Annotated in this window: 45 protein-coding genes and 1 riboswitch (1 of these 46 cut by a window edge); of the genes, 18 read left to right on the plus strand and 27 right to left on the minus strand. The window is 39.8% G+C overall.

Going from position 1 to position 57,671, the window contains the following annotated elements:
* From I6F41_RS07695 to I6F41_RS07710, 4 genes are all read left to right on the plus strand, one after another.
* Positions 1-291 carry the 3' portion of a hypothetical protein gene (locus I6F41_RS07695; protein WP_182677127.1) on the plus strand. The gene continues 981 nt to the left of window position 1, outside the view, so 291 of the gene's 1,272 nt are visible here — the last part of the coding sequence; its start codon lies off the left edge, out of view; it ends in the stop codon at positions 289-291.
* A 5-nt stretch (positions 292-296) separates the two neighbouring features.
* Positions 297-845, plus strand: coding sequence for a condensin complex protein MksE (locus tag I6F41_RS07700; RefSeq protein ID WP_058373159.1), 549 nt, complete (start codon positions 297-299; stop codon positions 843-845).
* Positions 842-3,616 (plus strand): ATPase, encoded by a 2,775-nt coding sequence (locus I6F41_RS07705; RefSeq protein WP_011327928.1) that lies wholly within the window; start codon positions 842-844, stop codon positions 3,614-3,616. The genes I6F41_RS07700 and I6F41_RS07705 overlap by 4 nt, the downstream gene beginning before the upstream one ends.
* Before the next feature lie 109 nt (positions 3,617-3,725).
* Positions 3,726-4,271 carry a DUF4136 domain-containing protein gene (locus tag I6F41_RS07710; protein ID WP_011327927.1) on the plus strand — a complete coding sequence of 182 codons (546 nt, stop codon included), beginning with the start codon at positions 3,726-3,728 and terminating at the stop codon, positions 4,269-4,271.
* 147 nt (positions 4,272-4,418) lie between these two features.
* Here I6F41_RS07710 and I6F41_RS07715 read toward each other — a convergent pair whose 3' ends face one another.
* Positions 4,419-4,925, minus strand: a complete 507-nt coding sequence (locus I6F41_RS07715) for a peptide-methionine (S)-S-oxide reductase (RefSeq protein ID WP_197108062.1) — start codon at positions 4,923-4,925, stop codon at positions 4,419-4,421.
* Positions 4,926-5,082: 157 nt separating this feature from the next.
* Here I6F41_RS07715 and I6F41_RS07720 point away from each other — a divergent pair, with 157 nt between their 5' ends.
* Positions 5,083-6,951: a TonB-dependent receptor plug domain-containing protein gene (locus I6F41_RS07720; protein ID WP_197108063.1), complete on the plus strand. Its 1,869-nt coding sequence runs from the start codon at positions 5,083-5,085 to the stop codon at positions 6,949-6,951.
* 403 nt (positions 6,952-7,354) lie between these two features.
* Here the strand turns inward: I6F41_RS07720 and I6F41_RS07725 are convergent, their stop codons facing one another.
* The gene (locus tag I6F41_RS07725; RefSeq protein ID WP_011327924.1) at positions 7,355-7,618 is read right to left on the minus strand and encodes a YkgJ family cysteine cluster protein; all 264 of its coding nucleotides are present in this window, start codon (positions 7,616-7,618) and stop codon (positions 7,355-7,357) included.
* Between the two features lie 312 nt (positions 7,619-7,930).
* On the opposite strand from I6F41_RS07725, the gene I6F41_RS07730 reads away from it, so the two are divergent.
* The gene (locus I6F41_RS07730) at positions 7,931-9,601 is read left to right on the plus strand and encodes an RluA family pseudouridine synthase (RefSeq protein ID WP_197108064.1); all 1,671 of its coding nucleotides are present in this window, start codon (positions 7,931-7,933) and stop codon (positions 9,599-9,601) included.
* Positions 9,602-9,663: 62 nt separating this feature from the next.
* On the opposite strand, the gene I6F41_RS07735 is transcribed toward I6F41_RS07730, so the two are convergent.
* Together I6F41_RS07735 and I6F41_RS07740 are read right to left on the minus strand one after the other, a co-directional pair.
* Positions 9,664-10,281 carry a LysE family translocator gene (locus tag I6F41_RS07735; RefSeq protein WP_197108065.1) on the minus strand — a complete coding sequence of 206 codons (618 nt, stop codon included), beginning with the start codon at positions 10,279-10,281 and terminating at the stop codon, positions 9,664-9,666.
* Between the two features lie 120 nt (positions 10,282-10,401).
* Positions 10,402-11,337, minus strand: a complete 936-nt coding sequence (locus I6F41_RS07740) for a LysR family transcriptional regulator (protein WP_011327919.1) — start codon at positions 11,335-11,337, stop codon at positions 10,402-10,404.
* Positions 11,338-11,505: 168 nt separating this feature from the next.
* Between I6F41_RS07740 and I6F41_RS07745 the strand changes: the two genes are divergently transcribed.
* Complete coding sequence (locus I6F41_RS07745; protein ID WP_086993412.1) at positions 11,506-12,162, plus strand: nitroreductase family protein; 657 nt, start codon at positions 11,506-11,508, stop codon at positions 12,160-12,162.
* 72 nt (positions 12,163-12,234) lie between these two features.
* Here I6F41_RS07745 and ribB read toward each other — a convergent pair whose 3' ends face one another.
* The 7 genes from ribB to dapB form a co-directional block, all read right to left on the minus strand.
* On the minus strand, positions 12,235-12,888 hold the full coding sequence (ribB, locus tag I6F41_RS07750) for a 3,4-dihydroxy-2-butanone-4-phosphate synthase (RefSeq protein WP_011327916.1): 654 nt from the start codon (positions 12,886-12,888) through the stop codon (positions 12,235-12,237).
* Positions 12,889-13,047: 159 nt separating this feature from the next.
* Positions 13,048-13,227, minus strand: a riboswitch (FMN riboswitch).
* Between the two features lie 64 nt (positions 13,228-13,291).
* Complete coding sequence (locus tag I6F41_RS07755) at positions 13,292-14,350, minus strand: S66 family peptidase (protein WP_197108067.1); 1,059 nt, start codon at positions 14,348-14,350, stop codon at positions 13,292-13,294.
* A 207-nt stretch (positions 14,351-14,557) separates the two neighbouring features.
* Positions 14,558-15,403, minus strand: a complete 846-nt coding sequence (locus tag I6F41_RS07760; RefSeq protein ID WP_011327914.1) for a magnesium transporter — start codon at positions 15,401-15,403, stop codon at positions 14,558-14,560.
* A 522-nt stretch (positions 15,404-15,925) separates the two neighbouring features.
* Positions 15,926-16,402 carry a transcription elongation factor GreA gene (gene greA, locus I6F41_RS07765; RefSeq protein WP_011327913.1) on the minus strand — a complete coding sequence of 159 codons (477 nt, stop codon included), beginning with the start codon at positions 16,400-16,402 and terminating at the stop codon, positions 15,926-15,928.
* A 53-nt stretch (positions 16,403-16,455) separates the two neighbouring features.
* Complete coding sequence (carB, locus tag I6F41_RS07770) at positions 16,456-19,674, minus strand: carbamoyl-phosphate synthase large subunit (RefSeq protein ID WP_197108078.1); 3,219 nt, start codon at positions 19,672-19,674, stop codon at positions 16,456-16,458.
* A 16-nt stretch (positions 19,675-19,690) separates the two neighbouring features.
* Positions 19,691-20,827 (minus strand): glutamine-hydrolyzing carbamoyl-phosphate synthase small subunit, encoded by a 1,137-nt coding sequence (gene carA, locus I6F41_RS07775; RefSeq protein ID WP_041454397.1) that lies wholly within the window; start codon positions 20,825-20,827, stop codon positions 19,691-19,693.
* 360 nt (positions 20,828-21,187) lie between these two features.
* A complete protein-coding gene (gene dapB / locus I6F41_RS07780; RefSeq protein WP_011327910.1) occupies positions 21,188-21,991 on the minus strand; it encodes a 4-hydroxy-tetrahydrodipicolinate reductase in 804 nt (267 codons plus the stop codon).
* A 308-nt stretch (positions 21,992-22,299) separates the two neighbouring features.
* On the opposite strand from dapB, the gene I6F41_RS07785 reads away from it, so the two are divergent.
* A complete protein-coding gene (locus tag I6F41_RS07785) occupies positions 22,300-23,613 on the plus strand; it encodes a Na+/H+ antiporter NhaC family protein (RefSeq protein ID WP_182683336.1) in 1,314 nt (437 codons plus the stop codon).
* Positions 23,614-23,729: 116 nt separating this feature from the next.
* Positions 23,730-24,518 (plus strand): nucleoside-binding protein, encoded by a 789-nt coding sequence (locus I6F41_RS07790; RefSeq protein ID WP_182683246.1) that lies wholly within the window; start codon positions 23,730-23,732, stop codon positions 24,516-24,518.
* A gap of 124 nt (positions 24,519-24,642) precedes the next feature.
* On the opposite strand, the gene I6F41_RS07795 is transcribed toward I6F41_RS07790, so the two are convergent.
* The gene (locus tag I6F41_RS07795; protein WP_011327907.1) at positions 24,643-25,440 is read right to left on the minus strand and encodes a M48 family metallopeptidase; all 798 of its coding nucleotides are present in this window, start codon (positions 25,438-25,440) and stop codon (positions 24,643-24,645) included.
* A gap of 401 nt (positions 25,441-25,841) precedes the next feature.
* Here I6F41_RS07795 and I6F41_RS07800 point away from each other — a divergent pair, with 401 nt between their 5' ends.
* Positions 25,842-27,044 carry a Bcr/CflA family efflux MFS transporter gene (locus I6F41_RS07800; protein ID WP_182677029.1) on the plus strand — a complete coding sequence of 401 codons (1,203 nt, stop codon included), beginning with the start codon at positions 25,842-25,844 and terminating at the stop codon, positions 27,042-27,044.
* A 27-nt stretch (positions 27,045-27,071) separates the two neighbouring features.
* Here the strand turns inward: I6F41_RS07800 and grpE are convergent, their stop codons facing one another.
* Both grpE and I6F41_RS07810 read right to left on the minus strand, forming a co-directional pair.
* Positions 27,072-27,683: a nucleotide exchange factor GrpE gene (grpE, locus tag I6F41_RS07805; RefSeq protein ID WP_011327905.1), complete on the minus strand. Its 612-nt coding sequence runs from the start codon at positions 27,681-27,683 to the stop codon at positions 27,072-27,074.
* Positions 27,684-27,740: 57 nt separating this feature from the next.
* On the minus strand, positions 27,741-28,706 hold the full coding sequence (locus I6F41_RS07810; protein WP_041454395.1) for an HrcA family transcriptional regulator: 966 nt from the start codon (positions 28,704-28,706) through the stop codon (positions 27,741-27,743).
* A gap of 167 nt (positions 28,707-28,873) precedes the next feature.
* Between I6F41_RS07810 and nadK the strand changes: the two genes are divergently transcribed.
* The 3 genes from nadK to recN all read left to right on the plus strand — a co-directional run bounded on the left by nadK (position 28,874) and on the right by recN (position 32,142).
* On the plus strand, positions 28,874-29,758 hold the full coding sequence (nadK, locus tag I6F41_RS07815; protein WP_011327903.1) for an NAD(+) kinase: 885 nt from the start codon (positions 28,874-28,876) through the stop codon (positions 29,756-29,758).
* A gap of 77 nt (positions 29,759-29,835) precedes the next feature.
* Entirely contained in the window at positions 29,836-30,393 is a 558-nt protein-coding gene (locus tag I6F41_RS07820; protein ID WP_089368105.1) for a hypothetical protein, read from the plus strand.
* 75 nt (positions 30,394-30,468) lie between these two features.
* A complete protein-coding gene (gene recN / locus I6F41_RS07825; protein ID WP_011327901.1) occupies positions 30,469-32,142 on the plus strand; it encodes a DNA repair protein RecN in 1,674 nt (557 codons plus the stop codon).
* A gap of 688 nt (positions 32,143-32,830) precedes the next feature.
* On the opposite strand, the gene I6F41_RS07830 is transcribed toward recN, so the two are convergent.
* Positions 32,831-33,169, minus strand: coding sequence for a Grx4 family monothiol glutaredoxin (locus I6F41_RS07830; protein ID WP_004335359.1), 339 nt, complete (start codon positions 33,167-33,169; stop codon positions 32,831-32,833).
* 267 nt (positions 33,170-33,436) lie between these two features.
* Between I6F41_RS07830 and I6F41_RS07835 the strand changes: the two genes are divergently transcribed.
* The 4 genes from I6F41_RS07835 to I6F41_RS07850 all read left to right on the plus strand — a co-directional run bounded on the left by I6F41_RS07835 (position 33,437) and on the right by I6F41_RS07850 (position 38,999).
* Positions 33,437-34,018 (plus strand): superoxide dismutase, encoded by a 582-nt coding sequence (locus I6F41_RS07835; protein ID WP_011327899.1) that lies wholly within the window; start codon positions 33,437-33,439, stop codon positions 34,016-34,018.
* A gap of 210 nt (positions 34,019-34,228) precedes the next feature.
* A complete protein-coding gene (locus I6F41_RS07840; protein WP_011327898.1) occupies positions 34,229-36,151 on the plus strand; it encodes a PrkA family serine protein kinase in 1,923 nt (640 codons plus the stop codon).
* Positions 36,152-36,181: 30 nt separating this feature from the next.
* Complete coding sequence (locus tag I6F41_RS07845) at positions 36,182-37,465, plus strand: YeaH/YhbH family protein (RefSeq protein ID WP_011327897.1); 1,284 nt, start codon at positions 36,182-36,184, stop codon at positions 37,463-37,465.
* A 19-nt stretch (positions 37,466-37,484) separates the two neighbouring features.
* Positions 37,485-38,999 (plus strand): SpoVR family protein, encoded by a 1,515-nt coding sequence (locus tag I6F41_RS07850; protein WP_041454394.1) that lies wholly within the window; start codon positions 37,485-37,487, stop codon positions 38,997-38,999.
* A gap of 78 nt (positions 39,000-39,077) precedes the next feature.
* Here the strand turns inward: I6F41_RS07850 and I6F41_RS07855 are convergent, their stop codons facing one another.
* Positions 39,078-40,049 carry a sensor domain-containing diguanylate cyclase gene (locus I6F41_RS07855; protein ID WP_197108079.1) on the minus strand — a complete coding sequence of 324 codons (972 nt, stop codon included), beginning with the start codon at positions 40,047-40,049 and terminating at the stop codon, positions 39,078-39,080.
* Between the two features lie 5 nt (positions 40,050-40,054).
* A complete protein-coding gene (locus tag I6F41_RS07860; RefSeq protein WP_011327894.1) occupies positions 40,055-41,059 on the minus strand; it encodes a response regulator in 1,005 nt (334 codons plus the stop codon).
* Positions 41,060-41,285: 226 nt separating this feature from the next.
* Here I6F41_RS07860 and tpx point away from each other — a divergent pair, with 226 nt between their 5' ends.
* Positions 41,286-41,867 (plus strand): thiol peroxidase, encoded by a 582-nt coding sequence (tpx, locus tag I6F41_RS07865; protein WP_011327893.1) that lies wholly within the window; start codon positions 41,286-41,288, stop codon positions 41,865-41,867.
* 73 nt (positions 41,868-41,940) lie between these two features.
* On the opposite strand, the gene adk is transcribed toward tpx, so the two are convergent.
* From adk to I6F41_RS07915, 10 genes are all read right to left on the minus strand, one after another.
* Complete coding sequence (gene adk / locus I6F41_RS07870) at positions 41,941-42,585, minus strand: adenylate kinase (RefSeq protein ID WP_011327892.1); 645 nt, start codon at positions 42,583-42,585, stop codon at positions 41,941-41,943.
* A gap of 164 nt (positions 42,586-42,749) precedes the next feature.
* Positions 42,750-44,666, minus strand: coding sequence for a molecular chaperone HtpG (gene htpG / locus I6F41_RS07875; protein ID WP_197108080.1), 1,917 nt, complete (start codon positions 44,664-44,666; stop codon positions 42,750-42,752).
* A gap of 261 nt (positions 44,667-44,927) precedes the next feature.
* Entirely contained in the window at positions 44,928-45,350 is a 423-nt protein-coding gene (locus tag I6F41_RS07880; protein WP_197108081.1) for a hypothetical protein, read from the minus strand.
* 364 nt (positions 45,351-45,714) lie between these two features.
* Positions 45,715-46,410 (minus strand): hypothetical protein, encoded by a 696-nt coding sequence (locus I6F41_RS07885; protein WP_197108082.1) that lies wholly within the window; start codon positions 46,408-46,410, stop codon positions 45,715-45,717.
* 122 nt (positions 46,411-46,532) lie between these two features.
* Positions 46,533-50,390 (minus strand): RNA-directed DNA polymerase, encoded by a 3,858-nt coding sequence (locus I6F41_RS07890; protein WP_197108083.1) that lies wholly within the window; start codon positions 50,388-50,390, stop codon positions 46,533-46,535.
* Between the two features lie 12 nt (positions 50,391-50,402).
* Positions 50,403-52,211, minus strand: a complete 1,809-nt coding sequence (locus tag I6F41_RS07895) for a restriction endonuclease subunit S (protein WP_197108084.1) — start codon at positions 52,209-52,211, stop codon at positions 50,403-50,405.
* Positions 52,211-53,683 carry an N-6 DNA methylase gene (locus tag I6F41_RS07900; protein ID WP_197108085.1) on the minus strand — a complete coding sequence of 491 codons (1,473 nt, stop codon included), beginning with the start codon at positions 53,681-53,683 and terminating at the stop codon, positions 52,211-52,213. The genes I6F41_RS07895 and I6F41_RS07900 overlap by 1 nt, the downstream gene beginning before the upstream one ends.
* Before the next feature lie 93 nt (positions 53,684-53,776).
* Entirely contained in the window at positions 53,777-56,218 is a 2,442-nt protein-coding gene (gene hsdR, locus I6F41_RS07905) for an EcoAI/FtnUII family type I restriction enzme subunit R (RefSeq protein WP_197108086.1), read from the minus strand.
* 363 nt (positions 56,219-56,581) lie between these two features.
* A complete protein-coding gene (locus tag I6F41_RS07910) occupies positions 56,582-56,983 on the minus strand; it encodes a hypothetical protein (RefSeq protein WP_197108087.1) in 402 nt (133 codons plus the stop codon).
* Between the two features lie 232 nt (positions 56,984-57,215).
* Positions 57,216-57,650 (minus strand): hypothetical protein, encoded by a 435-nt coding sequence (locus I6F41_RS07915; RefSeq protein ID WP_197108089.1) that lies wholly within the window; start codon positions 57,648-57,650, stop codon positions 57,216-57,218.
* Between the last annotated feature and the right edge of the window lie 21 nt (positions 57,651-57,671).

The following is a 57,671-nucleotide window of genomic DNA, read 5'->3' on the forward strand; positions in this document are numbered from 1 at the left end:
CCGCCTTTTCAAACGCCAAATATTCCCGATTACAACGATGTTAAAAGCAGCTTTGCAAAACGCTTCAATACAAAACGTAAAAAGCCGCAACCATTGCTGCAATTTTTAGACGAAAGTTACCCCGATTTAGATGCCGAAGAAATGCTGTTTTTGTATCAAAAATTAGTAAGTGACAACGAGCTTGAAAAAAGCCAAAGCGATGAAAAAGCGCGCTTTAAAATTGCCGGTCAGTATTTTTCTCTTTATCCCTATAATTCACAGCCGCAAACACCTAGTAAGGCAGATGAGTAATCACCATGACACAAATAAACTTAAACGAGCTTACCCACTTACAAGCAATTAATAAAAAATTAGTGGCGGGTTATCATATTTGCGAACAAGACAACCTAATGTGGCAAGAGCTGGATCAAAACATAGACGCGTACAGCGCGCTATTTAGCGCCCTAGGTAATGAGCTAAAACACGACAGCCGTGGCTTTTATTACTTTAGCAGCGACGAAAGCACACCCAATATGGGCAAAATATCCCGTGCTATTGCGCTCACTATTTATATTTTAATTGAGCACTACGCCAACACCGGCAAAGACCCAATGCGCGCCTTGTTCGACGAAGTAAACGATTTAGAGTTAATGCAAACCTTAGTGCAAATTAACAAACATTTGTTTGATCAACTAGAGATATTTTCGGGTTCAGATCTGCGCAAAGACGTGTACCTGCGCATGGTACGCTTAGGTTTGGCACGCGAAGTAGAAGCAGGCTTTATGCTACAAGCCCCTATCCATCGCTATATAGATGCCTTAATGGAAGTAAACGAAGAAACCTACCTAACAGAGGACGAGCAATGAAAAATTTATACGGACTAAGTAAACTCGCCCTACTCAATACCGCAGGTTACGCAAAGTGTGTGATCCCGCTGGATAAAAGCAGCTCTATTTGCGCGCCCAACAATACGGGTAAAAGCTCAGTAATAAATGCCCTGCAATTTCCGCTTATTAACGATTTACGCCTAACCGAATGGGATGGCCACGATTTAGACGAAACCCGAAAGTTTTATTTTTCGTCAGATCAATCCTACATTTTGCTTGAAGCAAATTTGCCCCATGGCTCAGTAGTGATTGGTGTAGCGGGTTTGGGGAAAATTGCCGGTTATGCGCATCAATATTTTTGCTACCAAGGCAAGCTTGATTTAGAGCAGTACACCCAAGGTAAAACCATTATTAAATACACTAAGCTGTTCAGCCATTTAAAACAGCTTGGTTACAACCCCATAGAGCTAAAAGCGCAAGAACTAAACGCCCTACTCACCGGCGGCGCAACCCCGTTTGACGACGAGATCAACTTAAAAATGATCCCGCTTAATAACGTTCAAGATTCGACTATTTATAAAGAAATATTTCGCCGTATTCTTAACTTACATAAACTCGGTGCCGCCGATGTAAAACGCTTTATGCTACGTGTATTTGAGCGCCACATGTCTAACTCTAAGGTCGACTTTTATGAAGTGTGGCGTCGCTCGTTCGATAAAGTAAACCGCAGTAAACGTGAATTGCACGCCCTTGAATCGATGCAAGAGCCCATAGCGGCGCTTGAGTCGATGCTAGAGAACCAAACCGTTCTAAAAGGTAAATTAGCGGCTTATGCTCCAAAAATTGACCAAGCACTCATTGATTTTGACAACTACCAAGAGTCGCAACTAGAAGAGCTAGCAATAGCACTTGAAAACATAGAACACGAAAAACACGAGTTTGAACAAAAGCAAAGTTTGTACGTACAGCAGTCGCGCGATATAGAGCGCAGGCAAACGCAAATAGAGCAATGGTTTTTAGATTTTAACGCACTTAAAAACGAATTTGAACTGGTTAACAAAGCCACGCTTAAAACGAGCCTTACCCAGTTAAAGCAAGACTACGAGTCGCTTTCACACTCTATTACCAGCGCACAAGGGCAAAGCCTGCATACACTTGACTACCGTATTAGCGAAACCCAAAAACAAATTAAGAGCTTAAAGCTACAACTTAAAAACTTGGAGTTTAATTTATTTACCCGCATGCGCGAAGAGCTGTCGTTAAAAGAAGTGGAAGAAATTTCGCGCATTTTAAACCCCGACATGCTCTCGTTTGCAACCACCAGCAATGGCGACATAAGCATTGATGACGAAGACGCATTTAGTGCGTTTTTATCGCACTTAAGCGAAAACGTAAAAGGCGGCGTGCTTAGCTTACCTGGCGCGAGTATTAAGCTTAAAAAGCTCTCCCCTGTACAAATGCAAAGCGGCGAAAATAAAGAGCAGCTAACCGCTCAATTAAGTGCCCTTGAGCATGCTTTAAAAGAGTTTAAGCAACAGCGCGATGTAGCTGCAAATGTGGCCGATAAGCAAAAAGAAAAAGACACCTTGTACGATGAACTAATGAGCGCCGAGGCCGCCCTTAAACGTTTAGAGCAGTTTGACACTATGCTGCAATCGGCTGAAGCACAAACCATGCTAAAAGAGCAGTTGTTAGCTGAGCGCGATCAGGTTGACGACTACCTACAAGACATTCAAAAAAATAGCGGCTCAATTAGCGACAGACGCTCAATTATTAAATCAAAACAGGCGCAAATTAATCGCCAATCAGATCGTCTGCGCCAAGTGAAAAGCGAACGAATTGATCACACGCTTGATTTATACAGCGGCAAAGTTACCCCTTACATGATAGAGGTAACAATAGACTTTGATAATTTAAGCGACCTAGTGCACCACTTTAATAAAGACTGCCAAGAGCTGCGTAACTTTGAGATAAACGTACGCAATACCTATTTGCATATTTATAATGCCGGTATTACCAAGTTTGATAACGAAAACGATGAGTTTAGTAAGTATCAAAAACTCATTAGTGCGTTTCATAACATTGATAACGAACGCGATGCCGTTGAGCGTCAAGGCCGTGTGGCCCTAACAGAAGTAGCCGCAACCATTAAAGGCCTACGCGAAGATTTAGACCGCCTGCGCCGCGAAATGAACAGCTTTAATAAAGGCATTAGCCAGCATCGTATTTCGAACCTGCAAGCATTTAAAATTAATGTAATACCGCGCAAAATGTTAGTTGATAGTATAGATACTATAATTAGTACCTCGCATCAGTTTGAGCAAGGGGACACGCTGGATTTACTCAGCCAAGAACCGTATAGCGAAAGCGCAGTAAACGAGGCGAAAGATCATTTAATTAAGCTCGCCTCCGACAAAGCTGGCCTTACCCTCACGGATTTATTTGATATTCGTTTTGAAGTAGTCAATCGCGCAGGCGATACCGAACACTTTGACAAAATAGACTCGGCGGGTTCAAACGGTACGCGCATAACTATTAAGTTATTATGTGGTATGTTGTTTATTCGCTATTTGTTAAGCTCACAAGAACAAAATTTATACCGTATACCTATATACATAGATGAAGCCGCCGACATTGATCCGCAAAATCAAAAGGCAATTATTGAAACCGCGCTTAGCTTTGGCTTCGTCCCTATATTTGCCTCAGTTAAACCACAAACAAGCTGCGATTATATTGTGCCAATTCGCTCAGTTAAAGACGGTGCACAAAACTGGGTAGACGAAAAAGACTGGATAGAAGTTGAACATTAAGTAATTAATCAATGGTTCAGCTATAACAGCTAAACTGTTGTTAAGCGCTTAAATATCACACTGCCTAACAATGTGTGTTATTTTATAAAAAAGATTAGGAGTAAACTGTATGAAAAATATTTTTATTGTAGCCGCACTTGCGTTTTTAACTGCTTGTACGCAAACCGCAGATTGGGATTACGACAAGTCAGCAAACTTTGCTAACTATAAAACGTTTGCGTGGGTAGAAAATGCAGATTTAACAAAAGACACCAATAATTATCAAATTAATGCGTTAATGGAAAAACGTGTACGCAGCGCAATAAGCAGTGAGCTTAATCAAAAAATGGGCATGAGCTTAGCCGATCCTGCTCAAGCAGACGTGCTGGTAAACTACCATGCATCGGTAGATAAAGAGCTAGACGTAAGTTCTTTTAATATTGGCTACGGCGCTCGTTGGAGCTCGTGGGGTTTAGGGTATCAAAACGATATATCTGCTCGTGAATACGAAGTAGGTACTTTAGTTATTGATATTATTGACCGTGAATCAAACCAGTTAGTATGGCGCGGCGCTGAAGATGGTCGATTAAAGAAAAACCAATCTCCTGAGCAACGTGAACTGTCGGTTAGAAAAACAGTCGCTAAAATTTTAAATAACTTCCCGCCACAAAAGTAGCGGCAGGTTTTAAAGCACATAAAAAGCTCACAATTTGTGAGCTTTTTTGTGGCTGAATGTTTTTTATTAAAGTTTTACTATAGCCACAGAGCTTACTGATGAGAGAAACAGTTGCTCTTAGCATAATTGATATAGCAGACTTTAACTTTATTTCGATTTATATTTATGTAATAACTCAGGTGGGATATGACAATAGTCATCGGGAAAATTAGTTAACCGGTCTTGGTGCTCTGCATCGCTGGGAACATAATTGGTTAGCAACTGAACTTGTACCACTATTTTATCTGCATCAGCGCGTTGATTTATATAGTCGTTTGCAATTGTTAAGTGACATTGCTGTTTACTATAAATAGCACTACGGTATTTTAAACCAACATCGTTACCCTGCTTATTAACACTGTAAGGGTCAATAATCTCAAAAAAGTATTCAATCAGTTTATAGAGTGTCACGGCTGTTATATCAAAGGTTACTTTCACGCACTCGGCATAACCGTCGTATTCACCTTGTGTATTATTTGTGCCATTAGCTCGCCCAGCCTCAGTGGTAACAACGCCGGGTAAGTACTTAATAAACTCTTGTACCCCCCAAAGGCAGCCTCCGGCAAAGTAAATACTTTCTAGATGCGAATTTTCGCTTGTTTGTACTGTGCTCATAAAATCAATTACCCTACTTTACGAATGATTATCAAATGCAATTTTTTAATATACAATACCAAGCCAAATTACAATTATTTGACTACTTTATCACGCCTTAACAGGGTGTTTCGGATTTAATTGTTAGCACAATTACATATACAAAAATGAGAAAAACATGAATCGTGCCCCGCGCCTTATATTACCCGTATTATTACCTACATTGCTATGCAGTGTTACTAGCTTTGCCTACGCTGAAGTGGAAACTAAAAATGCTACTGCAATAGAGCAAATAACGGTTGAAGCCTCCCCTACGGCAAATAAAGAACCCGTGGGCACTTTCGACTCACCGGTTTCTAATTTAGAGTATGATCCGCGTGTTGATGTGCAATCGCGTAATATGGCCGAAGCACAAGCAGATGTAACCATTCGTGGTGGTATTTTCGAAAATACTGGTTTTAGGGTTGGCAGCGCCACTTTGTTCGATCCGCAGTCGGGACATTATTTTGCCGAAATTCCTATAGCGCCGCAAATGCTGCGCGGCCCAGCTATATTCACCGCAGCAGATAATGCACTTTATGGCGTTAACAGTTCAGTTGGTACAGTATCATTTGCTTGGAAGCCAATTAGTACAGGTGGTAGCGTATCACTTGGGGTTGGTAGCAATGATTTTAATTTACAAAGCCTGCATGCGGGCGTGAATATACCATTAGATGGTATTACCGATTGGCAGCTGGGTGTGGAAGGCGAGTTTTCTCACTCACAAAGTGATGGCTCTATTGATTATGGCGATCATGACTTTACCCGCGCCTCAAGCCGTGTTCAATTAGTGGGGCCAGACTCACAAACCGATCTATTTTTTGGCTCTCAAGAAAAGTTTTTTGGTTGGCCAAATTTGTATACTCCTTTTGGGGTTAACGAAACTGAAGATCTTAAAACTCAGCTATTTATGCTCAACCATAAGCAAAACTATAGCGCCGAGAGCTCGTTTGAAGTATCTACATATTATCGTAAACACGAGGATCACTATGTGTATTCTCGTGAAAACCCAATGTCGTTCGAAGCGTTTCATCAAACCGACGTTAAATCACTAGCACTTTCAGGGCGCCATGCGCACAGCACGTCTTTTGCTCTCAATTATTCTGCGCAATTTATTAATGATTCGATTGAATCGACCACGCTTGAAAATAATTTTACCTCACGTAATTATTATAAAGTAAGTGTGCTGCCAGAGTACCAAATGGCACTTGAGAGCGATCAACACCTTACTATTCGCCTTGGTGCGGCTTTTGACGATACCAATCGTGACGATTCTGAAATTTCACTTATTGGTGATATAACTTTAAATACACAAAATAGCGACGGCACTGAGCGCACTGTTTATTTATCGTATGCACAGGCAAGCCAAGTAGCAGGCTATACCGCAATTGGCGGCAGTGACACTGGCGGTTTGTTTAGAAGTAACTATAACCTTGAGCGCGAAAGTACTAAAAACCTCGAGCTGGGCTTATTATTAGAACGACAAAGTTGGCGCTTTAACTCTGCTGTTTTTTATCGCCAAGATGATAACTTAACCGATTGGACTTATAGTTTTGATGCCACTTCTGCCCGCTTTGCCAATCCGGTAGATATTAATACCTCGGGGGTTGAGTTTCTTGCAACTAAGCATTTTGATAACGCAGAAATTATTGCCAGTTATAGCTTTTTAAAAAAATCAGAGAATTATGGCGCAGCCGATATAGATGCCAGCTTTTACGCATTAAACTACCCAGACCACAGGCTAACCCTTGCGGCTATTTGGAACCCAACAGATATTTTAGAGTTTCGTATAGATAACGAGTGGCGCAAACAACATGAAAATACGCTGCGCAGTGGCGATGATGATGCGTTATTTACTCATTTAACCTTAAAAATAATGCCGCCGCAGATTAAAAACTTATTTATTACATTGGCCGCAGATAACCTGTGGAATGAATCGTTTCAAGAGATCCCGGGCACTCCTGGACGTGGCGAGCAATATACGCTAAGCGCAACGTATAGTTGGTAGCGCACTACACAAGCAAGCTTATTATTTACCAGGTGGTTGTAGATGATAGGCTTGCTCACGTGAAAAGCACAGTTCAATTATTTAAAGTAAAACACTATTGTACAAAGAGCAGATAATGGGAGTAAATATATAATCCTAAATTCGAATAATAAGGACTTATTTCGGGTCTATCTCTTTCTCTAAAAGCGCAGCGTCTCTTAACCTCTTTGTAAGTAAATCACTTTACAGGCTTTGCCCGTCACGCAAGCAAGCTTCGCATCTACAAAAACAGCCACAAACCTGTACTTTAATTGTAAGCGTTGAGCTTGCTGATGCGAAAAGCGCGGCTTTCAATTTTTGCATTCAAGTATTTAAAACACTTATTTATAAATAAATGTAAATATGTGTGTATTAAAAACGAGGATTAAGTCAACTCTTCAAGCTCAGTAATAAGCGCTAAAGCCTGCGCATTAGTTGTACCGCATACATCTAATGTGGCGCTAAAATCGCTGCATACTTTTGGCCGACTAGCGTCGCCAAATAACTTACATAAATTACGCTCATCTAGCTGAATACAACGCTCTCCGGCCTTTTTACCGTTTGGCATTCCTGGAATGGGCGAGCTAATACTTGGCGCAATACAACATGCCCCACAGCCTAACCGACACGCCATAGGCTGTGTTTTCATAATAACCTCTGTTTAAATGCATTTGCTTATTAGTAATCTAGTTGATGCTACACACACGATATTAACGCTTAGCGTTTTGTAAAATTAAAGTCCAGCCTAGCTCACTAAAACATTGATTTTTTAACGGGCTAATATTTTAACACGAATTACGATAAATAATGGCGCTACTCATTTAATTAAAACTTTGCAGCAACCCGTTACATCAAACAATTAAGGCACATACTAATAGCACAACACACTTAGTGACATAGCAGCGACTATGTTATTATATTGGCTAATTATCTTGTTAAAAACTTCATTATTATATTGCCCATGCCAAATATTGCTACTTGCTTTACGCCATTTTCAGCGCCTGTAAATCACATGGCGCTGCCAGAAAAATTTACTTTTCCTTTTTACTATGAGCCTAAAGCAATTGCTGTAGCAGCAACCGAGCAGTTGCAACAACAGCTCGAAACACAGTTAGAGTGCTTGGCAAACCCAGCTAATAATGAAGAGTCGGGTAAAATGTTTGGCGTACTCGTGGTGCAAAATAATCAGCAACAGCTTGGTTATTTAGCCGCTTACTCGGGGCAACTTGAGGGCGTAAGCAGTAAAATTAACTTTGTACCTGCCGTGGCCGATATGCAGCTACACGATGCTGAGTATTTAGCACAAAGCAGCATTATTAATAATATTAACGCCCAAATTGAGCAGCTAGAAAATAGTGAGCAATTTAGCACTCTTAATAACGCATTTAACCAAGCCAATGCCACTTATCAGCAGCAGTTAGAAGCGCAGCAAGCGGTAATGCAAGTTAGCCGCCGAATGCGTAAACAACAACGCACTGATGCAAGCACTCAGTTATCCCCAACTGACTTTGAGCAGCTAAAAATTCAGTTAGCGGGGCAAAGTATTGTCGAAAAAAAGCAACTGCAAGCACTAAAGCAGCAATGGCAAAGTAAACTCGACACCCTGCAGCAAGCTCTAAATAATATTACTGATGAAATTGCACACTTAAAAAAACGTCGTAAAACACTTTCTAAAAGCTTACAAAAAAAGCTGTTTGCGCAATACCAATTTTTAAATGCTAATAACGAAACTAAAGATCTAAACGCTATTTTTGCACCCTTGCCTGAGCATACACCACCAGCAGGCGCAGGAGATTGCGCCGCGCCTAAGTTATTGCAATATGCGTATCAACATAATTTAAAACCTTTAGCTTTGGCAGAATTTTGGTGGGGCGCTGCGCCTAAATCAGCTATTAGGCATCATAAACATTACTACCCGTCTTGTTATAGTAAATGCCAACCCATTTTAGGGCATATGCTCAAAGGCTTACATGTAGAAGAAAATCCATTATTGATCAACCCTGCTATTGGTAAAGATTTAACTATTATTTACCAAGATCAGGACATATTAGTGATTAATAAACCTGCTGAATTTTTGTCCGTTCCTGGGGTTAATATTGAAGACTCGGTTTATTTGCGCATTAAAACACAATTTCCACATGCTACCGGCCCGCTCATTGTGCATCGCTTAGATATGTCAACATCAGGGTTATTAATTATTGCACTCAATAAAAGAGCGCATAAAGCCCTGCAAAAACAGTTTATAGAGCGTACCATAGAAAAACGTTACGTTGCTTTAGTTGCCGGAAATGTAGTTGAAAATAGTGGCACAATTGATTTACCTCTGCGCTTAGATTTTGATGACAAACCGCGCCAATTAGTGTGTTATCAACACGGTAAAGCATCCCTTACTACTTGGCAGGTGTTAGAGCGAAAAGATAATATTACCCGCTTGCACCTTTACCCTAAAACGGGGCGTACGCACCAGCTAAGAGTACATTGCGCGCATAAGTTAGGCTTAAATATGCCCATAGTTGGTGATGATCACTACGGTGAAAAAGCCAATAGATTACATTTACATGCCGAGTACTTATCGTTTTGCCACCCGATTAATCATCAGCAGTTAGAGTTTGAAGTAGCGCCCGACTTTTAAAAATGGTCGAGCCTAGGCCCATTGACTTCTTATTGTTTAAATTTGCTCTCAGGGTGTTTTGTTTAAACGCCTTGGGAGAATACCTGCAGCGTAATTTCTTTCACCACAGGTGCTACCGATAAAACCAGTAACGCCGACATAGTATAATTAAAGTAGCGTCTATAACGTTCAGACTTTAATACTTGCTTTAATAATGTACCAAAAAACAACCATACTCCTGCACACGGAAAAGCAACCAACAAAAACGTCAGCGCTAATGTAAAACTTTGCCCGTAATAACCTGCGCCAACGGTTGTAAACGCCGCAATAGCACCAGTGGCTACAACCCATGCTTTACCATTTACCCACTGAAATAGTGCTCCTTTTATAAAAGTAAGCGGCTTGGTTTGACTGTTTGTTGAGTTTACACTGCCAGATTTAGCAATAAGCCATGCTAAATACAGCAAGTACAGTGTTCCTAAGCACTTAATAATTAAATGCAAATTAGGGAACAACGCAAATAATTGCCCAAAGCCTATCAGTAGTATCATTAAGGCAAAACCAATACAGATCCCCGTAAGTAAAGGTAGGCTTTTTCGCACGCCAAAATTTACCCCTGAGGTCATAAGCATGATGTTATTTGGCCCAGGAGTGACCGAAGCTGATACAGCAAAAAATACGGTTGCAACTAAATAATCCATAAGCACACCTTATTAAAAGTCCTTTATTTAAATTTAACTGCCCGACTTAATATTTACCACCTTAAGCTAAAGCCTTATATTTATACCCTACACTTAAAATTATCAAGCGTAAATAAATGGCTAGTCCAATACACTTTTATCAATAATACCTTTGGCAATTAACTGTTTTAAAATTGTGCGGCATTTTTCACGGCACACATCGCGCAGTAAACGCACCGCGGGAGTAATTGACTGCCTGCTTGGGCAAATAAGCCATAACTCACCGCTAACATGTTGATAATTTGGCATCACCGTAACCACCCTATCGGCCAGTAAATCATCTGCTATATCGAGCGCTGACTTAACCGCCAGCCCCTTACCTGCAACGCACCAGCGCCTAACTAAATCGCCATCGTTAGAGGCACGCTTACCTTGCATTTTAACTTTAAACTTACTTTGCCCGTCGGTAAATTCCCAGCTGTTATTTATAATGTCTTGTAGTTGATAAAACATGCCCTGATGACGATTCAATTCGTCTGGGTGATTGGGGCTACCATGTGCTATTAAGTATTCTTGAGTGGCGCAAAGGAGCCGTGGTACGTTACAAATTTTAAAACCATACATATTAGTATCGCTCGGAGATCCATAACGCAGCGCTATATCGACCGAATCACGATAAAAATCAACGTTACTGTCGCTTATATGCGTTCTTAAACTGAGTTTAGGATAATTATCCATAAGCTCATCAATCCAGGGGATCACTAAATTACGCCCAAAATCTGATGACAGTGCAACGCGCAGCTCTCCCTCAATTTCATCATGTTCGCCTTTGAGGTTTTGTTTTGCTTGCTCTAGCACTGCAAGTGCTTGCTCACACTGAGGAATGTAACGCTCACCCGCTGCCGAAAGGCGTAAGTGGCGTGTTGTTCTTATAAACAGCTCACTTCCAAGGGCTAACTCTACACGTTTAATGGCAGCACTCGCGGTTGCGGTGCGCATATCGCATTTTGCTGCGGCTAAAGTAATGCTTCTAAATTCTGCAACTTTTAAAATAAGTTTAAGATCGTCTATCTGCATATTATCTATTTTTATTTGATAATGTTTCAATTATTATGCTGTTTATTTTTCACAAAGCAAAGCGTATATTAGCTGCCATTCGCACTAAGCACTTATTACTCTAACCAATCGTTAATTTTTATCTGTTAAGTATGATTGTTTTAAAGTTAAATTTACCCGGAGAAAACCATGACTCACCCTATTATTAGCGATTTAGAAAAACGCCACACGGCCAAACATTATGATGCAGCTAAACGTATTAGCGATCACGACCTTAACGTAATTTATGAAGCTATGCGTTTATCGCCTTCATCAATTAACTCACAACCGTGGAAATTTATTGTTATTGAGTCTGATCAAGCTAAGCAACGTTTTCATGACAGCTTTGCAAATATGTTTCAGTTTAATCAAAAGCACGCAAAAACAGCATCGCATATTGTGCTTTTTGCTCACAAAACTAACTATACCCGTGATGATTACGCACACGTTATAGACACAGATATTAAAAATGGTCGCACGCAAAGCGAAAACCGTGAACAAGCTTTTGGCGCGTTTGCGTTTGTAGATATGAATACCGATGAGCAAGGCAATAATGCAACTTGGACTAAAGCGCAAACTTACATTGCACTTGGTAATACCATGCACGCAGCAGCTCGTTTAGGCATTGACTCTACCCCAATGGAAGGCGTAGATGCGCAGTTACTTGGTGAAATTTTTGCGAAAGAATTAGATGGTTACGTATGTGATGTCGCATTAGCGCTGGGCTATCACGATAGCGCTGAGGACTATAATGCTAAGTTACCTAAATCGCGTTTAGACGCTGAGCAAGTAATTCAGGTTTTATAATCGCGTTCATCGCCCGTTTTTAATAATTTAAACCCCTGTTTAATTAAATTAAACAGGGGTTTTTTATTGCAGTTAACTTACTTTTTGTTGTGCAATTTGAATGTACTGCACTAAATCCTCTATCGATACCACTGGCATATTATGCTTATTTGCATAACCGCTCACCTCAGGTAAACGCGCCATTGAGCCATCGGGGTTAGTTAGCTCGCAAATAACGCCGAACGGCTTTAAACCCGCAAGTTGCATTAAATCTACAGATGCTTCGGTATGACCACGGCGTACCAGTACTCCACCCGTTTTAGCTTTTAAGCCAAATACATGCCCTGGGCGCGATAAATCCTCAGGTTTAGCATTGTCGGCTGTGGCGGCTTTAATCGTTGTAACTCTATCGGCTGCAGAAACGCCAGTAGTTACGCCCTCTTTGGCCTCAATGGTTATGGTGTAAGCGGTATTGTTTTGACTGGTGTTATGAGTAACCATTTGCGGTAGGTCGAGCTGTTTTATGCGCTCCTCCCCCATACATAAACACACAATGCCGCTGCCTTCGCGGATCATCTCAGCCATTTGGGCGGTGGTTAAATGCTCGGCTGAAAATACAAAGTCACCTTCGTTTTCACGGTTTTCGTCATCAACAACCAATACGCCTTGGCCTTGCTGTAGTGCGGTAATGGCATTTTCGACGCGCGTTAACGGCTCGCCAAATTGAGTAAGTAGAGACTGAATCATCATTATATTCCTGATTAAAAATAAATAGATTCAGGACACTGAAAGGATCGATAAAATAAACTCTAAAAGCATTAAAGTATAAGTACCAACAATAACTTAAATTAAAAAACATAAATAGCACACAGCCAAAAGCCACGCACTATTAACGCTATATTTAAGCCATATTCTCTTTCATCCGGACTGTAACCGTCGGCTCTGGCATCTCACCAGATCTGCTGACCTTTGATATTATATAAAACAACAAAGCGCTCGCGGGCTTATTTAAACACTACAAATGTAATTAAAATAGTAATTAAACATACCGCCGGTGGGGAATTTCGCCCCGCCCTGAGAATGTACTTAAATAACGAATTATAAAAGCCAGCTTATTATACCCCTGTATCGGCACGTTATTCAAAGCCAATTAAGAGAGCGACGTATTTAATGATGCTTTTATTACTCTGCCTTCGTTTATATCGGCAATTAATGTGCAAGTAGCACCGTTAATTAAATTTAAGTTAGGTGCAATATGGCCTATATCTGCATCTATAATAACCGGAAACATACAGCCCCCAAGCGCTACATTTAATGCGTGGCGATAGTCAAATTCGGGGTTTTTGCCTTGTGTAATTTCACTGCGGCCGATAATTATGCCGTTAATGTCGTCAAATATACCGGCTAGTTTTAACGACAGTAAAAATCGCGCTACAGTAGTGGGGGTTAACTCTGAATTTTCTAAGTATAAAATTAGCCCTTCGGGCGCGCTGTGCTTTTTAAATTCATGCAGGTCTAAAAATGGTGAATCGAGTAATAAACCCACGGTATCTAGGCAGCCTCCAAATAAACGCCCCGACATTTCGATAGTACGCTGATCAAAGTAATTTAAGCATTGCCACTGAGTCGTCTCGGTATAATTAAATAAGGCTTCTGGGTGCTGTGCATAATCGGGGGCTACTTTTTGATAATGTGTTGATGGTGCCTGTGTAAACTCACTATTTGCTGCATAACTTAGGGTTTCAAATATTTGTAAGCAATACGGGCTTTTTTCGTTTGGGTGCAATTGCATTAAATTGGCACAATGCAGCGTTGCCCATTGGCATTTAGCAGTGAGTGCACAGGCCACAGTACTCACATCTGAAAACCCCACAAGCCATTTGGGTTTAGCCTGTTTAATAGCATTAAAATCAAGTTGCGGCAGTATTTCCATCGCAAGTTCGCCACCAAAGGGAGGCATAATTGCACCAATACTATCGTCAACTAAAAAGCCCATTAACTGCTCTGCATGGGCTTTGGTAGCTAATTCTGCTGTTGCTTCGCTGCGCCGTAAAAACGCCCCCTCAATTACTTCATAGCCACGCTGTTTTAAACCGTTTATTACACTCTCTAAACGAGCATGATATTTAGCCGCGATCCCTTCTGAAAGCGAACACACCGCAATTTTAGAACCTACTTTTAAAGGTGCCGGGTAAAGTATATTAGCCATTATTTATCCTTATTTGAGAGGACGTTAAACCGTATTGCTCCATATCAGCATAGATCAAATTGATGGCAGATGAATAACCTAAAGAAATTTTAGTTAAAAGTAATTGGTAGAGGGGGAAATGTGCAAGAATAAATTCAAACTAAGTTTTGCGCTAATTACTGAGTGTTAAGTGATTAGCGCAAAACATATAAACCTAAAACTTTTGATTTAACCAATTTCTAAAAAATAGTTAACTACGGTAAAGTAAATCCACATCCCCGATATATCAACAATTGATGCCAATACAGGGCTCACTAATACCGCGGGGTCTAGCTTAAGTGCCCGCGCTAAAATAGGTAATAACCCCCCTAGCGTAGTAGAAATAGTTACCTGAATAAACAATGCCACTGCGATGGCCATCGCAATTATATTTAAATCGAACCCACCGGCAGATTTAACATCGCTAAAAAATAAGATGCGAATAACCATTACGCCCGCCACCGCTAACGCAAGACACACTGCAATTTGGCTTTCTTTAAGAAACACAGCAAACCATTGTCTTTTTTTCAGCTCGCCTGTTGCTAACGCCCGTATTACCAAAGTAGCCGCTTGTGAGCCTGTGTTACCGCCCGCAGCCGCAATAACCGGCATGTACACTGCCAACAATACTAACTGGCTTAATGTGTCTTCGTATTGAGTAATAATTAACCCAGACACTATACCTAATAACGCTAATACTATGATCCAGCCAATACGCTGCTGCACATGCCCCAGTGCCGAGGTATTTAAATAACTTTGCGCTGTTTCAACTTCTGAGTGAATAAAACCCAACTGATGCGCATAGTGTCGAGCGAGTTTGTCGTAACCGTCTTTTTCTAAACGACTTATTAAGTCTTGTACATAAGTAATTGAACAGTGCTGTAAAATAGCAACCGCTTCTTCAACATCCATTATTGTTAATAAGTGCACTTGTTTATTATAGCTGTGCGCTAAAAACACTTTTCTAGCCGCCCCTATTTCTGCTTGAGAAAAGTGTGGGTTATTTTCTACGTAGTTTTTGCTCATTACCGTCATGGCGAATCTCCCGATTGGCTAATGCTAGGCTAATTGTATTTTATTTAAATTAATAACATGGCGTTCAAACAGTTAAAACTACTGCTTAGCTAATAGCCATTAATTAGGAGTAAAACACATTAGCATAAGGTAACGACCATCAAATAATGAAACTATATGACTGATTAAAATACCAGCGTACTAGTAACTATAATCAGCACTTTAATAAGGCTAATTTCATTATTTATATCTAGGTGTCTGAGAGAAGAAAAATAGGAAAGAATAAAATTACTCTACCGCTTAGGTAGATTTATAGAAGATAAATACCAATACGGGTTATTTTTCTGCCCTCAATCTAGAGGGATGGTCGGTATCGTTCATAAATATCTCCGAGTAAACTGCTTAATTTGCAGCCTGTATATGGTAACAAAGTAAAATTTTTAAGGCCAATTTATAAGGGCTGTTTTAACACTTTTAAACACTTTAAAACAAAAAAGCCAGTGTATTAATACACTGGCTTTTATTTACGCGTAAAGTGAGTTATTAAATATACTCAACCTCGATGATTTCGTATTCAACGGTGCCTTTAGGGGTTTCAATGTTCACAGCATCATCTGCTTGCTTACCAATTAAACCTCGTGCGATCGGTGAATTAACCGAAATACGATTATCTTTAATACTTGCTTCGTCATCACCAACAATCTGGTATTTAACTTCAACATCAGTTTCAACGTTGACAATAGTAACTGTTGTACCAAAAATAACTTTGCCGGTATTAGGCATTTTAGTTACATCAATTATTTGTACATTTGAAAGCTTAGCTTCAATTTCTTGAATTCGGCCTTCACAAAAACCCTGTTGCTCACGCGCAGCGTGATACTCAGCATTCTCTTTTAAGTCACCATGCTCTCGTGCAACTGCAATATCGCTGACGATTTTAGGACGGGTAACTGTTTTTAATTCGGTAAGTTCTTTGCGCAGTAAATCTGCACCACGAACTGTCATCGGAATTGTTTGCATACTTTTTCTCACTTAATCCCAAGGCCGCAATTTAACGGCCTTGGCACATTTCCTTAGTTCAATCGCAGGTGTAGTTCTTGAACTGACGTCACCTTCCCACGGTCATCTGCTTGGTTTGCTGTACAGTTTGCAAACGCCGCATTTAAGGTCGTAGTATAGTTGGTTTTGTGCTGTAAAGCACCACGACGTAACACCTTCGAATCTTCAATCGCTTGGCGACCTTCTGTGGTATTAACAATATAGCTATACTCGCCACTTTTGATTCTATCAAGAATGTGCGGGCGCCCTTCAAATACTTTATTTACACGGCGAACCGCAATGTCAGCATTTTCAAGTGCAGCAGCTGTACCACCTGTTGCATCTATTTCAAAACCAAGGTCTGTCATGATTTTAGCTAGTTCAACAATACGTGGCTTATCGCTATCACGCACAGATAATAGCGCGCGACCACCGCGTGGTAAAGTATTGCTTGCACCTAATTGTGCTTTTGCAAACGCTTCGGCGAAAGTATCACCAACACCCATCACTTCACCGGTTGAACGCATCTCAGGGCCACGGATTGGATCCACACCTTGAAACTTAGCAAATGGTAAAACAACTTCTTTTACGCTGTAATATGGAGGAATAACTTCTTTAGTTATACCTTGGCTTGCCAAAGACTGACCCGCCATACAACGTGCAGCTACTTTTGCAAGTGCAACACCGGTTGCTTTTGATACAAACGGTACGGTACGTGCAGCACGTGGGTTAACTTCAATTAAATACACTAAGCCATCTTTTACAGCAAACTGAGTATTCATTAAACCAACAACACCAAGTTCAAGTGCCATATCAGTAACTTGCTTGCGCATTACATCTTGTACTTCTTGCGATAGCGTGTGAGCCGGTAATGAACATGCTGAGTCACCTGAGTGAACACCCGCTTGCTCTATGTGCTCCATAATACCGCCAATAATTACTTGCTCGCCGTCGCAAATTGCGTCAACGTCAACTTCAATCGCGTTATCTAAAAAGCGGTCTAGTAATACTGGTGCTTCGTTTGAGGCTTGTACTGCTTCGGTCATGTAGCGACGTAAGTCTTGCTCGTCGTATACAATTTCCATGGCGCGCCCACCTAGTACATACGATGGACGTACTACTAATGGAAAGCCAATTTCAACTGATTTTAAAATTGCTTCTTCAGTTGATGTTACCGTAGCGTTTTCTGGTTGCAGTAGATTTAAACGCTCAACTAATTGTTGAAAACGTTCGCGGTCTTCTGCACGGTCTATTGCATCTGGCGATGTACCAATAACTGGCACGCCATTCGCTTCAAGTTCACGCGCTAATTTAAGCGGTGTTTGACCACCGTACTGCACAATTACACCCACTGGCTTTTCAACACGTACAATTTCTAGTACGTCTTCAAGGGTAATTGGTTCAAAGTATAAACGATCTGAGGTATCGTAGTCGGTAGATACCGTTTCAGGGTTACAGTTAACCATAATGGTTTCATAACCATCTTCACGCAGTGCAAGCGAAGCGTGTACACAACAGTAATCAAACTCAATGCCTTGACCAATGCGGTTAGGACCGCCACCAATCACCATGATTTTGTCACGGGTTGTTGGGTTGGCTTCACACTCTTCATCATAAGTTGAGTACATGTAAGCTGTGTCTGAACTAAACTCTGCAGCACAGGTATCAACACGCTTGTATACTGGTAGAATGTTTAGTAAATGACGCTTTTTACGAATTTCAGCTTCTGATACGCCTGCAATTTCTGCAATACGTGGGTCAGCAAAACCTTTACGCTTTAACTTGCGTAGGAAGTCAGCATTTAAGCCTGCCATGCCTACGTCGCTAATTTTTGCTTCGTCTTTTAAAATGTCTTCTATTTGTACTAAGAACCAGCGGTTAACTTTTGTCAGCTCGTAAACATCCTCAACGCTCATACCATGGCGCATTGCATCGGCAATATACCAAATACGCTCTGCACCTGGCTCGCGTAGTTCACGAATGATAATTTCTTTTGCTTTAGGGTCGTCAAGCGCCACAATTGGGTTAAAACCAGTTGCACCCACTTCAAGGCCACGTAATGCTTTTTGTAATGACTCTTGTTGGTTACGACCAATCGCCATTACTTCGCCTACTGATTTCATTTGCGTGGTTAAACGGTCGTTCGCACCGGCAAATTTTTCAAAGTTAAAGCGAGGTATTTTTGTAACTACATAGTCAATTGCCGGCTCAAACGACGCGGGTGTTTTACCGCCAGTAATATCATTTTGTAGCTCGTCAAGTGTGTAGCCTACGGCTAATTTTGCAGCAATTTTAGCAATTGGGAAACCCGTTGCTTTTGACGCTAATGCTGATGAGCGTGATACGCGTGGGTTCATCTCAATGATAACCATACGGCCATCTTCAGGATTAATACCGAACTGTACGTTAGAACCGCCTGTTTCAACACCAATTTCACGTAATACCGCCATAGAGGCGTTACGCATAATTTGGTATTCTTTGTCGGTTAATGTTTGCGCTGGTGCAACTGTGATCGAATCACCCGTGTGCACACCCATAGGGTCAAAGTTTTCAATGGTACAAACAATAATACAGTTGTCGTTTTTATCACGTACAACTTCCGTTTCGTATTCTTTCCAACCAATCAGTGATTCATCAATTAGCAATTCGTTCGTTGGCGATAAGTCTAAGCCACGCTCACAAATTTCTTCAAACTCTTCTAAGTTATACGCTACACCACCACCGGTGCCGCCCATAGTAAAAGAAGGCCTGATAATACACGGTAAGCCAATGCGAGTAATGATGTCTCTAGCTTCATCCATTGAATGAGCAATTTCAGCACGTGGGCATTCTAAACCAATGTTTTTCATTGCTGTATCGAAACGTTCGCGGTTTTCTGCTTTGTCGATTGCATCTGCTGTTGCGCCAATTAACTCAACGCCGTGCTTAGCCAATACGCCGTGCTTGTCTAATTCAAGCGCACAGTTTAATGCTGTTTGCCCACCCATAGTCGGTAGGATTGCATCTGGCTTTTCTTTTTCGATAATTTTTTCTACAACTTCCCAGTGAATTGGTTCGATGTACGTCGCATCTGCCATATCAGGGTCAGTCATAATTGTTGCTGGGTTTGAGTTAACTAATATAACTCGATAGCCTTCTTCTCTCAGTGCTTTACACGCTTGTGCACCAGAGTAGTCAAATTCACAAGCCTGACCAATAACAATTGGGCCTGCGCCTAAGATAAGAATGCTTTTTATGTCGGTACGTTTTGGCATTATTACTCCGGTTAAATTAGTGTTTACGCGCTTGCATCAAATCGATGAAGTGATCAAATAATGGGGCGGCATCGTGCGGGCCTGGGCTTGCTTCAGGGTGACCTTGGAAGCTAAACGCTGGCTTATCTGTACGATGAATACCTTGCAAAGTACCGTCAAATAACGATGTGTGCGTAGCACGCAGGTTATCAGGTAGCGTAGTTTCATCGGCAGCAAAACCATGGTTTTGTGCGGTGATCATCACTACATCACGTTCTAAATCTTTAACTGGGTGGTTGGCACCATGATGGCCAAACTTCATTTTGACTGTTTTAGCACCTGAGGCAAGCGCTAATAATTGATGGCCTAAACAAATACCAAAAATAGGGATTTCGGTTTCTAAAAGGGTTTTAATTGCATCAATGGCATAAGTACACGGTGCTGGATCGCCCGGGCCATTAGATAAAAAGATACCATCAGGGTTTAATGCTAGTACGTCAGCGGCAGAGGTTTGCGCTGGTACTACAGTCAATTTACAACCACGATCTACAAGCATACGTAAAATATTACGCTTAACACCGAAGTCGTAGGCAACAACATGAAACTTTTCATCAGCCGCGTTTAAGGTTTTAAAACCTTCGCCTAATGTCCAGCTTGATTCGCGCCACTCAAACATTTCCTTGGTTGAGACTACTTTTGCTAAATCCATACCTTTTAAGCCTGGGAAGGCTTGCGCGGCTTGAAGCGCTTTGTTTTCGTCTAATTCGTCACCGGCTATAATACACCCGTTTTGAGCGCCTTTATCACGCAAAATACGCGTTAGCTTTCTGGTGTCGATGTCCGCAATACCTAAAATATTACGTTGTTTTAAGTAATCATCTAACGATTGCTCGCTACGAAAATTACTTGCTAGCAGTGGCAAATCACGGATCACTAGGCCTTTGGCCCATATTTGATTCGCTTCTTCGTCTTCGCTATTAGTACCCGTATTACCTATATGTGGGTACGTCAAAGTTACGATTTGTTCCGCGTATGATGGGTCAGTCAAAATTTCTTGATAACCAGTCATAGACGTATTGAATACTACTTCACCTACTGACATGCCGTCAGCGCCGATTGCAGTACCGCGAAACACTGTGCCGTCTTCTAGGACTAACAGAGCGGATTTAGTCAAATTAACCTCCTAACAGTAAAAAACGAGGCTAAGCAAAATGCTTAACGCCCCGCCAATACCCAGGCGATTGTTAAAGCGAGTTTTTGTGGATAAAGTTATTTTATAAACAGTGTTAAATGACGCCGATAACGAGCTTTAAACCTTAATCATTTTTTCTTGCCTTAAAACGACTTTATTCCCACTGAACCCCGCTTTTTTCAAGCCACTTGGGTATAATTGGAAACACGCGATTATTAATTTTTGGCAAATTGGCTGCATTTTACATTAAGTTTTCTTTTAGATCTAACGCTATTTAGTAAATTATAATAAATAACTGCTTGTACCTTTATTCAGACCCAAACAGCTGAAAGAACAAGTTAACTACTTCAAATCTAGCACATCTTGCATATCATAAAGTCCTGCGGGTTTATTTATTAACCAGCCTGCAGCTCTTATAGCACCTAATGCAAAGGTCATTCTTGAGCTTGCTTTATGGGTTAATTCGAGTCTTTCGCCCATTGTTGCGAAGTATGCGGTGTGTTCACCTACTATGTCGCCGCCTCTGAGCACCGAGTAACCAATTTCATTTTGCGACTTAGCCTGCTCAACTTTGCTGCGGTCGTATACGGCAACTTTGTCGTGATCCCAGCCTTTTGCATCTGCAATGGCTTCGCCAATGGCCAGCGCAGTACCCGACGGCGCATCTATTTTATGGCGATGATGCGCTTCAAAAATTTCAATATCCATATCATCGCCAAACTTTGTAGCGGCTGTTTGCACTAAATTAAGTAATACATTTACCCCCACACTATAATTGCGCGCAAATACGATAGGAATATGGTTTGCAGCCTCGTGTAGCAATGTCATATCGGCTTCGTTTAGCCCGGTGGTACCAATTACCATAGGGACACCTTGCTTAACCGCTGTTTGTAAATGTGTGCGCATGCCGGCTGGCAAAGTAAAATCAATTAATACATCAACATTCGTAATATTAGCTTCATCGCTAAAGGTTACTGTTTTATCTGCAGCACTGTTGAGTTGATTAACATTAATGCCTAATAACGGTGAACTACTGCGCACATAAGCGGCTGCAAGTTCACTATGCTCTTTTGTACTTGCTGCTTCTAATAAGGCTGAGCCCATTCTGCCGTTGGCACCAAAAACACCGATTTTATTTTTTGTCATTACCTTACCTAATATTTTAATTTGCAGCACCTTGTGGCTCGCGCGAAGATACTATTGGTCAATTAACACTATTTACTAGGCTAGATATTACCTAAATAGCATGTAATAGTCAGGTCACACTTTTAATTTAAGTAATAATACCAGTTTACTTTAGCCGTCTATACATTTAAACTTCTTTTCAGCGTCGATTTGGTCTTTGGCTTGCGGGCGCAGTGGTCTCCTAGTTTAAGTACAGTGGAGGATTCGCTAAACACAGCTAAAAGAGGAGTTTTTGGCTGTGATCTTTTTTCAATAATACGAGGAATATGATGCAGCCATCATTTAACAAAAATAAAGCAATACTTTCTTTGCTTCCCCTACTTACCTTTGTAGCGATATTTTTAGGCTCAGGCTTATATTTACAATCACAAGGGGTTGATTACGCTTTTTATCAATTACCTGCACCTGTTGCTATTTTACCCGCCATTATTCTGGCTTTCATTTTAAATAAAACCTCAATAAACCAAAGCGTCGAAACCTTTATTAAAGGCGTAGGTAATAACAACATAATTACCATGTGTTTAATTTACTTATTAGCGGGTGCGTTTTCTGCTGTTGCCGGTGCCACAGGTGGCGTTGATGCGGTTGTTAACGCTGGTTTGTCAATTATTCCACCTTCTTTATTGCTCCCTGGATTATTTTTAATTGCCGCCGTAATTTCCACCGCCATGGGTACTTCAATGGGAACTATTGGTGCCATTGGCCCTATAGCGTATGCAGTGTCGGTTAAAACCGGCATAGATCCAGCACTCATGGCCGGTACTATAGTGTCGGGCGCGATGTTTGGTGATAACTTATCGATTATTTCAGATACCACTATTGCGGCCACCCGTACTCAGGGTTGTGAAATGAAAGATAAGTTTAAAGAAAACCTTAAAATAGCTATTCCGGCCGCCATTGTTACAATTGCGTTGTTGTTATATTTAACACCCGCTGCACAAGTTGTTGAAACCAAAGATTACGACATTTTATTAGTGTTGCCTTATGCCTTTATTTTAGTGCTTGCGGTAATGGGCTTTAACGTATTTGTAGTTTTGCTTAGCGGTATTGTTTTTGCTGCACTTATGGGCTTTACTGGTAGCTATGAAGGCGCCAGCTTTGTAAAAGATATTTATAAAGGCTTTACCGACATGCAAGAAATATTTTTGCTGTCGATGTTTATAGGTGGTCTTTCTGAGTTTATTCGCCTTAATGGTGGCCTGGATTACATAGCGAAAAAAATCCAAGCAATTACTAAAGTGATTGCTAAGTGGCATCGAAAAGTGGCTGACCAACTCGGTATAGCGGCGTTAGTAATGGCCAGCAATATGTGTATTGCTAATAATACCGTGTCTATTATTGTTACCGGCCCAATTGCTAAAAAACTTGCTGATGATGGTAATATTACTGGTAAACGCTCGGCTAGTTTGCTCGATATATTTGCCTGCGTAACGCAAGGGACCCTGCCTTATGGCGCGCAAGCATTGCTACTTGGAGCTACATTTAAAATTAGCCCATGGGAAGTATCAACTTCTTCTTATTACTGTTTTATATTAGCTTTTAGTGCTATTGCGGTTATTTGTCTGCGCAGAAATAAAGCATAAATTAACGTTACTGTGTTGTAGCTTAGTGATTAAGCTACAACACAGTAATATAATAATTAACAAACCACTCCCCTTTGCTTATAATAGCGCTCCCGCGTGTCACACTAATTAGTATTATGAAACTAAAAAAATTACTTCCCGCTTTATGTTTAAGCACTTGCGCTTTATCTACCTCTGCTATTGCTGCTAACTGGAGCAGTACTGCTCTACACATTAATTATGGCGAGCAAACAAATCCATTCACAGAGCAAGAGTCAGATACCGCTGTGTATTCAATTCAGCACGCATCTGGTTATGATTACGGCGATAATTTTTTCTTTATTGATTACAGTAAAGACGACCTTGAAGACGGTTTTCAAGACCGTGATTTTTATGGCGAATGGTATTCAACCGTTAGCCTATCAGCTATTACCGGCCAACAGATTGGTTCAGGCGCGTTAATTGATGTTGGTTTAACTGCCGGTATTAACGTAGCAGGAGACGCCAAGGTAATGAAATATTTACCGGGTGTTAAATTAAGCTGGGATGTACCTGGTTTTAACTTTTTTCAGACATTGGTAACTGCCTACATTGATGACAGTGAAGGCGTAGCAAAAGGTGGTGCACCTATAGAAACTAATAGCTGGATGTTTGATGTTGCGTTTGATTACCCTTTTATGATCGGCACGCAAAAGTTTAATGTAAAGGGCCATGTTGAGTACATTGCTGAGCGTGAAAATGAATTTGGTCAAGATGTGCGTGCGTGGTTTTTAGCGCAGCCTATTATTACCTGGGATTTAGGCCATGCCCTTGAAATGAAAGAAAACACTCTGTTGCTAGGGATGGAGTGGCAATATTGGCATAACAAATTTGGCACTGATGTTACAGAATCGGTACCACAACTTCATGTTGAGTGGACTTTTTAAGCTTTAACTAGGGTCTTATATGGACTCCCTAATAGCTCTTTACTCAATAAATAAAGATTAGCACTGAATATAAAAACCCTGTAAGTAAATTACTTACAGGGTTTTTATTTGTAGTTAAACTAAATTACAGCTTACATTGTGGGTTTTTACCCTGTGCTCTTGCTGTTTTTTGCTCACCTAAAGCTTGGCTCATTTGTGCTTGCAAGTCTTTAATTCGGCTTGCTGGTGCTGGGTGAGTTGATAAAAACTCAGGTGTTGCGCCACCACCCGCTTTACTCATATTTTGCCATAAAGTAACTGACTCTTTTGGATCAAAACCAGCTTGCGCCATTAAATCCAAGCCGATTTCGTCAGCTTCTGATTCGTGCGAACGACTAAACGGCAATACAACACCGTATTGTGCACCCAAGCCCAAACCCTGCATAATTTCGTTACGATACCCAACATTACCCATTTCAAGAGCTGCACCGCCAATTTGCATGCCGGTTTGTAGCATTGAGCTTTGCGATACACGCTCGTTCGAATGCTCTGCAATTACATGCCCTACTTCATGGCCAAGCACTGTAGCCACTTGGTCTTGGTTAGTAGCCACTTTTAGCAGCCCCGTATGCACACCAATGTAACCGCCTGGCAATGCAAACGCATTCGCTGAGTCGTCTTCAAATACCACTACTTCCCATTTTTGCGAAGCGTACTGCTTAGGTAAAACAGCCACTACTTGCTCGGCAATACAATTTACATACGCGTTAGTTTGTGGATTTTTATTGATTGGCTGATTTTTTTTCATCTCAGCAAAACTGGCTGTGCCCATTTCACTCATTTGTTGATCAGAATAAAGCGCAATTTGGGTGCGCCCTGTTGGTGATGTTTTACAGCCAGCCAGCACTGCAGTAGCTAATATAGCTATCACGAGTTTTTTCATTATATTCCCTCAAATCATATTTTTTGTTAGCGCTAGAATAGCAAATACCACCGCAGTTTAAAATAATTGCTTTTTAGCAAGTAACAATAAAATTTTGTTGTTTATTTAACCTGAACTCTGGTTAAGAGATTTACTAACGTATTGAATCATAGTTATATTTAATTTTATTTTCTCTAGCCAGAGATTTTCAGTGAAAATAAGGCAAATTTACGCGTCAATAGCTGGCCTATTGCAAGTAAATTCAACGCAGTTAGCGCTGAAAATAGCTGCTCGAGATAGGTTTATTATCCGGATCTCAGGTTATTTACCCATTACAATTAACTTAGCAGGCAAACTAAGTTTATCCAATCAGCATGCCCTGTTACACTATACATCCTGTTTAGTAATGATTGAGTTTATACATGCCTGCATCGGCTTCGTCTTTTAACACCCGTATTTTATTGCCTTTACTAGCTAGTATTGTGGCAATTACGCCTTTAGCTATTGATATGTATTTACCGGCAATGTTAGTTATTGCGGGCGACTTACAAACCAGTATGCCTAACGTACAAATATCGTTAAGTATTTATTTAGCGGGCTATGCATTAGGGATGTTATTTTTTGGCCCTATTGCCGATCAAATTGGTCGCCGTAAATTGGCTAAAATTGGCTTAACTTTATTTGGTATAACGTCATTAGCACTTGCCTTTACTACCGATATATATGCATTTTGGGTCTTGCGTACCGTACAGGCATTTACCGGTGCAGCGGCAACCGTGGTAGTTCCTGGGATAATTAGGCATATTTACCAAAAAAACACCGCCAAAGGTATGTCTTATGTATCGATGATTATGATGGTAGCGCCATTACTTGCACCTTCAATTGGTTCGCTTATTTTAGGGTTTTCTGTTTGGTCTACCATCTTTTTAATTTTAGCGGCCTACAGCTTTATTATTTTAGCTTTTGTGCATGTGTATTTAATCGACATTCCTATTTTTAAAAATGACCTTAAAGGGCTGCCATTATTTTTTAATAGTTATAAAATAATACTGAGTAACAAAGATGCACGTGCCGACATTTTAAGCTCTATGTTTGTATCGTTTGGATTTTTTTGTTTTTTAACCTCAGTACCGTTTGTATATTTAGACTTATTTAAAGTATCAGAGCAGTTATTTGGCATTTTGTTTGCATTTAACGTTATAGCACTTATGTTTGGGAATTTTTTAAATACTCGTATTGTGCCGCGAATTGGCTCTCGTAAAATGCTCTACTACGGATTAATATTTGGCTTACTTTCGGGCGCTGCGTTACTTACTTTTAGTATTATGCAGCTGTCGCTTTACTTTATTGTTGGTGCTATTGCACCACTTATGATGAGCTTAGGCATAATAGCCAGTAATGCTGACTCACTTATTTTAATGAAGTTTGAAGCAAATACAGGCACAGCAACCGCAGTTATTGGTACGTTACGCTTTGGTAGCGGTGCTTTGGTCGGCCCCCTATTAGCTATACTACATGCTAAAAGTGCCGTGCCTTTTTCAAGCTTGATGTTTGGTGCTGTAATACTAACTGTTTTAGTGCAATTGGTTCACTATTTAAATAGCAAAAAAAATGCCTCAAATTGAGGCATTTTTTAAATCATTAATAACAACTTAAGCGTCAGCTGCTTTAGATACCATAACCATAGCTGGGCGCAATAAACGTCCGTTTAAGGTGTAGCCTTTTTGCATTACCGCTAATACTGTATTTGGCGATACATCGTTGCTTGGCTGAATTGACATAGCTTGATGAAACTCTGGATTAAACTGCTCACCCTGTGGGTTAACAATTTCAACGCCAAATTTTGCAACAGCATCGTTAAAGCTTTTTACCGTCATGCTAATACCTTCTAGCACAGGTTTTAGCGTTTCGTTTTCTTTATCAGAAAACTCAATTGCGCGCTCTAAGTTATCAATAACCGGGAGTAATTCGTTAGCAAACTTCTCTAATGCAAATTTATGTGCTTTTTCTACATCTTGTGCTGCACGACGACGCATGTTTTCAACATCAGCAGCGGCGCGAACTACACCGTCTTTTTGATCTGCTATTGTTTGCTTTGCTACTTCAAGCTCTGCATATAACATTGCAATTTCGGCTTCAGGGCTTTGCTCTTGCTCTGCGTGTTCTTCTGCTGCTTGTACAGCGGCTTCAACATCAGCTTCCATTTTTGCTAGGTCTTCGTTTAATTCTACTTCTTGTTCTGGGTTTTGTCTCTGCTCAGACATAAATATGTGCTCCAATTCTTTACAACTGCGGTAATTATGGGGATTGAATTAAAAGATTCAAGAGTTAGATGTCTCAATTAATTTAAATTCTTGGATTATTTTTTCGATTGGCGCTGATTTTGGACAAATTACACAAAAACGACTCTGATATTCTTGATTTTGAAAGTACGGCAAGCTAATCACAATCAATTCGTTACACTCTGAAAAAGGTAGGTTTTCAGTATTAAGTACCGACACCCCATTTTTAAATACTAGCTTGTCTTCGACAAAATTTAAAAAAGACACCCCAATGTTTAGGCTTTGCTCGCAATCTATTTGTTTATACAAATAGTTTTCACCAACCACAATACTATTATCAGAGCCAAGCTTTTGGCTTAGTTCACGCGTCCATTGGTTGAGTGAATCATGACAGTTACGCGGTGCAGTATTAGCCATTGCCTGCATACGGTACAAGCCTTCTATTAAGGTTTGTTGGCTAAATACCGTATTTAACCACGTGGCAAACTGATAACGCACAGTATCACTTGCATCATCGGGCTTATTAATACAAATGTTATGACTTTGCCCTGCTCTGTCTATTAATAAGATTAACCAATCCGTGGAATCAAAATCGAGCACTTCCACTCTAAATACTTGTTGCGAGCGTACCTGTGGCAAACCAACACAACAACACACCTGATAACGCTGACTTAAACCATGCGCTAATTCAACTAATTGTGTTTGCGCAGGTTGCCAGTAATTAGCTATGTCGGCGAGTGCAAAAAATTCCTCAAACCAATAATCAAATCCGTAGTCTGTTGGCACGCGCCCCGCTGATGTGTGGGGTGAGTAGAGCAAGCCCACTTTCTCTAAACGTGCCATGGCATTACGTACTGTAGCTGAGCAAACTGCCATACCTTTTAGCTTGGCAATTTTTGTTGATGGCACAGGTAAACCTTCACCATTACAATACGTGCTCATTACAGCCGCAAAAATTTGTTGATCTCGTGGGTTTAGTTTCATGGTTACTGCATCTTGTCTCATGTGCTTTATATCGGGGCAGAGCTTCTTAATTTCAAGTCATTAGCTACACGGCACGTAAATTAATGAGCTGCAAGATTAATTCATTGCAGTATTGCTAACGATCTGTATTTTCAAACACTTCTGTTTTAGGTTACTCTACAAATATTAAAACTTGCTGTGTATTTATTATGGATTCTCCTTTTCGCACTATCGGCCTTATTGGTAAACCAAATCATCCAGATGCGGCGGCAACCTTGCAGCGCCTGCATACATTTTTACTTGCGCTTGGTTTTACAGTTATTGTAGAAAAACGCACAGGAAGCCAACTTATTGATATACCAAAAAATAAGTTAGTTAAACTGGTCGACTTAGGTGAACAAGCTGATTTGGCCATTGTAGTAGGTGGCGATGGCAATATGCTTGGCGCAGCGCGTGTATTAGCACGCTTTGATATAGCCGTTATAGGTGTAAACCGAGGCAACCTTGGGTTTTTAACCGATTTAAACCCCGAGGGTTTCGAAGCCAGTTTAGAGCAGGTACTCAGCGGTGAGTATGTTGAAGAAAAGCGCTTCTTACTCGAAGTAGAAGTGTATCGTCATAACGAACTTAAAAGTGCAAACTCGGCTGTAAACGAAGCCGTTTTACATGCCGACAAAGTAGCGCATATGATTGAGTTTGAAGCCTTTATAAATAACGACTTTGTGTTTTCTCAGCGCTCTGATGGACTTATTGTATCTACCCCTACCGGCTCAACTGCTTATTCACTATCGGGGGGCGGCCCTATTCTTACTCCTGAGCTTAACGCAATAGCGCTAGTGCCTATGTTTCCACATACTTTATCGAGCCGACCTCTGGTAGTTGATGCCGATAACGAAGTACGCTTAAAACTAAGCCTTGAGAACACCGATAGTTTGCAAGTTAGCTGCGACAGCCATGTGGTACTCGCCGTTTTACCTGGTGATGAGGTAGTCATTAAAAAAGCCGATAAAAAGCTGCGCCTTATTCATCCTAAAAATTACTCTTATTACAACGTATTACGCCAAAAGCTCAATTGGGGCAGTCGTTTATACTAATTTTATTGCTAAGTATCGTGCTTTAGAGCAAAATATATTTTTTATAAAATAGCTAACCAAATCAGGATTGTGCGGCAATGACTTATATTGTTTTTTTTGCTTTATTATTATTAATTACATTATTAGCTAGTTATTTAATTGTTGAAAATAACCGTAAAAAAGCAATCGAAGCGAAAAAAAAGCTTTTTAATGCTCGAGTATCACAAGTTAATACTCGCTTAAAGCTAAAGCTCAATGAGTTACTTGACGCTAAGCTTATCCGACCCAAATACCTGCCACGTATACAAGCCATTGTAAGCAATTTTTTTGTGGTGCAAGCTCACACGGATGAAAACCTAAACCAGTTAGAAAGTACTGCCGATTTACTTATTAATATACTGTCGAACGAGTTAATTAAAACTTATCAAAGCAATGTTTCTCAAAATTTAGTCGATAATATCCAGTACTTTGTAGCGGAACTTCCCTTGCAAGGTATTTTATATAACAAGACTTTTTATCAAACTATTTTACCCGCCCTTATTGTTAATATTAAAACAGAAGACATAGAACAACTCGCTGATAATATTAATAATGCTGACGAAACAAGCGAAACTAATAGCCATTCTAAAATTATTCAAGATGAAGAAATTGCGTAAGTCATAAAAATTTAATTTGCAAAAAACCAAAACACTGTATAAATTAACAGTCAATTGACTGGATGGATAAACAGTATGTTAATTGGTTTAGAAATTAAAAATTTCGCAATTGTAAGTAATTTAAGTACAGAGTGGCAAAACGGCATGACCGCAATTACCGGTGAAACGGGTGCGGGTAAGTCGATTGCTATTGATGCCCTTTCGCTATGTTTAGGCGAGCGCGCCGAAGCCTCAGCTGTGCGCCCAAACACAGATAAAGCGGAAGTATGCGCGCAATTTGATTTAAGTAATTTACCCCTCGCTCATGCTTTTTTAGAACAAAATATGTTGAGTAACGCCGATAACGAATGTTTATTGCGCCGCGTGGTGTGTAAAAATGGCCGCAGCAAAAGCTACATTAATGGCAGCGCTGTAACAGCAGCGCAACTAAAAGAGCTTGGCCAGTATTTAATTTCGATTCATGGCCAACATGCCCACCAACACTTGTTAAAAGCCGAGCATCAACTGCAGCTACTAGATGCCTATGCCGGACATCATAATTTGGTCAGTGGCGTTAGCCAAAGCTATAAGCAATTTGCTAATTTACAAAAAGAATTTAAACACTTACAACAACAACAGCAGCAGCAAGCTGCGCAAAAACAACTATTAGAATACCAAGTAGCAGAACTTAACGAGTTTGCCCTACAAGAAGGTGAGTTTGAACAAATAGAAGCTGAGCATTACAAGTTAAGTAATAGCCAAACGATTTTAGAAACGTGTCAGCGTGAGTTACAGCATTTATACGAAAGTGATGAGCAAAATGCTTGTTCGTTATTGCAACACAGCGCGCAACAGTTTTCTGAGCTGGCACAATATGACGAAACATTAGCAAGTGTAGCTACATTGCTTGCAGAGGCCGCAGTACAAGTAGAAGAAGCTAGCCGAGAAGTGCGCAGTTACACTGAGCAGGCCGATTTAGATCCTGCTCGCTTGGTGGAGGTAGAAAACAGATTAAGCGGCGCTATGGATTTAGCGCGTAAACACCATATTAAACCACAGGCATTGGTTGAGTTTCATCAAGCTATTAGTCAAGAACTCGAGTCTATTAGCAATAACAGCTCTCGCTTAGAGCAGTTAGAATCTGAAATTGAAAACACACTTAGCCATTATCAACATGCTAGTGAACAGCTAAGCCAAAGCCGCCGTGAGTATGCTAATACACTAAACCGCTTAATTAGTAACAGCATGGCAAACCTGTCAATGGAAAACGGCATATTTGAAATTGCCCTAACTCAAGAAACCGAACGCGCACCAAATAGCTTAGGCTACGACAATGTATCGTTTTTAGTATCAACTAACCCAGGACAACCATTACAACCATTAGCAAAGGTTGCATCGGGTGGTGAGCTGTCGCGTATAAGTTTAGCTATTCAGGTAATTATTGCGCAAAAAGTCACAACACCTACCCTTATTTTTGATGAAGTTGATGTGGGGATCTCCGGCCCAACGGCCTCTGCTGTTGGTAAGTTATTGCGTCAATTAGGTAAGTCTACCCAAGTGATTTGTGTTACCCATTTACCGCAAGTAGCCAGCAGTGCGCATCAACAGTTTTTTGTTGCTAAAGAAATAGCAAATGGAGAAACTTTTACCCATATGCAGCCTTTAAACAAAGATGGCAGAGTTAACGAAATAGCACGCCTATTAGGGGGTGATAATATAAGTAAAACAGCAAAAGCAAATGCTAAAGAGCTAATAATGGCACACGCTTAATATTACTTTTATACGTTTATTTTAATATGTGGTTAGTAGGGTTAAGAGTTAAGGATTAAAATGCAAAATACAGTTGCCTACTTTTGTTTAACTGCGGGCTGGTTAGTGTTAATCGTTAGCCTTGTTTTTCTAATTTTGAGTACCTTTAAACATACTCACTTTAAGCAGATTTTATTGCGCTATTTAAATACAGCATTGGTATGGCAGTTATTGATCACGCTGTTTTTTATAATGAATAATACAACAGCCACTTTGAACAATTTTATTATTATTTGTGGGGTAATAATTACATTGCAATTGCTATGTAATTTAGCCTGTTATTTAGGTTTAAAACGCGCAAAAGCAAAAGGCAGACCCTCATTAGATCATTTTTCTATGGACTAAGTATTACTGTATTTTATTCAAGCAATAAATAAAGTACTTACAGTGGGGTAAAGCGTTTTAATGTGGTGCTTTGATGTTGGCTTTTAGTAGGTATTTTATTGCTGAGCTACTCAACTTTTTAAGTCTAAAAGCTAATGTTGCAGCATTTACGCACGTCTAATTTGGTTTGGCTGGTAAGTTTTTAATGATTAATTTATCGATAAGAAACGATTAATAAAAAACAATAAAACCACTATAAAAGTGGTTTTATTGTTTTAGCAAAATTTTGTATCAATACACCTTAAAAAGCGTGCTTATCGAGATATTATTCTGCGTCAGCTTCTTTATATTTAGCTGCTGTTTCAGTAATTAATGGTTGTAATTCACCACGCTGAAACATTTCGATGATAATATCACAACCACCAACTAATTCGCCATCTACCCATAACTGTGGGAATGTAGGCCAATTTGCATAAGCAGGAAGCTCAGCACGAATGTCTGGATTAAGTAAAATATCAACATATGCAAATGGTTCACCACATGACATTAACGCTTGCGATGCTTGTGAAGAAAAACCACAGTTAGGCAACTTAGGCGATCCTTTCATGAAAAGGATTATTGGGTTTTCTGAAATTTGCTGTTTAATTTTATCAATGGTTTCCATCTACAACCTCAAAATGACGATAATTTAATATACCTAAGGCCTTGAAAATAACTCAGTGAGACCATAGATCTATAACTTAAAATGGGCAAATAAAGCCGCAATTGAAATAGTCTTTAGCAATAGCATTGCTGTTTGCTAAAACTTGAGTAGAATACTCAACAATTATAGTAACACTATATTCCCGTTTGGTATAGATAACTGGCCTGTTCCAACAGGCATTACGTATTACTAAATGGACTATTAACTAAAAGAAGATGGAGATAAAAAATGGCATTTGAACTACCGTCACTACCATATGCAATTGATGCACTTGAGCCGCATATTTCAAAAGAAACTCTTGAGTTTCATCATGGTAAACATCACAACACTTATGTTGTTAAACTTAATGGTTTGATCCCAGGCACTAAGTTTGAAAACAAATCTCTTGAAGAAATCGTATGTTCATCAGACGGTGGCGTGTTTAACAACGCTGCACAAATCTGGAACCATACGTTCTACTGGAACAGTTTATCGCCAAATGGCGGTGGTGCACCGACTGGCGCGGTTGCTGATGCAATCAATGCTAAATGGGGCTCTTTTGATGCATTTAAAGAAGCATTAAACGACAAAGCAGTTAATAACTTTGGTTCTAGCTGGACTTGGTTAGTTAAACTAGCTGATGGTTCACTAGACATAGTTAACACTTCTAACGCTGCTACACCATTAACTGATGATGGTGTTACTCCAATCCTAACTGTGGATTTATGGGAACACGCTTACTACATCGATTACCGTAACGTTCGTCCAGATTACCTTAAAGGTTTTTGGTCGCTAGTTAACTGGGAATTCGCGAACGCTAACTTCGCTTAATTAGCCCTTAAAAGCTAAATTTAAAAAGACGCTGCGGCGTCTTTTTTTATGCTTGGTAAATTACCACCTCCTTGTACAAGTACCTCTTATATTAAAAAGTCAAGATCATAATTTTTAATATAAATTTTTAATTTTATTGCACAAAAATTCAAAATCGTGACTAGACTTTAAGAAGTTAAGCTATTTTTAAAGTGGGTTTTGGAGGTCTTTATGACGATTTTTGATCATTACCAAGCACGATATGAAGCTGGACAAGAAGAAGAGTACAGTATTGCTGAGTTTTTAGATATTTGTAAAACCGACAAATCTGCCTACGCAAGTGCTCCTGAGCGTCTACTAATGGCAATTGGCGAGCCACAAATGATAGACACAGCAACAGACGCACGCTTAAGTCGATTGTTTTCTAATCGTGTAGTAGCACGCTACCCTGCCTTTGCTGATTTTTATGGTATGGAAGATGCCATCGAACAAATTGTTTCTTATTTAAAACACGCCTCTCAAGGCCTAGAAGAATGTAAACAAATTCTTTATTTATTGGGTCCGGTTGGTGGTGGTAAATCATCTATTGCCGAAAAACTGAAATACTTGATGCAACAAGTACCCATTTATTCTATTAAAGGCTCCCCTGTAAACGACCACCCGCTGTCATTATTCGATCCGATTGAAGATGCTAAATTACTTGAACAAGAATACGGCATTAAACCACGCTATTTGAAAACTATTATGTCGCCTTGGGCCGGAAAACGCTTAAAAGAATTTAACGGCGACATTAGTCAATTTAAAGTGGTTAAGCGCTACCCTTCTATTTTAAATCAAATAGGGATTGCCAAAACTGAGCCTGGGGATGAAAACAACCAAGATATTTCGGCACTAGTAGGTAAAGTAGATATTCGCCAACTAGAACATTTTGCACAAAATGATCCCGATGCTTACGCCTACTCTGGATCTTTATGTTTAGCAAACCAGGGCTTAATGGAGTTTGTTGAGATGTTTAAAGCGCCTATTAAGGTACTGCATCCTCTGCTAACAGCCACCCAAGAGGGTAACTACAACGGTACTGAAGGTATTAGTGCTCTGCCCTTTAACGGCATGATACTAGCCCACTCTAACGAATCTGAGTGGCAAACTTTTAAAAACAATAAAAACAATGAGGCATTCCTAGACCGGGTATATATTGTTAAGGTTCCTTATTGCTTACGTGTTACCGAAGAAATTAAAATTTACGATAAGCTACTTCAACACAGTGAGTTGTACAACGCGCCATGCGCCCCGGGAACACTTAAAATTTTAGCGCAGTTTTCAACGCTATCACGATTAAAAGAGCCTGAAAACTCGAGCCTTTTTTCAAAAATGCGAGTGTATGACGGCGAAACCCTAAAAGACACCGACCCTAAAGCTAAATCGTATCAAGAGTATCGAGACTATGCTGGGGTTGATGAAGGTATGACAGGACTTTCTACCCGTTTTGCTTTTAAAATTTTATCGCGAGTATTTAATTTTGACACCCTAGAGGTTGCTGCGAATCCAGTACATTTATTTTATGTGTTAGAACAACAAATTGAGCGTGAGCAGTTTGCATCTGATACCGAAGAGCGTTATTTGAGCTTTTTAAAAGGCTATTTAATTCCGCAATATGTGGAGTTTATTGGTAAGGAGCTGCAAACCGCATACTTAGAGTCGTACTCTGAATACGGACAAAATATTTTTGACCGTTATGTTATTTACGCCGACTTTTGGATTCAAGATCAAGAATACCGCGACCCCGATACTGGCCAACTATTTGACCGTGATGCCCTTAATGCAGAACTTGAAAAAATAGAAAAGCCAGCGGGTATTTCTAATCCAAAAGATTTTCGTAACGAAATAGTAAACTTTGTGCTTAGGGCTCGAGCGCACCATAATGGTAAAAACCCACTGTGGACCAGCTACGAAAAATTGCGCACCGTGATCGAGAAAAAAATGTTCTCTAATACCGAAGATTTGCTACCCGTTATTTCGTTTAATACCAAAACCTCTGCCGAGGATCAGCAAAAACACGAAGACTTTGTTAATCGTATGGTCGAAAAAGGCTACACACAAAAACAAGTGCGGTTGTTATCTGAATGGTATTTACGGGTTAGAAAATCGCAATAACCTTCATATTGGTAGTTTAGGAGGTAATTAATGGCGCATTTTATAGATAGGCGATTAAACGCAAAGAATAAAAGCACGCTTAATCGCCAGCGCTTTATTAGGCGCTATAAAAAACAAATTAAAGAAGCGGTTTCTGATGCGATTAATAAACGCAGTGTCACCGACGCAAGTTCGGGAGAGAGTATTTCTATTCCGCAACGCGATATTAGCGAACCTACATTTCATCAAGGAAAAGGCGGCAATAGAGAACAAATACATCCAGGGAACGATCAGTTCTCTACTGGCGATAAAGTAGAGCGCCCTAAAGGTGGGCAAGGTGGTGGCGCAGGAGGCGGTGAAGCGAGCGACTCGGGAGAAGGCCAAGACGAATTTGTATTTTCGATTTCAAAGGATGAATATTTAGATTTATTGTTTGAGGATTTAGAGCTGCCAAACTTGCAAGAAAATCAGCTCGACAAACTAGTACAAATGAAAACTCATCGCGCTGGTTTTTGCAGCGATGGTATGCCAAGTAATATTGATATTGTACGCTCACTCAAAGGCTCGTTAGCACGGCGTGTGGCCATGAGCGCAGGTAAAAAGCGTTTATTAGCAGAGCTTGAAGCTCAGTTAGTTATTTTACTTGCACAAGCACATCCTGATAAAGCTGCTATTGTGCTGTTAAGTAGTGAAATTGAACTGATTAAAAAGCAAATTAAGGCAGTGCCTTTTATTGATAATTACGACTTACGTTTTCGTAATTACGAAAAACGCCCTCACCCTACCAGCAAAGCTGTGATGTTTTGTATTATGGATGTGTCTGGCTCTATGGATCAGGCCACAAAAGACATGGCTAAGCGCTTTTATATTTTGCTATATCAGTTTTTAACACGCAGCTATAAAGACATTGAAGTGGTATATATTCGCCATCACACGCAAGCTAAAGAAGTTGACGAACAAGAGTTTTTTTACTCCCAAGAGACCGGCGGCACGATTGTTTCGAGTGCCCTTAAACTCATGGACGAAATAATTAAAGCGCGTTATAACTCTGAACAATGGAATGTGTATGCCGCGCAAGCGTCTGATGGTGATAACTGGGCAGACGACACACCGCAATGTGGACAAATTTTGCGTAATAAATTATTAAACGCAGTGCGCTATTTTGCCTATATAGAAATAACCACACGGGCGCATCAAAGTTTATGGCGCGAGTATCAAGACATAACCCAAAGCCATGCTAATTTTGCCATACAACATATTCAAAGCGTTGAGGATATTTACCCTATTTTTAGAGAGCTATTTAAAAAAGGTCGTCAGCAGCAAGGGGCTGCATAGCCTAAGCGAGGTAGTAAATATGAAGGATAAACATATAAGTGATGGCCCAGATTGGACTTTTGAGTTATTGGCCCAGTACCGTGATGAAATAGCCCGTGTTGCACAGCACTATCGCTTAGACACGTACCCTAATCAAATTGAAGTGATCACCGCTGAGCAGATGATGGATGCCTATTCTAGCGTTGGTATGCCTATAGGCTATAGCCATTGGTCATACGGTAAAAAGTTTATTCAAACTGAGCAAAATTATAAACGCGGTCAAATGGGATTAGCCTACGAAATCGTCATTAACTCCGATCCGTGTATTGCCTATTTAATGGAAGAAAACACCCTGCCCATGCAAGCACTGGTTATGGCGCATGCTTGTTATGGGCATAATTCTTTTTTTAAAGGGAATTACTTATTTAAAACCTGGACCGACGCCGGCTCAATTATCGATTACCTACTGTTTGCTAAAAAGTACATTAGCCGCTGCGAAGAAAAATACGGTATTACTGAGGTAGAAACCCTGCTCGACTCTTGTCATGCGCTAATGAATTACGGCGTAGACAGATACAAGCGCCCGCAACGTATTTCATTATTTGAAGAACAAAAGCGCCAGCAAGAACGAAAAGACTATCTACAATCACAAGTAAACGAGTTGTGGCGCACTATTCCAGCTCAACAACAAGAAGCTAAAAAGCATGAGCGTCATTTTCCACAAGAGCCACAAGAAAATATTTTATACTTTATTGAAAAAAATGCGCCATTGCTAGAGTCATGGCAGCGTGAAATCATTCGGATTGTACGTAAAATATCGCAATATTTTTATCCGCAAAAACAAACCCAGGTGATGAATGAAGGTTGGGCTACATTTTGGCATTATACTATTTTGAATCACTTATATGACGAAGGAAAATTGACTGATTCATTTATGATGGAGTTTTTACAAAGCCACACTAATGTGATTTATCAACCACCTTATAATAGCCAATATTACTCGGGTATAAACCCTTATGCTCTGGGCTTTAATATGATGGTAGACATTCGCCGTATTTGTGAGCAGCCAACAGAGGAAGATAAACGCTGGTTCCCGCAGTATGCTGGCAGTAATTGGCTCGACACGCTGCACTTTGCTATGCAAAACTTTAAAGATGAAAGTTTTATAAGCCAGTTTTTATCACCTAAACTGATCCGTGACTTTAAATTATTTACTATTGTTGATCATACAAATAACCCTCATTTAGAAATAGGTGCTATCCATGATGATAATGGCTATAAAGCAGTGAGAGAGGCGTTATCGGCGCAATATAATTTAAGTAATCACGAGCCTAATATTCAAATCTATAATGTTGATATTAGAGGCGACAGATCTCTTACATTACGTTATGTGCCGCACAATAATATTCCGCTCGCTAACTCACACGATGAAGTACTTAAACATCTTTACCGTTTATGGGGATTTAAAGTAAAACTAGAGCAAGAGTCGAGTAGCGGTGAAGTTTCTATTCTTAGTCAATGTCCAATAGATGATTATCGCCACACTACAGAGTAAATAATCTAGGTTATGGATAATAGATTTATTAAGCAACGCTGCATACTCGCGTTAACTAACCGATATAAAAAATGACGCTTAGGCGTCATTTTTTATATCGTCAAACATAGTAATACTATTCCTACCATTGTGTTTTGAATTATAAAGTGCTTTATCGGCAGCCTCAATCCAGCGTTCATGGTTTTTAAATTCATTACTATAAGAGGCAATGCCAATACTAACCGTCATACTCACTAGCTGATCTTTGTAAGCCACCGGGGTTGCCGCAATTAGTTCACGTAAACGCTCGGCTATTATCGTCGCACCTTGTTTATCAGTATCGAGTAAGGTGATAGCAAATTCTTCACCACCGTAGCGCCCTGCTATATCTGTTTCGCGCAATGTGCCTTTTAGTAATTTTGCAATATGACGCAATGCCTCGTCACCACAACTGTGGCCGTACTCATCGTTCACTTTTTTAAAGTGGTCAATATCAAACATTAATAAAGTACTGCAACCACCACTGCGTTTAGTACGCAAAAACTCTTGGCGTAACGTATGTTCCCAGTGCCCTCGGTTAGCTAGCTGCGTTAAGCTATCGGTTTGACTAACTTGCTCAAGCTTTTTATTTAACTGTTCGAGTTCTTTTTTATTAACGGCTACATCTGTTACATCGTAAATAATAATACATATATGCTCAACATCACCACGGGTATTTGTTAGTGGAATAAAGGTGGCATTTTGGTACATATAATCAGCTTTGCCGGTAATTGGCCGATAGTTTTTAAAACGAAAGATATAAGGTTGCTGTTCCCAAATTGTAAACGAGCGGTTTTTTAGTACAAACACGGATTCAGATTTACTTCTAAACCACTTTTCATCTATTGCGGGAAATAAATCAAATAAGTCTTTGTGTTTAACTGCGCTTGGCAATAATCCAGAATGATTTTCCATAAAACCATTCCATACACACACTTTATATTCTCTGTCGAGCACCACTAGGCCCACATCAACAGTATTAAACATATCCATTAACCAATGGATTTCATTCATATTTAAATCAGCTGACATAATCGTTAATCTTCTAATAGGTAGGCAACTTTGTACTTCAAAGTTTTTAGTGAGTCTTCGGTAAATAACAACATCAAATCGCAATTTATATTGTGGTTTTCAATACCGTAACTTATCTCGATTGCTAAGGTACGTTGCCAACGTGGTTTGTTAGATTTAACCAGCTCTGATACATCTCTATGCTGACCCAGTACTATGGGATGCCCTTGGCTAAATGTCATATCAAGTTGTTTTGAGAGTCCAGTTAAAATAGCGCCAATAAGTATATTACTGATATCCATTAACAGCTCTAGCTCTACTTTTTCATTGAGCTCACCGTCGTAGTTCATTAGCGATGCTATTTCTTTAAAGCTCGAGTCATTTAAAAGTAGTAATGCTTCCCCTGATACACCGCCGCCTATAAAGCCTTGGCAGATACCCGAGGTTGAGGTGCTGTTATCAATTGAGCGCAGCGCCATATCAAGCTCATTTACTTCTAGAATATTAACATTAGGTATGGGCAGCTTAACAAATACATTAAGTAACCTTGCGAGTAGGTCGCCTGCTTGCCCCATGGCCACGTTAGTAAGCTCTTGGTATATATCTCGTACATCAGGGTCTACCTGCTCACCTAACGAGTGCGCAAGGCGCTCTCGCATTGCTTTGTCTTTAATGCCATGATGTTCAATAATAGTGGCTAGCTTTTCTGCGGAGCAAGGTTTTTGAATAAAATCAATTGCACCTAGCTCTAATACGCGCTCATGTGCCGCCGGCTGAATATCGCCAGAAACCACCACAGTGAGCACATTAAGACCAAGCTCTCGTATCGCTATGAGTACTTCATAACCATCCATTTCTGGCATATTTAAATCAAGAAAAAGAATTTCTGGCTGTATTTTTTTTATTTGGTTTATACAATCTACACCGTCATGCGCAAATTCAATTTTAATATCCCAATCCACTGGTAAAGATCGAGCTAGTTGGCGTCTAGCTAATTTTGAATCATCACATATTAGTACCGATGTTGACATATTCTCTCTCTATTTTGACCCTGTTATAGGTATCAAACTGCATTAATAAAGGTTTAATTATTGTTTTTTATATACATATTTTTTACATATGTATGTTATATCAAAGTATACCTTGTTTACAATTTTTGATTAATAAATAAAAGCATCTACTTCTTCTGCTTGGTGAGCACTTCGCAGTATAATACACTTAACGCTATTACAGCCTGAATCTAAAAGGAAATACCCTATGTTTCGCTCGTTAATTTTTGCATTAAGTGCATTTAGTTCTGTGGCTTTTGCTGCCGATTATACCGAAAACACGCTTGATGCTGGCAAAGTATCCGCACAAGGTAAACCTGTTACTTTATTAGGTAAGGGAGTTGCTGTAGGCGATAGCGCACCAGAGTTTAAAGTGGTCGACGCTAACTTTACCCCTGTTACATTGAGTGCGTATAAAGGCCAAGCCGTTTTGATTAGCGTAGTACCTAGTTTAGATACCGGTATTTGCAGCCTACAAACTAAACACTTTAACGAAAAAGTAGCACAACAATTTCCAAACATAACCATGTTGACCATTAGTAGCGATTTACCTTTTGCGCAAAAACGTTTTTGCAAAGCTGAGAACATAGATAAGGTAATTGTGCTTTCTGATTCGGTATGGCACGACTTTGGTCAGAAGTATGGATTTATAATTAAAGATATGGGGCTACTAACACGCGCTGTACTTATTTTAGATAAAAACCATAACGTGGTTTATAAGCAATTAGTGAGTAACCTTGCAACTGAACCAGAATACGCCAGCGTGATTGAAAAACTAAAGGCACTTTAAATTAACCTAAACTCTGCACAAAAAAACCGCTAAATTTTACATTAGCGGTTTTTATTTAATAGAGGACTGTAAATTAGCCTAATAGCTCACCTAACTGTTTGCTAATAGCATCAACAGCTTGTGTACCATCTAGCTTATGATACTGGGTGTTACCCGCAGCAGCTTCTGCTTGGTAGTAATCAACCAATGGCATAGTTTGCTCATGGTAAATACCTAAGCGTTTACGTACTGTTTCTTCAGTATCGTCTGCACGAATAATAAGCTCTTCACCTGTTTCGTTGTCTTTATCTGCCACTTTTGGTGGATTATAAACAACGTGATAAACACGACCAGAACCTGGATGAACACGACGTCCACCCATACGCTCAACAATCACTTCATCAGCAACATCAAATTCAATAACGTGATCAACCACTACGCCATTTTCTTTCATCGCATCAGCTTGTGGAATAGTGCGCGGGAAACCGTCTAATAAAAAACCATTTTCGCAATCAGCTTTAGTAATACGCTCTTTTACTAAACCAATGATAATATCGTCAGAAATTAACTGGCCTGCATCCATTACTTTTTTTGCTTCAAGACCCAGTGGAGTGCCTTCTTTAATTGCTGCACGTAACATATCACCAGTCGAAATTTGTGGAATACCGTATTTATCCATCAAGTACTGAGCTTGAGTGCCTTTACCTGCACCCGGCGCGCCCAAAAGAATAATGCGCATATCATTGTCCCTTAGTAATAGTTTGTTTTTTGAAGCCTGAATTCTTCCATAAGCGCCGCCGATACTCAAGCAACTTATACTAATTGATAAGTCATTAGCGGGCATATAGCGTATAAAAAAGGGAACTTAGGTTCCCTTTTAACTTAATCTTTAATTTTTTAAACTTATTTGCTTAATTCAAGCATAAGTTTATTTAAGCGAGTTACAAACCCTGTAGGGTCTTTAAGTGTGCCACGCTCTGCAAGTAGCGCTTGGTCAAGTAATACATGCGACCACTGTGCAAACTTATCTTCGTCTTGCTCATCATTTAAATGCTTAACAAGTTGATGCTCTGGGTTTAGCTCAAACACAGGTTTTGCTTCAGGAGCGGCTTGACCAACCGATTCCATTAGCTTTTGCATTTGTGAGCTCATGTCGTTGTCATCGCTAACAACACATGCTGGAGAGTCGGTTAAACGATGCGTAAAACGCACTTCTTTAACTTCATCACCTAACGCAGTTTTAATACGCTCTACTAAACCGGCAACTTCTTTTTCAGACTCTTCTTGCGCTTTTTTAGTCTCTTCGTCGTCAAGCTTACCTAAGTCTAAATCACCACGGGTGATTGATTGTAGTTGCTTATCAGCAAATTCTGTTAAGTGGCTCATCATCCACTCATCTACACGGTCACTTAGCAGTAATACTTCAATGCCTTTTTTACGGAAAATCTCTAAATGCGGAGAGTTTTTCGCAGCAGTAAACGTATCAGCCACTACGTAGTATATTTTTTCTTGGCCTTCATTCATGCGCTCAACGTATTGCTCAAGCGATACATCTTGCGTTGCTGAATCGGTATGCGTAGAAGAGAAACGTAATAGTTTACAAATTGCTTCTTTATTAGCTGCATCCTCTGCAGGGCCTTCTTTGATCACTTGACCAAATTCATTCCAAAATACTTGGTAATCGTCCGCTTTGTTTTTAGCCATACGCTCAAGCATTTTAATAATACGCGATGTACACCCTTTACGAATAGCTTGCGTTACTTTGTTGTCTTGTAGAATTTCGCGAGATACGTTAAGTGGTAAATCGTTTGAATCTAACAAGCCTTTTACAAAACGTAAATAACTTGGCATGAATTGTTCAGCGTCATCCATAATAAACACGCGTTGTACGTACAGTTTTAAACCACTTTGGCGATCACGATTCCATAAGTCGAATGGCGCTTTTTTAGGGATGTATAACAAACTAGTGTATTCAGTTTTACCTTCTACCTTGTTATGCGCCCAACTTAGTGGATCTTCCCAATCGTGGCTTACGTGCTTGTAAAACTCTTTGTATTCGTCATCTGAAAGCTCTGACTTATCACGAGTCCACAGTGCAGTAGCGCGGTTAATACTTTCCCACTCACCTGGTACTGCTGGGATTTTTTCGCCATCTTCCCCTTCAGACTCTGGCACTTCTGCTTTGTACATTTGTACTGGGGTCGAAATATGATCCGAGTATTTAGTCACTATGCTGCGCAGGCGCCACTCATCAGCAAACTCTTTTTCTTCTTCGCGAAGATGTAGAATAATGTCGGTACCACGGCCTTCTTTTTCAATTTCTTGCAGCGTGTACTCGCCTTCGCCTTGAGACTCCCACTCGTAAGCAGTTGTTTCGCCAGCTTTACGGGTGCGAACCGTTACTAAGTCTGCCACGATAAATGCTGAGTAAAAACCAACACCAAACTGACCAATTAACTGCGAGTCTTTACTTTGATCGCCAGTTAAGTTTTTGAAAAACTCAGCAGTACCCGATTTTGCAATCGTCCCTAAAGAGCTTATTACTTCATCGCGGGTCATACCAATACCATTATCTGAAATAGTAATGGTGTTAGCTTCTTTGTCAGCGCTAATACGCACACGTAAGTCAGCGTCGCCTTGGTACAGATCACCTTGTGATAATGCTAAAAAGCGTAACTTGTCTGCTGCATCTGAGGCATTTGACACAAGTTCACGTAAAAATATTTCTTTATTAGAATAAAGAGAATGAATCATTAAGTTGAGTATCTTACCCGCATCTGTTCCAAACTCATGTTTTTCAATGTTTTTATTGTCAGTCATGTTATTACCTTCTTATCTTTTGGTACTCAATTTGGTACTCAATTGATTAATTGCTGTTATAAGCCATGCACTGAATATTGTGTTTGATGTGAGTGTTTTCAAGAGGTGATATTAAAAAATCACTATAAATTTGGGCTGGAGTCGATTATTAGCTTTGATATTTATATTGTCACCCTAATTTAATAGTGGGCCACTCTTAATTCAACCCAGCATGATTGTTTAAAATTATTAATATGAAGAGTTGATACTAAATATAAAATGCTAAACACACTCTACATGCAAATCTATTACTTTATGATCATTAAACCTATAAGCAATGAAAAGTGTAATACGATCCACATTATCAAATTCCAGAAAAGGCAAAAATTTTAAACACGCATTTTCTTTGTCAATAACCTTCAATAAAGATTCTTTAGTATATAGGCTTGATTCATCATCAAGGTGAACATAATAGTTAACCCGTAAATTAGTTTCTGAGTTAGTCATGTATATTGAATTAATTATGGTGCCTGGGGCTATCTTCGTACCAGAAATTTTTTCCAAGTTTTTATTAACCTGTTTAATATACTTTTCAGTAACTTTAGTACTATCACTATCCGCACTAGTAGTTGAAAAGCTACTTTTATTTTCTTGGTATATATTTGTGATTGATGCGAGAATTAATAATACAAACCATCCTTTCAAAATCCTCTTTCTTACCCTAGTAGTTCTTTTTGATTTAAAAAGTGAAAAGACTGCTATATGTAATATAGGCATAAAAATAACGACCAATGTACTAGCAACAATCGCTAAAATTAATGTATAACCTGTTGCTGTATATTGATGATATGCCGTGAGCGCAATAGCAATTAAATAAAGAATTACCAAGTTTTTAAATTTAACTTCTTCCTTTACCTCTGTTTTCTTATTATTTTATTCCATAATTGTTCCTTAAAAACCAAGTTGTACTTACTATTATAAAATTAAGCATCAGACTTATTTTATTCTTTTCAACTAGAGAATTTTGGTCCTAGAAATGCTTTGCAATACTTACAAAAACGCAATAGCACTAATTAAGCTTAGAGAGCTTTTCTGCTAAATTAGTTAACTCTTTAGCTTTATCATACTCCCCGTTTTCTAACGCTATGCTGATATCTTGCTTGAGTTTAGTTAAATTAATTGAACTGCTACCTGCATCTTTACTATCTAAATGCTTATGAACGTTGCTTTTTGTCCCTACCTTGTTCCTGATCTTTTGCTTAACCACCTCTTTGATAACGGTATCCTGAACCTTTCTTTTCAACCTACTTTCATTCAGATTACCTTTTATTTTAGAGGTGCTTTTTTGAAACTTTTGAGCCGCTTGCTTTATAGCCACTTTGAATACTGGAATATACTTTTTAATAATAAAAAAAACAGTAATGAAAAAAGATATTCCTATAACCCAAAGAATGCTATCAATGGCGCGTTCTGCTTCTAAGTCAGCTTCTTTTTCTCGCCTTTTTCTCTCAACCTCTGGCATTACTTTGTTTACCAGAGTGAAGTTGAGATACTCTGTGGCTGTATCTGAGTTATAACCATATTTATATTGAAATTGCTCAAATGTTAAAACCTCTAAATCATTTAGCTTTTCAGCTTCAATATCAGAAGAAGCTGAAGCACTTCTAGGTTGCTCAATTTTTTCTTGTGGGCTTTGCTGCGCCATTATAAATTGGCTAAAAAGGATTAAGAGTATCATCAGTATGATTTTAATTTGCTTATTCATAACTTCCCTATTTTCATATTGCACATCTATAACCAAGTATGAAGAGATAGGTATCAAAGTCTTCATACTCAATAAAACACCAAACCTTTTTAAAGCGAGCAACTCTTTAATTCATTTACCACTTAACCTGCCGGCTTAGTCTTTATTAACTTATTAGACTTCATTCCTATACCAACATCATCGCGCCTGAAGTCAAACATATTCATCTCAAATGTATTAATTGATACCTGATCATTTCCATGACTGTGAGCTATCAGTCGATCGTAAGGCTTGCTATATGGAGCTTTCGCGCAAGAGCCACCATAGACTCCTGTATTAACTAACACTACAGGCTGAAACATATGATAGTGAAGCGCATCAATCATAGTATCGAACGTGTTTACATCCTTATTAAGCGCACACACGGCATAGGCATTTGTTTTATCCTTTAAGTCTGCACTTAATGAAATATCTGTTGCGTCATAACAAATTGAACCTGTAATTACAAAGCCCGACTTATTCGGAAATCTAGGATGCTTAAGCTCCAACAATAACTGATATGGCCGCCAAGGTTTAATTTTACCTACTTCTTCAGCCATCATATTGTGCTTACCCTGAAATCTAATAAGCTCTTTTTGTTCTGAATTTGCCTTAGGTGGCACAATCCAAACAGCGCAATTATTTGGTCCATCTACATTATTTTGCTTAATAAAGCCTAAACCAGCGTAAATTATTGAGTGAGTTTTTCTCGATAGAGTAATTAAAACATCTAAATCATCATGGCTAACAGATAGCTCTGGCCATATAATAAGGTCAACTTGTTTCCCTCTTTCTTTGCGCTCTAAGTCATCAGTTCGCTGCGCATCAATATGCTTACACACTAGTGCGGCAACATCAGCAACATGGCGCCTGTGTCTTACCCTAAATCCGTTATTATCTAACATTATTCCATATTGCTCAAAGTCACTATTGCTAGGCAGTTTAGATTGCACCATAGCCACAGTTAGGTTCTGCTTATTATCTTGCCAATCAAGGTTAATTGTTTCAATTAACCCGGGCATAGCTGTGTGCTTGCAATATTTTAATCTAAGCTCATTTAATCTATTTGCGACTAACTTATTAACGCTATCTATAGTCCAATTTAATGGCCAGTCATAACCTTGGTCATTGACTGATATGCCGGGCCAAATCAAAAGTTTTGATAATAAAGTTGTTAACCAATGAGAAATTTGCGCAGATTCACCTGCTATAGAGTGTGGTGTATTCATCATGCCTAAAGCTCTTTTTTCAGAGCTAGTTTTTATACCTCTATATCCTGTTTTCGCCTCTATGCTTGAGCTAAATCCAGACCAATCTATATTGCCTATTAATGCGGATCGAGCACATATAGCGACTCGCTGAAGGACTTTAGTTTCAGCGTCAACTTCAATTAAATGTTTACTCAATAATAAATTAGAAGAAGTAAATCCAAGCTCAATATTAAGGCTACAATCAAATAAATCATACTGAGGAGGTAGTGAGTAGCTACTGTTCTCTAGTTTGATTTTAGTCGTCGCTATATCTATTAGCTTATCTGACGCAGCCTTTTCTAACTCAGTACTTTTTTCAAGCAAAGCTTGTATTAACTTTAACGCCATTATCTCATTTGCAAACGGGTTATCTGGTCGCTGTACTAGTCTAAGAAGAGACTGAAAGCCACTAATGCTCTCTAATGGTTTCTTTAAAGGTCTTTTATCAATGCCTTGATGCCTAATAAGCTCTTTTATTACTTGCTGTTTGGGCCAATGATATTCAAGTGGACGTGCGTGCTTAACAAGCGAACTAAAGAAGCTAACATTTTGTACTGATATGCTTGATAAAACATCAGTAACCTTATCTGACGCTAAATGATCTAGTAAACATGAAACGGCTCTGACTAGAGGTTTAGAATTTTTATTTAACTGCTCCGCAAGTAAAATATTAGCTGCAAGCTTTTCAGCAGAGAACGAGGTAGGCAAACTAATTTTTCTAAATCCCTTGCTAAGCTTTATAATAAGATCATAGTCTTGATTACCAGAGCCTTGTTCCAAAGTCGTATCAAGTCTTACTAGTAACAAAAATCTAGCTTGTTCAACTAATAAATTAAAACCTACTTCACCTTCTGTATCAGCGCTCAAGCATATGTTAACTGCTTCATATTGAAGTTGTTCAAAAAAGTTATCATGGTCAGCGTGTAGTGGAATATATTTAGGGTCTAACCGATGAATAGTGGTGGACGCATGTCTAAAAATTTCGGCTAAACAATACGCAGCAACAGCTACGACTTGCTTATTTTTATCGCTCAATTTTCGCTTTAACTGTTGAAGAACAGGGTTAATTAACTGCCTACAAGGAAATAGCTCTAAGCCTTTTTTTAGCAGTACGACCAGTGACGGGTCTTGGCTCCAACATGCAATCAGCCGTCTTGCTAAACGCTCTTGTTGATAGTCCCAATCACATGGAGTATATTTACCGTTGGCATCAACCGGGTGTGCCGTAAAATTACGTATAACTTTTAGCACCTTAGCAATCTTGTTAGTTGCAAAACGCTTCAGGCTGTCGTCCCTTATATCAAGATGCTTTTGCTCCACTTGTGCCAGTAAGTTTATAGTGCAGTTTTCACCTTGTGAAAGGTAAGAGTCACTTCCCACCATAGATAATAACGCTTCAAGTTGCCCTAAGTACTCCTGAGAATCATCAAAAGTAATTGGCCCACTTAAACGATTTTGAATTTTTGTCAGCTCACCCGACACACCAACTACTCTTGGTTTATATAGCTCCACCTTGGTTTTATCACCGTTTAGACTTAAGGTGTGGAGGCCGGCGTCCTTAAAAACCTTGTTTACTGAAGAGGTAATTTGCTCTTTTATAGAAGCTAAATGCTGTACTTTGCAAGAAGTTAATTTTCCTTGTTTGACTAGCGAAGAATGTTTAGGTGAGGTAACAACAAGGCGCATATCATCTACGTAGCGGCAGTAGTCAACTAAAGTAATATCAATACTGCAATCGTCATTTATTTGTTGACCAATTAACCCTTTAAGTTCTTTATCAAACCCTAAAAGGTAAATGTTAGATAAAAAACCACCAGCAACTAGCCCTTGGGGTATTCCTTTTGGTGCCTCTGGTACAAGCTTCGATTTGCATAATTCCTTAAAGCCAACCTTTGCTTGCTCACTCCAATCCCATTTTTCAAATGCTAAAAGTAACTTGTCGGTAAGTTGATATTCGCTAGAGTCAACATACTGGCCAAGAGCCAAATCCTTCAATTTTTTACATAGTACTTTTCTATCAACTAAATCAAAAAACTTAGAGAGATCTAGCTCAACCATAAACACATCTTGCTCATCATTAAGCTCATTTCTGGCTTGCTCTGCAAAATGGTACGACCGCTCTAAAAAACGGCGATTATCAATAAAAAATTTACTGTAAATGGTTGTAGCACCATAGCTGTGCTCAGCCTTTCCATCGTCATCATATTGGCAATAGAGACGATTGCCATAATTAACGACTCCCTTATCATGTACTAATTCAAAATCTGTCGAAGGGTCACCTTGCATTGTTTCAACATCATTGGCTAAACACATCATCAACAATGTCATTATACTTTGATCACGGATAGATATATGAGCCAGAGGCCTTAATGGAATATCATCTATAGAACCAAGTGGATGCCAATATAAGCACTCATCAGATGAAACTGTATCCGGTTTTTCTTCTTGAAAGCCCCACTTGTATTGTTTTGGAGCAGGAACTAGCTCTAAATTTTTAAAATTAAACTCATCTTTTTCAATATCAAGACACCAATTATTAGCCGTATTCGCTAGAGTAAGCGCCGATAAGTCCAACTCAAAGTTATCGGCGTACCAGTTTGTAGTTCTGATATAGTGATGACTTTTTTTCCAAGCCAACGCCATTAACAAAGGATCTGTTAAATAATCATCGGTTAATGCTAACTTCTCATACTTCTTCGCAATCCTTGGCATTAACTTATTCCTTTAAATAATTTGTTCGACTATGGCGTCGGTGAGGTGAAGTTTAGTGGTTTGTGCGTCGGTTAAACGGGCTTTAAGTTGGTCGCAGAGTGTCATTAGTTCATCGACTTTATTAACTACCCTTTCAAATTCTTCGAGTGGAGGACAAGGAACCAAAACTTGGCTAAGTATCTCTAAATTTATATTCTTTTGTGCGGTTGAAGGGGCAAATTTCTCTAAATTTGCCTTTGCTGTTCGAATAAAATAATCGAAATACTTCGTTGGAATTTGGTCCTCAAAACATGTGTAACCCACTACGCTATCAGGAAAACAAGCATCAAATCCGAGAATTCCAGTATCAGCAATATTTGCTGCTATGGTGATACACAATGTACCTTTCGGCCAAAGCTGACTTTGTGCTAGGCCTACTTCGTTATACATAGCTGTGTAGGTTTCAATAACTTCAACTGAGCGAGCTACATCACCGGTTTGAACTAAAGGGATAGTTCCGTTTTTATATAACTTTGGATCATTACGCGGACGGTGCTTGGACTTTCCTCTAGCTAACTCACCTAAATCAGGAAGCCTACACCACTCCCAACCATTTGGTAATTCAAACGGCTTTTCTTCGTCGGTGATTTCTGGTAATGGTTTTTGCTTTTTGATTTTTTTATCTTTAATCAGTTGGGCTTTTTCTGCTGCTATGCGCTCTAGGAGGTTGGCGGCGGGCTCGTCGTTTGGGTTTTGTGGGACGAGTTTGCCCATTACGGCTAGTTGTAAAATAGTCTGTTTTAGCGTGTCGATGCTGGCGGTGGTGGTGAATAGCGTGTCGAAGTGCTCGCTTAAACGTTGCCAGTTTTGTTGTAACTGTGCACTGGCTTGTTCCGGTGTTGCTCCTTGCTCTGGTGCTTTCAGCAACGCCTCTAACAGCACCTCAACTAATGTTTGATGTGCCGTAATACTGTTTTCAGTTTGCGCTTCAAGCGCATCACACAAGCTCATTAACTCATCGACTTTAGCGACAATGCGGTGTTGTTCTTTTTCTGGAGGAATAGGAACAACGAGTAAAGATAATGACTCAGAATTTAGCGTGAAGCCCATGACCGCATTCTTTTTATTGCCTTTGTTTGCACGATTAGGTAAAACACGAAAAAGATAATCTTTTGAAACCCCTGAGTAAGGAAATATTGAAATAATAGCTTCATTATGAAAGGCTGGCATTTCTAAAAAAGAAACCTTACCCACTGTTAATTTGAAACTCATTAACAATGTACCTTTAGGTACAGGCTCCCTTTTGAAAATGTCTGTTTTCGCTAATTGAGTAACCTGTTTATTCGTTTCACTTACATAGCCAACATCATTTAGATCAGCAATACTCACCCAAGGTATACCGACACTATTCTCAGCCCAAAAGTCAGCGTTTTTGGTTGATGGTGTTTTACCCGGTCCATAATAAGAAGTATCAGGAAACCGAACCCACTCCCAACTTTCAGGCAATTCAAACGGTTTTTCGTCTTCACTAATTTCAGGTAGTGGCTTTTGCTTTTTGATTTTTTTATCTTTAACCAATTGTGCTTTTTCTGCGGCTATCCGTTCTAATAATACTGAGGCGGGTTCGTCATTTGGATCTTGCGGCACTAACTTACCACGCACTGCGAGTTCTAAAATAAGCTCACGGAGTTTTTTAATGCCATGAAGTGAAAACTTTTTAGATGAACCACGCCCTGCTGACGACTTTTGCTCAATGGCGGTGGTCCAAATATCAAGATGTTCGGTGATTAATTGCTCAGAACTAAGGTTTTCTGTGTTTACGTTTGTCTTAGTATCAGCCATTACTTGCCCTCAACATCTTTAGCAAGTGCCGCTGACAATATGCCTTTTAGCTGATCGCGCAGTGCTTGTATATCAGCTTGCTGTTTTGAGTAGTCGGCTAATAGCTCTTCTGGGTCGTGGCTGATTACCTCGCCTACATGCGGATTTTTAATGTCGAGGTTGTAATTACGGGCAATAATATCGTCGATTGATACTTTCCACGCTTGTTCGGTTTCAGTACGGCTTGCAAAGCCATCGGCCTCATTACCCCACCATTCAAGTTCGGTTTTGAACTCTTCAAACTTCATGGGTTTGGTTTTGTTATAGTTTTTAACGCCTGTTGGGTATGGGTGCTCGTAAAACCACACGTCTTTCGTTGGTGTGCCTTTGGTAAAAAACAGGATGTTAGTTTTAATGCTTGTATACGGGGCAAATACACCATTAGGTAAGCGAACTATGGTGTGTAAATTACATTCCTCTACCAATAGCTTTTTAATTTTGGTTTTAACGCCTTCACCAAATAAGGTGCCATCTGGCAATACTACTGCTGCGCGCCCTTTGGTGTTGAGCACTTCTATAATGAGCTGTAAGAACAAGTCAGCTGTTTCACGAGTTTGCATGTCGCTTGGGAAGTTTTTTTCGATGCCGTCTTCTTCAGTGCCGCCAAATGGTGGATTGGTGATGATGACATCTACTTGGTCATCCCAGCTTGAAAGTGGCTTATTTAGGGTATTACCGTGTTTAACTTGTACCGGTACTTCAATGCCGTGAAGCATCATGTTGGTAGTACACAGTAAGTGCGGGAGTTGTTTTTTTTCTACGCCGTGTATTTGCTTTTGCAATATTTGGTGGTCGTCGCCCGATTTAACATAGTTTGCTTTAACATGGTCGAACGCGCACGCTAAAAAGCCACCGGTCCCACACGCCGGGTCCATGATTGACTCGCCTAGTTTTGGGTCGGTTACCGCCACTATAAATTTAGTAATGGCGCGCGGGGTATAAAATTCGCCCGCGTTGCCTGCGCTTTGTAAATCTTTTAGTATTTGCTCGTACAGGTCGCCAAATAAGTGACGCTCTTTTGAGTCAGTAAAGTCTATTTCGTTTAGTTTATTAATAACCTGGCGCAATAGCGTGCCGTTTTTCATGTAGTTAAAGGCATCACTAAAGGCTTGGGTTACTACATAACCCCGAGGGTTTTTATCTATAGGTGCGGTTAAGTTTTTAAGTTCTGGGAATAGCTTGTCGTTCACAAACTCTAAAAGCTCATCACCCGTTATGCCTTCGTTGTCTGCTGCCCAATTGCGCCATAAAAATTGCTCAGGGATTGGCTCGCGGTAATCGTCTAATTCAAGCTCTAGTTCTTCTTCTTGCGCGTCGAATACTTTTAAAAATAGTAACCACGACATTTGACCAAGGCGTTGTGCGTCGCCATCGACACCGGCGTCTTTACGCATAATATCTTGAATGGATTTAATAGCTGAACTGATAGACATAGTATTCTCTTGTTTAAATTACTTACTTCACCGCTTAGCTAATAATTAACTAAGCGGTTACGCTATAAAAAAGCGTGAAATTTGAATGAGGGTTTAAGCCTGTTTAGCGGCTGGCATTTGGTATATTTGTGCTTCTAGCTCTTTAACCGCTTGCTCGTATTGCGCCTTACCACCAAAGCCTTTTTTAACGATTTCACTTAGGCTGCCAATTTGGTTAAATGGCGCTACTTTAAGTGCTTGCATAGATTCTATTTCTTGCACGCCTACATCTGCGTATTTTAACAGAAGGTTCTCGAGTACGGTGTGCGCGGTACCCGAATATTTAGTGAAATAGTTACGCTTTTGTACGTTATCTGCGCGTTCTTTACGAGTTAATGGGGGTTGGTCGTAAACTACATGGCAGATCATATCAAATGGGTCCATGTCTTTGCCTACTTCTTCCTCTAGGGCTGACCAAATAATGCCTTCTTCGGCGAGCTCGTCTATTACGGCTTGTTTGCGATCTGACTCATTCCAACGTTTTACAAAGTCGTCGAGTGAGCTGTATTGCTTGCTCATGGTTTTACGGGTGTAGTCTATAAATGATTCGGTAACAAGTTTGCCGTCGGTATCGTAATACTGTACTCGCTCTGCGACTTTATTAACGGTAACACCCGATACGCGGTACTTAACCATTTTATTATTTTCGTCGTCCCATTCGCCATCCAGCGTGCCATCGCCTTTAAGGTCGTTAATGGTATCTGTTGCTTCTGTTTCGTTGTATGGGTCGCTTTCAGTGCCTTCTACATGAATTGTATCGTCTTGCTGTGATTCTAGATCGATGTTTTCGTCTTCTATGTCGTCTGGCGTTACTTTTATTACTTTTTCGGGGGTGCCATCAAAGCGTTCATCAGCAAATAGTTCTGTGGCTTTTTTGAAGTCGAGTATGGTAAACCACAATTTGCCATAACGGTCATCAATACGAGTACCACGACCTATAATTTGTTTAAACTTGGTCATTGATTGTATGTTTTGATCAAGCACCACCAGCTTACAAGTTTTGGCGTCTACCCCAGTAGTCATTAACTCTGAAGTAGTGGCAATTACCGGGTACGGGCGCTTAGGGTTTATAAAGTTGTCGAGTTGGCCTTTACCTAGTTCGTCGTCACCGGTGATCTTCATCACGTATTTGTCGTTTTTAGCCATTTGTTCTGGGTTTAAATTAGCAATGGCGCGGCGCATACGTTCGGCGTGATCTATGTCGTTACAAAACACGATAGTTTTAGCCATAGGATCGGTGCGCTTTAGGTAGTTGGTGATGGTTTCGGCCACCAGCTGGGTGCGCTCGTCTATGACCATAGTGCGATCAAAGTCTTTTTGGTTATATATGCGGTCTTCTATTACTTCGCCTTGGTTATCAACCTGACCTTTAGTGGGCCGCCAGCCTTGTAGGTCTACATCGAGATCGACACGCACCACTTTGTAGGGCGCTAAAAAGCCATCTTCTATGCCTTCTTTAAGTGAGTAGGTATAAGCAGGGTCACCAAAGTAATCGGAGTTAGATACTTCGTCTGTCTCTTTGGGTGTTGCGGTTAAACCAACTTGCGCAGCACTTTTAAAATAAGTAAGTATTTCACGCCAGGCACTTTCTTCGCTTGCGCTACCACGGTGGCACTCGTCAATAATAATGAGGTCAAAAAAGTCAGGGTCTACTTGCTTAAAGGCTTTTTGAGATTCTTCTGGCCCGGTTAGTGCTTGGTAAAGCGCTAGGTGTATTTCGTAGGCGGGATCAATGGTTCTACCGGTAATTTTGGTCATTGAAGTACCAAATGGCTGAAAGTCGTTAATACGGGTTTGATCAATCAATATATTACGGTCGGCTAGAAATAAAATGCGCTTTTTAGCGCGTGACTTCCATAAACGCCAAATGATTTGAAACGCGGTATAGGTTTTACCTGTACCGGTTGCCATAACAAGTAGTACGCGGTCTTTACCTGCTGATATGGCCTCTACTGTTTTATTAATTGCTTGGAGCTGATAGTAACGCGGGTGTTTGCCACTGCCATCATCATAATAGGCTTGGTTGATTATAGGTAGTTGCGCAGCGGTATAGCCTTTGTAAGCACAATACTTAGCCCATAGCTCTTGCGGTGATGGAAAGTCTGCTAAGCGTATTTCAGATTCGAGGTTATGCGCATCAGGCGTGCCGAGCTTGGTCTTATCATGGAATATAAAGCCATCGCCATTGGAGGCAAATACAAACGGCACATCAAGCAGCCTAGCGTAATCTAGCGCTTGCTGTAGCCCTTTACCTACTTCGTGCTTATTGGCTTTAGCCTCAATGACAGCAAGCGGCATACTGGGTTTATGGTAAAGCACTATGTCAGCCGATTTAACCGTTTTACGTACACCAAGTTGCCCACGTACGATTACTTTACCGTCGCGGAGCGGCACCTCTTGCCGTATTTGGGTTATGTCGTCCCAGCCTACGTTTTTAACTGCGGGTAGAATAAACTTACTGATTATATCGGTTTCGCTGAGCTTTCTTTTATCCATAACTTAAACCATCCCTTTTATACGGCTTTGGGCAAACTAAGCCCTGTATATACTATGTTATTTCAACACGTTTCATACTATTAGCAGATGCTATATAAAATAGATTAAATAAGCAAAATTTTAGGCTATGTAATGTGAGTAGTTGAGCAAGGAATGTTAACGCTGATGTTTTGAAAAGTTTTGATTTTGAGAATTAATTGAGAATGAAATAGTAATGCGTTTAATAGTGGCCGTTCACCTATTTAAACGCATCGGTTATGTGAATTACATTGGGCTTTACCTGTCATGTACAGGCTTGCTTATGCTGGTAAGCACCATTATAAGCAAAGCCGTTTTGCTGCTTTAAGCGCCCTAAGTGCGTAATTATGTACCGACTATATTTAAAAAAAGATAAAAACTCGTTGATGCTATAGCAATACCTAAAGTCACATAAGACAAATGAATAAGCCAATACCGTTTAGATTTATAACTATTATTTTTTTCCCAGCTTTGTTCACTTTGTGGTTTGCTAAGTTCTTTTGCTAATGAAAAAAACCTCTTCGCATCAATACGTAATTCATACAAGCAAAGTAAAACAGTTAACACAAAGGATATTAATGCTATTGATAGCAACCATTTTTCAGGAGAAGACAGAGGCGTTTTATCTGTTTTAGTTAACGCTAAAAAGAATACTCCCGTAGCTCCTGAAGAAACAGATAGGATATATGCTCTTAAGCGATTTCCAGCATCTTTTGCTAATTCATGATATTTAGTAGTTTCGTCCATGATCCACCCAGGTACATAACAGTTTTATTTGAGAACATTATTTCTATTTTTAAGCGTAAATGTCCTTATTTTTGAGTTTCTATTAATAGCAAATAAGGTAAGCTCTTGCCAATTATAAATATTATGCTTGGGGCAGGTTATTTTATTATGAGAAAAAGAAATGTTTTTTTCATAGCTGTCATCAGGTTAAGTCTAACTTCTGTAAAAAAGCATAAAATAAATACTGGTACAATTAGCTGCTTTTAAGGTTAGCATTATGGTTCTGTTGAATGATTGGTATACGCCCTAATTCACTATTAGCCTCCTCTAAGCAGTCACTTACCAACCAAAGTAAATTGCTTTGTTCATTTAAAGAGGTGTTAGCCACCTCATCACTTATATGTAGCGCATCCAGTAATAACCGTACTTGTTCAAGCTGAGCTGAAATTTGTGGCTGCTTATCCGGAAGCCCATTGCTAAGTATTGCCTGGCTATTAACAATGCTTTTAGCAATTCGCGTACTTGCCAGCGCTAATAAATTTAAAAACATTTGCTTTGGCATTTCATGATGGTTGTCATTTATAAAAAGAAAGTTTACTAGGCTGTGTGCCTGGGTAAGGCCACCTTCTAGCAGATCAAAGTTATCTATTGTGATGCCGGCATTTTGAGTTATAGCTGAATTTAACATTTGAACCTACCTTATTTGTTG

The sequence above is a fragment of the Pseudoalteromonas sp. SCQQ13 genome, from assembly GCF_015864415.1.
Taxonomy (GTDB): Bacteria; Pseudomonadota; Gammaproteobacteria; order Enterobacterales; family Alteromonadaceae; genus Pseudoalteromonas; species Pseudoalteromonas nigrifaciens.

Coding starts and splice junctions, on each gene's coding strand:
- I6F41_RS07800 (WP_182677029.1), top strand. CDS start 25,842: ATGCCTGCATCGGCTTCGTCTTTTAACACCCGTATTTTATTGCCTTTA.
- I6F41_RS07760 (WP_011327914.1), bottom strand. CDS start 15,403: ATGACGGTAATGAGCAAAAACTACGTAGAAAATAACCCACACTTTTCT.
- I6F41_RS07700 (WP_058373159.1), top strand. CDS start 297: ATGACACAAATAAACTTAAACGAGCTTACCCACTTACAAGCAATTAAT.
- I6F41_RS07915 (WP_197108089.1), bottom strand. CDS start 57,650: ATGTTAAATTCAGCTATAACTCAAAATGCCGGCATCACAATAGATAAC.
- I6F41_RS07830 (WP_004335359.1), bottom strand. CDS start 33,169: ATGGAAACCATTGATAAAATTAAACAGCAAATTTCAGAAAACCCAATA.
- tpx (WP_011327893.1), top strand. CDS start 41,286: ATGTTTCGCTCGTTAATTTTTGCATTAAGTGCATTTAGTTCTGTGGCT.
- I6F41_RS07785 (WP_182683336.1), top strand. CDS start 22,300: ATGCAGCCATCATTTAACAAAAATAAAGCAATACTTTCTTTGCTTCCC.
- I6F41_RS07740 (WP_011327919.1), bottom strand. CDS start 11,337: ATGCAGATAGACGATCTTAAACTTATTTTAAAAGTTGCAGAATTTAGA.
- I6F41_RS07895 (WP_197108084.1), bottom strand. CDS start 52,211: ATGGCTGATACTAAGACAAACGTAAACACAGAAAACCTTAGTTCTGAG.
- I6F41_RS07845 (WP_011327897.1), top strand. CDS start 36,182: ATGGCGCATTTTATAGATAGGCGATTAAACGCAAAGAATAAAAGCACG.
- I6F41_RS07710 (WP_011327927.1), top strand. CDS start 3,726: ATGAAAAATATTTTTATTGTAGCCGCACTTGCGTTTTTAACTGCTTGT.
- I6F41_RS07720 (WP_197108063.1), top strand. CDS start 5,083: ATGAATCGTGCCCCGCGCCTTATATTACCCGTATTATTACCTACATTG.
- nadK (WP_011327903.1), top strand. CDS start 28,874: ATGGATTCTCCTTTTCGCACTATCGGCCTTATTGGTAAACCAAATCAT.
- I6F41_RS07835 (WP_011327899.1), top strand. CDS start 33,437: ATGGCATTTGAACTACCGTCACTACCATATGCAATTGATGCACTTGAG.
- I6F41_RS07900 (WP_197108085.1), bottom strand. CDS start 53,683: ATGTCTATCAGTTCAGCTATTAAATCCATTCAAGATATTATGCGTAAA.
- I6F41_RS07795 (WP_011327907.1), bottom strand. CDS start 25,440: ATGAAAAAACTCGTGATAGCTATATTAGCTACTGCAGTGCTGGCTGGC.
- carB (WP_197108078.1), bottom strand. CDS start 19,674: ATGCCAAAACGTACCGACATAAAAAGCATTCTTATCTTAGGCGCAGGC.
- I6F41_RS07725 (WP_011327924.1), bottom strand. CDS start 7,618: ATGAAAACACAGCCTATGGCGTGTCGGTTAGGCTGTGGGGCATGTTGT.
- grpE (WP_011327905.1), bottom strand. CDS start 27,683: ATGTCTGAGCAGAGACAAAACCCAGAACAAGAAGTAGAATTAAACGAA.
- greA (WP_011327913.1), bottom strand. CDS start 16,402: ATGCAAACAATTCCGATGACAGTTCGTGGTGCAGATTTACTGCGCAAA.
- I6F41_RS07730 (WP_197108064.1), top strand. CDS start 7,931: ATGCCAAATATTGCTACTTGCTTTACGCCATTTTCAGCGCCTGTAAAT.
- I6F41_RS07840 (WP_011327898.1), top strand. CDS start 34,229: ATGACGATTTTTGATCATTACCAAGCACGATATGAAGCTGGACAAGAA.
- I6F41_RS07790 (WP_182683246.1), top strand. CDS start 23,730: ATGAAACTAAAAAAATTACTTCCCGCTTTATGTTTAAGCACTTGCGCT.
- I6F41_RS07855 (WP_197108079.1), bottom strand. CDS start 40,049: ATGTCAGCTGATTTAAATATGAATGAAATCCATTGGTTAATGGATATG.
- adk (WP_011327892.1), bottom strand. CDS start 42,585: ATGCGCATTATTCTTTTGGGCGCGCCGGGTGCAGGTAAAGGCACTCAA.
- I6F41_RS07810 (WP_041454395.1), bottom strand. CDS start 28,706: ATGAGACAAGATGCAGTAACCATGAAACTAAACCCACGAGATCAACAA.
- dapB (WP_011327910.1), bottom strand. CDS start 21,991: ATGACAAAAAATAAAATCGGTGTTTTTGGTGCCAACGGCAGAATGGGC.
- I6F41_RS07860 (WP_011327894.1), bottom strand. CDS start 41,059: ATGTCAACATCGGTACTAATATGTGATGATTCAAAATTAGCTAGACGC.
- I6F41_RS07885 (WP_197108082.1), bottom strand. CDS start 46,410: ATGAATAAGCAAATTAAAATCATACTGATGATACTCTTAATCCTTTTT.
- I6F41_RS07890 (WP_197108083.1), bottom strand. CDS start 50,390: ATGCCAAGGATTGCGAAGAAGTATGAGAAGTTAGCATTAACCGATGAT.
- hsdR (WP_197108086.1), bottom strand. CDS start 56,218: ATGGATAAAAGAAAGCTCAGCGAAACCGATATAATCAGTAAGTTTATT.
- I6F41_RS07755 (WP_197108067.1), bottom strand. CDS start 14,350: ATGGCTAATATACTTTACCCGGCACCTTTAAAAGTAGGTTCTAAAATT.
- I6F41_RS07705 (WP_011327928.1), top strand. CDS start 842: ATGAAAAATTTATACGGACTAAGTAAACTCGCCCTACTCAATACCGCA.
- ribB (WP_011327916.1), bottom strand. CDS start 12,888: ATGATTCAGTCTCTACTTACTCAATTTGGCGAGCCGTTAACGCGCGTC.
- I6F41_RS07715 (WP_197108062.1), bottom strand. CDS start 4,925: ATGAGCACAGTACAAACAAGCGAAAATTCGCATCTAGAAAGTATTTAC.
- I6F41_RS07820 (WP_089368105.1), top strand. CDS start 29,836: ATGACTTATATTGTTTTTTTTGCTTTATTATTATTAATTACATTATTA.
- I6F41_RS07850 (WP_041454394.1), top strand. CDS start 37,485: ATGAAGGATAAACATATAAGTGATGGCCCAGATTGGACTTTTGAGTTA.
- I6F41_RS07735 (WP_197108065.1), bottom strand. CDS start 10,281: ATGGATTATTTAGTTGCAACCGTATTTTTTGCTGTATCAGCTTCGGTC.
- I6F41_RS07910 (WP_197108087.1), bottom strand. CDS start 56,983: ATGGACGAAACTACTAAATATCATGAATTAGCAAAAGATGCTGGAAAT.
- I6F41_RS07745 (WP_086993412.1), top strand. CDS start 11,506: ATGACTCACCCTATTATTAGCGATTTAGAAAAACGCCACACGGCCAAA.
- recN (WP_011327901.1), top strand. CDS start 30,469: ATGTTAATTGGTTTAGAAATTAAAAATTTCGCAATTGTAAGTAATTTA.
- htpG (WP_197108080.1), bottom strand. CDS start 44,666: ATGACTGACAATAAAAACATTGAAAAACATGAGTTTGGAACAGATGCG.